Origin of the sequence: Massilia aerilata, from assembly GCF_042656905.1 — a bacterium.
Classification (GTDB): domain Bacteria; phylum Pseudomonadota; class Gammaproteobacteria; order Burkholderiales; family Burkholderiaceae_D; genus Telluria; species Telluria aerilata.
Genome location: NZ_JBHSMZ010000016.1, coordinates 168,869 through 225,397 on the forward strand (window position 1 = coordinate 168,869; position 56,529 = coordinate 225,397).

Genomic DNA, 56,529 nt, shown 5'->3' on the forward strand with positions numbered 1-56,529 from the left:
TGCATTGCAGGCCGTATTCCCCCGCCAGCTTGTCCGCCACCTTCTGGGCCGCCGCGCGCGCCGCATCCGCGCCGAGCTGATGTTGCTGGGTGATGCTGATATCCGCCATCCTGGCCATCCTTCCTGAATCGAAAACGACTGAGCCCGCCATGATGCCAGCTGTGCCGCGCATTGGCTAGTTGACTCAAATCAATATCCGATCCGAAGGCCGGGCGACCATTTCCTTTGCAGCCTGCCTGTCGCAGCCTGCTCCACCGGAGGAAGTGATCATGACGTCAAGAGACAGCCCGCCCGACCAGCCCCCGATCGGCTACGTGCCGATGCCGGCCGCCCCCTATCGCCAGCACCGCAAGGCAGCCCAGCTGCTCGACCAGCCGGGCCGTCCGCGCCCCTTGGCCGGTCCGGGCCGTGCCGGCAGTGCTGAAAACGGCGGCCAGGAAGACGTCCCCCTGCCCTATGCCTTCGGCGCGCGCGTGCTGATGTGGAAGCAGGATCCCTCGGTGGCCGAGATCGGCACCCGCAAGGTGTTCCTGCCGGGCGTGGTGCTGGCCGGCCCGCGCGACGCCCGCATCGCCATCGCGCTCGACGCCGACCTCCCGGCGGTCGAGCCGAACGCCTTCGGCGACTTCGTCACCATGCCGGACACGCCGCAATTCGACGCCGTCCACACCTACGCCGTGGTGCGCCAGACGCTCACCATGTACCAGCGCGCCCTGTCCACCGCCGGCGCCGCCATGCCCCTGCCCTGGCAGTGGAACAGCAGCGTCGACACCGCGCCGCTGCAGGTCCACCCCTACGGCTTGCCGAACGTGATGAATGCCTATTACAGCCGGACCCAGTCCTGCCTGAAGTTCGGCGACTTCGTCCCGCCCGGCGAGACGGCGCGCCTGTACACCTGCCGCTCCTTCGACATCGTCTCGCACGAGACCGGCCACGCGGTGCTGGACGGCCTCAAGCCGCAATGGCTGATGGCCGACAATCCGCCCCAGACCGGCGGCCTGCACGAATCCTTCGGCGACCTGACCGCGATCTTCCTGGCCCTGTCCCAGCTCGACCAGTGCGAGGCGGTGGTGGCCCAGACCAAGGCGCACCTGCACGATAAAACTTTCCTGGCCGACATCGCCGAGCAGTTCGGCCTGGCGCTGGGCAGCACCAACGGCCTGCGCAATGCCGACAACGACCTGACCCTGAGCCAGGCCGGCACCGAAGTCCACGCCATCTCCCAGGTATTCACCGGCGCGCTCTACGACATCCTGGCCGACATGTTCGCCTTCGAGCGCAATCCGGAGCTGGAAGATTGCGCCAGCGTGCTGCACCGGGTCGCCGCCTGGCTGCGCGGGCTGCTGCTGCGCGCCCTGATCGCCGCGCCCGACGTGGCCGCCACCTATGCCGACGTCGCCAACGAGATGCTGCGCCTGGCCCTCGAGGACGGCAAGCCGCCTGAGTACACGACCTTCATCCGCAACCGCTTCGCCCAGCGCGAAGTGGTCGACGTGCCGGCCACCCTCACCGGCCCGCACCCGGCCGGGCTGCGCCTGGCGGCCTGCGTGCAGGATGCCCCCGGCGCCAAGCAGGACCGGCGCGCCTGCTGCGGCACCATGAACCTGGCCGAGTACTACAACGTCGAACGCATCCTGGATGCCGAGGCCCAGGCGCTGGCGCGCTGGTGCGCGGAACACGGCCGCTTCGGCCCGGCCGGCGACGAGCAGGCGGCGACCGAAGCCGGGGCCGCGGTGGCGGCGGTCGGGGTCGGCGCGGACGGGGTGACGGTGAGACTGCTCGAGACGCAGCGATGAAAATCACGGCCCGCGCCAGCGGCGGCTTTGCCGGCCGCAGCGAGCGCTTCGAACTCGACACCGGCTGTCACCGCGACGGCCGGGCGATCGAATCCCTGGTCGACAGCCTCGACTTCTTCCACGCCGCCCCCGGCTCGCCGCTGGGGGCGGACCTGATTCATTGGGAAATCACGGCCGACGATGGCCGGCGCTGCCGCACCGTGACCCTGTTCGACGATGGCAGCGCCGCGCCGGGCTGGCAGGCGCTGATTGAACACCTGCGCGGCAGCCGTTGACAACATTTGCTAATGTGTATTGTGTATAAGCCTGATTTGTCGTAAAGGCCGAATTGCCCTAAAATACAGTGCTTTGCCGCGTCCGGCGAGCTCCCCTGTATCCAACACGCCGCCGCTTCCACTGATTAAGGACTGTTATGACCCACGTTGTCACCGAATCGTGCATCCGTTGTCGCTATACCGACTGCGTGGATGTATGCCCGGTAGATTGTTTCCGGGAAGGCCCGAACTTCCTCACCATCGACCCGGACGAGTGCATCGATTGCGCCGTGTGCGTGGCGGAGTGCCCGGTCAACGCGATCTACGCGGAAGAAGACGTGCCGTCGGACCAGCAGCAATTCATCAAGATCAACGCCGACCTGTCGCGCCACTGGCCGTCGATCACCAAGACCAAGCCCGCCCTGCCCGACGCGGAAGAGTGGAAAGACGTCAAGGAAAAGCTGGACCAACTGGCCCGCTAAGACGCGTCCGCCGAACCACATCAACAGGATAACTGCATGACTATCAGTGCTGCCCCGGAAGTGGGCACCATCGCTCCCAACAGCTCTTTTGCCGGCGCCATCGAAGCCGATGCCGTGATCATCGGCGCGGGCCCGGTCGGCCTGTTCCAGGTGTTCGAACTGGGCCTGCTGGAGATCAAAGCCCACGTGATCGATTCGCTGCCGGCCGTCGGCGGCCAGTGCGTGGAACTGTACCCGGACAAGCCGATCTACGACATCCCTGCCGTGCCGGTCTGCACCGGCCAGGAACTGACCGACAACCTGCTCAAGCAGATCGAGCCGTTCGACCCGACCTTCCACCTGGGCCAGGAAGTCACCACCGTCCAGCGCCGTGAAGACCAGCGCTTCAACGTCGAGACCTCGACCGGCACCCGCTTCATCACCAAGACCATCTTCATCGCCGCCGGCGTCGGTTCCTTCCAGGCGCGCACGATCAAGGTCGACGGCATCGAGAAGTTCGAAGGCACCCAGCTGCACTACCGCGTCAAGGATCCGAGCCTGTTCGAAGGCAAGAACCTGGTCATCTGCGGCGGCGGCGACTCCGCCCTGGACTGGGCCCTGAACTTCGTCGGCAAGGCCGAGTCGGTCGTGCTGGTGCACCGCCGCGAAGACTTCCGCGCCGCCCCGGCGTCGGTCGCCAAGATGAAGCAGCTGTGCGACGAGTACGAAATGCAGCTGATCACCGGCCAGGTCACCGGCTTCGACGAAAAGGACGGCCAGCTGTCCGAAGTCAAGGTCACCGGCGCCGACGGCGTCACCCGCCGCGTCCCGCTGGACATGCTGATGGTGTTCTTCGGCCTGTCGCCGAAACTGGGCCCGATCGCCGAATGGGGCCTGGACATCGAGCGCAAGCAGCTGAAGGTGGTGGACACCGAGAAGTTCGAAACCAATGTGCCAGGTATTTTTGCCGTGGGTGACATCAATACCTACCCGGGCAAGAAGAAGCTGATCCTGTCGGGCTTCCACGAAGCCGCGCTGGCCGCCTTCGGCGCCGCGCCCTACATCTTCCCGGACAAGAAGATCCACATGCAGTACACGACGACCTCGCCGAAGCTGCACAAGATCCTCGGCGTCGAGACCCCGGTATTCGACTAAACGTTCCGTTACCGACGTACGACAAAAAATGCCCCGCCTTTGCGGGGCATTTTTCTTATGTAGGGCACCTAACCGAAGGGACCTGGGGAACTGTGATACTAATGTTGCATCGCACTATTTTTTTCAATGGCGTTCATCATTCCATGTTGCCCCACGCCAAGCCAGTTGGCCTATAATTGATTGATCTGCCGAACAAAAAGTTCGTAAAAGCAGAGCAATGTGAAGGAAATAATATGCTTTATCAACTGCACGAGATGCAACGCTCCTTCCTGAACCCGCTGATGCAGTGGGCCGACGCCTCTGCCAAACTGTTCTCGAATCCGGTCTCGCCATTCGCCCACACGCCGTTCTCCCAGCGTATCGCCGCGGGCTATGAACTGATGTACCGCCTGGGCAAGGACTACGAAAAGCCGGGCTTCGACCTGAACTCGACCACGATAGACGGCCAGACCGTCGGCATCATGGAACGCACCGCGGTCAGCAAGCCCTTCTGCAAGCTCCTGCATTTCAAGAAAGACATGCCGGACGCGCAATTCGCCGCGCTCAAGCAGCCCACCGTGCTGGTGGTCGCCCCATTGTCGGGGCACCACGCCACGCTGCTGCGCGATACCGTGCGCGCTCTGCTGCCGGACCAGGACGTCTTCATCACCGACTGGGTCGACGCCCGCATGGTGCCGATGGCGGACGGCCCGTTCCACCTCGACGACTATATCTATTACGTGCAGGACTTCATCCGCCATCTCGGCCCGGACGTGCACGTGATCTCGGTCTGCCAGCCGACCGTGCCGGTGCTGGCCGCGATCTCGCTGATGGCGACCAACAAGGACCCGAAACTGCCGAAATCGATGGTCATGATGGGCGGCCCGATCGACCCGCGCAAGTCGCCGACCGCGGTCAACGACCTGGCCACCGAAAAGCCCTTTTCGTGGTTCGAAAACACCGTGATCTACGCGGTGCCGGGCAACTATCCGGGCTTCGGCCGCAAGGTCTACCCCGGCTTCCTGCAGCACGCCGGCTTCATCGCCATGAACCCGGGACGCCACGCCCAGAGCCACCGCGAGTTCTACCAGCACCTGGTGCGCGGCGACGACGACTCGGCGGAAGCCCACCGCAAGTTCTACGACGAGTACAACGCCGTGCTGGACATGCCGGCCGAGTACTATCTCGAAACGATCAAGACCGTGTTCCAGGACTTCGCCCTGCCGAAAGGCACCTGGAAAGTCGGCGGCCAGCTGGTGCGCCCGCAGGACATCGAGAACGTGGCCCTGTTCACCATCGAAGGCGAACTGGACGACATTTCCGGCGCCGGCCAGACCCACGCCGCGCACGAGCTGTGCACCGGCGTCCCGGCCGACAAGCAGCAGCAGTTCACGGCGCCGAAGTGCGGCCACTACGGCATCTTCTCGGGCCGCCGCTGGCGCGAGATCATCTGTCCGATGATCGGGGAGTTCATTCGCAAGAATGCCTGACCGTTCAGGCGAGTCCATGAAAAATGCCGCGGAAACCCGCGGCATTTTTTATGCGTCTATGCTACGACGCTGTTTTGCTTGGCTAGCGACTACGTACCACCCGGCTTCGACTGTCCAATCCAAGCCAAAGTAGAAAAAGGACATTAATACGTAGCTGTTCTTCGTCCGTGCGCGATGCCGCAGAAACTAAGTGTCTTCGACCAAGAGAGCATCCAGCTGGCATTTATATGAGACTCTAGGTCCAAAAGATGAATATCGAATTGTTTGTGCCGAGCAGGTAAATTAGCTCGCAATTTCAATATGCAATATTTCTTAGAGCTTTCGATCTCACCTTAAAATTGTGAAAGCATCCGGGTGCACGCCTGTGCTAAGCTGGAAATGCTTATCCACCCATTCTTTAATCGTAGAGCTGGAAAATTTGCTTGTCAACCAGTGATAGTCGTATTCGAATGGACCATCATCTACTAGCCATTGGCGCGTCATCTCGTAGATAGAAACCCATATGTAAAAATCGTCTAAGAGGCGCTGGAGTGTCACCTCGTCTTTACCCGGCGCCGCTCTAGGATAAACATCCAAATCGGCTCGGTTCAGAAAAATCGCTGCGTGCTCGCCAAACAAAGCTTCGACTGTCTCAGTGTCGAGCGCTTGGCGAAAACTTGTCATGCACATTCCAGGCCAGCAAAAAAACTGAGGAGCTGCCAGCTTATCACGTTGGATTTGAGTGAAACGTCCAATTAGTACCCGTATAGGGAAATTTCCCGCAGCGTATTGAAACGTCCGGTCCTCTTCTACTAACACGTTCCATCCGGGGTGCTCATCAGCGTAGTGCACCACGGCTTCGGCGAGCTGTTTAGGACTAGGGCTTAATATTAAGTCGCTGAGCCGTTGGCTTACTTTCCAATATTCCTCTGAGCTATAAGTGATGATTGACCGTTTGAAATCGTCTCCTTCATTTTTCGCACATACACAAAGAAAAAGAAACCGCCATGCCGGATCGGTGGACCATATCAACGCGGATGGGTCAGTCATAGGCAAGAAAAGCCCTTCAGATGGGGAAAGTGCTACGTCGCAAATGAGAAGAAAGAGCCCTACGATTGGATCATCAACCGTTGCCGGCCATTCCTCTCCTACAGAATCTAGAAATAGTTCGAAAGCGCGGCCATACACCCCTTTTAGCATTCCCCTCCCACGAATGTCCTCCCACGAAAGACGGCCTCCACTAGCTCCAAAGAGGTACTGCAACTGTGAGAAGCGCGCTTGCCCCTCAAAAATGTCCCTTGCTCCAATTGGTGGAACGTCCACTGGTGACCCGAGGTAGAATCCTTTGACCTTAGATGTGCGCAACTCGTCCATGGCTACCTCCCATTTTATTGGGTGCGGCAGCATTTCATAATTTGGGTCTACCGTCGCGGCAATGAGCCAGCTGGTGGCTCCAATCGCCATGCGATAGGAGTGACCGACGCTCATGAAATAAGGATTCTCCGTGACGCTAGCCACAAGCTCTACAGGGTTAATGACAAGTTTCCGGAAAAACTCTAAATCGTGCCAGTTGTTGAGAACAATGTTGAGCGCTGCATCTTGACCGTCATCGTCATCTAACAACTTCTCAGCAAGGCTTAACAGCGGCTTGACGGCACCATGCTTTTCCAAAACTTCGTTGAGACGATTCCGGTTCATGTGCGCGTGGGCTGGCTGCAAAAAACTCAACATGAGCCCGGCGCTAGTACCTGCGTGCTGCCACCAGTGAATTGTTTCATGGAGATAGGTAGAAAAGGCCTGAGCTGCATCCCAAGATTTGCATTCGCGCATAGAAAGCTCACCACCCTGAGATTCTAGAACATGATGGAGGTCCGGTCTTAGGCGAACCACGAAATCCAGCGTATTATAAGAACCTAAGGCTTCAAGACTGGTTGTTCCGTGCGCGCTCGAAAGCGAATTAGCTTCGTCATCGGACTCAACAAAAACACCTTCTAAGTTCATTGACTTCCCCAACCAGTTTAAAATTACGATAACAAATTGCCACAACTTTCAAGTCGCGGACATTGTCCTTTTTTATTTTTCGCTATGACCAAGGAGACTGCTTATGTGCTCTCGGGTACACTCTGATCTTGGTCCGTTGAACGTATCCGTTGAGCCTCAATGCCTCGTTGAACTTGCTCCCTCGCTTCGGCCGTACTTCCATTTGACCAGGTTGAGTTGAGTGATAGCGGATCTAAAACGGATTTGATAGTTGCACATTCATAATCAAGGAGCGGACGGCCGGCCATAAACAATCTACCATTTTTGACATTAGGCCAGAAAATTCCGACGTCCGCTGAGTTCATGAATTGGTAGACCTTGACGGCTTGAGGCGCGCCGCCAATGCTCTCGTTGGGATCGGCCTGCTGGAGGAAGTCGCGTATCACTTCGAACGGCTCTAAGTTGAACTTAGCGGATGGGGGCTGACGCATGTCTTTGCCATATCTACTTTGTACAAGTGCTTTGAGGTTCGTCCGCATCTCGGCAATCCATTCCGGATCGCCCGCTATCTCCACTTTCCCCAACCCCCCAAACTTGTTGCTTCCCAAGCGTTCGTCTGATCTGAAGGTGTTTGAGGCTTCGTCAAATTCAATACGCCAAATCCTGAACTCCTTACTCCACCAGTCGTACCCGCCGAACAGAAAGGTTACGTCGGGAACGTTCTCACCACGGACAAAGTTATGCACTTCGCGCTGCATTTGATTCAGAATATTTAAGATGTGCGATTTGAACTTCGCTAATCCTAAGGCTCGAGTTTGTGATGGAAGATGGAGGTCTGCTGCGTTGATTGCCGCTACGATCATCGGGTAGGCCCAATCGGTCCCGCCTGCGAAGCAAATCGCGGCGTCCGAACGCGCAAAGCGAAAGGTCTTCTGGCAATGGTCGAATCGCTTTCCATTGCTTAGCCGGCTGTCAGAGCAAAGAACCAGCTCTTCAGCACCGCTCTCAAGTGTACGTACCCAGGCAGCTGCAATCGTCATTTGATGCTCAATCCCTTTTCAGTGAAAATAAGACTAGTGGCTAGTTCCGCTAACGGGCAATTTGTATAAATTCGACCTGATCGTATAAGTTCATTTCTTTCCGGTGCCTCAAACGCTACTTTTTCCACTAACACGCCTACAGCACTCTATCCCTCTATCAACTCGCTTACTGATGAGTGGTAGATCGTGATACAAGTATGCGCTCGCGCCCAGCACGAACTTGTGCACAATCTGGCTGTTGGATTTGTGGGCATGAGGACATTGTAGTTGCTTTTTTGCATAGAATGCTTTTAAAAATTTCCAGCTTTAGACCCGTCATAGGTTTTTCGACAAGAACTCAAGAGCCGAATTAGAAAAACCAGCAGAGACCAACTCCTAGTCGCCCAAGCAACGCGGATGCTTCATTTTGGCAGCGACGTTTTACGTAACGCGTAAGAAAGCGCTAACGGAACATGTCAACCCGGCACTCTTTACTGGATACACAAGCCTAGCTTGATGATGCAATAAGCGTCGAGGTTGAACAGGTCCGGCAGGTGAACCTGTAGGTCTACGAGACGATAATGTGTGACAATAGTTGCGACGCGAAGGAATGGATATCGCTCAATGCACGGTAGAGCCCTTGATGCGCAGGCCGGACTGCGTGGTGTGGCAAACGGAAAGAATATGCTCGCTAGCGTCGCCAATCCGACACTTTGAGGGATTTGTGACAATAGAGCGAGAATGACAGCAAGAACCTTCACTCGCGAGCCAGCAGCTCGGGAACACATCTTTTACTCGTGCCCCCCGTCCGGCTGCGCGGCCCGATACCGCGCCAGCTCGCCGTTCAGCCACTGCGCGCTGGTGATCGGCTGCGCATTGCCGCAGCGGACCTGGTAGGCCTTGTGGCTGAAGCTGCTTTCCGAGGCGGCGCGTTCGATGAAGGCCTGGGTGGTCGGCGCCAGACTGCGGCGCTGCAAGTACGCGTATTTGTCCTGCAAATGGTCGCGCGCCGCCTTGCTGTCGTGCCAGCTGCCGTTGCGGTTGAACTGGCAGCCGGACTGGGCGACGAAGTCCAGCAGATGGGCGATTTCCTGGCGCGCTTGCGGGTCCTGCTGGGCCGACGCGGGCATGCTCGCGCACAGCGCGGCGGCGGCAGACAAGCGTATCAGTGGTCGGCGCATTGGTTCTCCTCACGACAAATTGCCGCTTGCCATGTGGTGCATGGCAATGCGGCTTCCGGATCACCTACCGGGGCCGCCGCATCGGGCAGCCCTCGGTTTCAGTGATTGATGATCAGGTCAGCGATGATGCCGGTAGCTACTGCCGCCAGCACATAATCGCCGCCTGTCTGCACCCAGTGGTAACCCCGCGGCGGTGGCCGCAGATGGTGTTCCCGATAGTTGTTCACCACGTACTGGTGGTTGCGGTAGCGCTCCGGCAGCCGCTGGCCGCGGCGGAAGCTGTGATCCGGACCCGCGCCATCCCAGCGGCGTTCCTCGCCCCAGCCTTCGTTGCCGGCGCGGCCGCCGCCGCGTGCCTGGTAGCCGTCGCGGCGATCGTCGCGGCGGCCGTCATGACGGTCGTCGTTGCGCTTGTTGTCTCGGTCGCGCTGGCTGTAGCGGGAACCGTCGTTTCGGTCGCTGCGGTCACGGTCGCCGTGATAGCGGTCCTGAGCGAAACTCGGGGTGCTGGCGCCCATCAGTGCGGCAAGCAGCGCCGGAATAATGAGGTGCTTCTTTTGCATAAGACCCTCCTGTCGGTTTATTGCCTGGATCCAGTAGACCACCAGGCGGCCTCTGCACTCGGTACGTTGCATCACCTAAAGATGTAGGACTTCGCCGCGCCTGCCCATTTAGCGGATAATGATGGTTTCGCAAATTGCTCGACCCGCCGTGACAAAAACCCTCGCCGACCAGATCGAAGACCTGTTGCCGCAGACGCAGTGTACGAAGTGCGGCTACCCCGCCTGCCGCCCGTACGCGGAAGCGATCGCCAGCGGCGAGGCCGACATCAACCGCTGCCCGCCCGGCGGCATGGAAGGTGTCGCGCGGCTGTCCAGCGTGACCGGCCGCCCCGTCATCCCGATCAATCCGGCCAACGGCCTGGAGCGCCCGCGCCCGGTCGCCTTCATCGACGAAAGCCTGTGCATCGGCTGCACCCTGTGCATCCAGGCCTGCCCGGTCGACGCCATCCTCGGCGCGCCCAAGCAGATGCACACCATCCTGCCCAGCCTCTGCACCGGCTGCGACCTGTGCGTGGCGCCCTGCCCGGTCGATTGCATCGCCATGGTCCCGAACCGCGACGACCCAAACGGCGAGCGCACCGGCTGGGATGCCTGGTCCCCGGCGCAGGCCGACGCCGCCCGCGCGCGCCACGATTTCCGCAGCGAGCGCCTGCAGCGCGAGAAGGACGAGAACGATGCGCGCCTGGCCGCCAAGGCCCTCGAAAAAATGCGCGCGGTGACGGCCGAAGAAACCAATACCGCCGAAGAGCTGGCCGAGAAGGAGCGCAAGCGCGCCATCATCGCCGCCGCCATCGAGCGCGCACGCCAGAAGGCCGCGGGAAAGCCCGAATGAACCCCGCCAAACGCTACGAGATCTTCACGCGCTTCCGCGAAGCGAATCCCCATCCGACCACCGAACTCGAATACAGCACGCCCTTCGAATTATTGATTGCGGTGCTGCTGTCGGCGCAGTCGACCGACGTCGGCGTGAACAAGGCCACGCGCCGGCTATACCCGGTGGCGAACACCCCGCAGGCCATCCTCGACCTGGGCCTGGACGAGCTGAAGACCTATATCTCGACCATCGGCCTGTACAACAACAAGGCGAAGAACGTCATCGCCACCTGCGAGATCCTGGTGAACCAGTATGGCGGCGAAGTGCCGCGCGAGCGCGAGGCGCTGGAATCCCTGCCGGGCGTGGGTCGCAAGACCGCCAACGTGGTGCTGAATACCGCCTTCGGCGAAGCGGCGATGGCGGTCGACACCCACATCTTCCGGGTCTCGAACCGCACGAATATCGCGCCGGGGAAGAACGTCGACGTGGTCGAACAGAAGCTGCTGAAGTTCGTGCCGAAGGAGTTCCTGCAGGACGCCCACCACTGGCTGATCCTGCACGGCCGCTACACCTGCGTGGCGCGCACGCCCAAGTGCTGGAACTGCATCATCGCCGACCTGTGCGAGTACAAGGACAAGACACCTGCGCCGAAGAAGGTCCTGCCGCCGTCCGTGCCTTCGCTTACGGATTGAGAAGCGTCATTGCGCCGGGCGCAAAGGAAGCGCGCCGGATGCGTCCATCGATCACCTCATAAATGCACAGCATCTCGAGCGTGCCCACGCCTTCCGGGAAGTTGCGGGTGATGAGTTCGAGGTCGGTCACGAAATTCCCCATCACGGTGCGCGACAGCAGGCGCGCATGCAGGTCGGGCTCCGTGAAGCGCGCCACGTAGCGCGGGCGGATCTCTTCTGCTCCCCTGGCCAGGCGCTCGCCGTGCAGCGCGAACTGCTCGGCGTCCGGCGCGTAGGCGCGCATCAGCGCACCGATGTCTTTGGAATTGAAAGCGTCCAATTGGGCCTGGACGACGGCGAGGGGTGTCATGTTTTCCATCGCCCTAGTCTACAAGGTTTGCGCGGCGGCGATGGCCTTCGCCGCCAGCGCCTGCGCCGTCTCCAGCGCCTGCGCCTCGCCGACGCGCACGTCGGGCTGCACGCCCTTGCCTTCCCAGTCCGCGTGCGTCACGGAATTGAGCGTCTGGCGGTTCGGGATGCCGCCGATGAAGTGCGCGCTGAGACGGAAGCCGCGCCCGCCGTGCGCGCCGCCGCCGGTCGGGACGCCGACGATGGTCGCGCGCTTCAATGCCTGCAGCGTGTAGGCCAGGTTCTCGGCCGCCGAAAAGGTCTCCTTGCCGACCAGGATGAACACCGGCTTGCGGCTGCCGAAGCGCTGGTCGTTCGCCACCGGCTGGGTCCACATCGGCAGCACGCGCCCGATGCCGCGGGTGAGCTGGTCGTTCAGGTGCACCGGCTTGTCGTCGAACAGGTAAGCGCACAGCTGGGTGACGCTATCCGGATTGCCGCCGCCGTTCTCGCGCAGGTCGAGGATCAGAGCGGCCGCATCGGCCACCGCGCCCATCTCCGCGGCGATCGCCTGCCCGGCGAGGATGGGTTCCGGGAATTCGTCGATCCGCACATAGGCGACATTGCCGGCGAGCCGGCGGCTGTCCGGGAAGCCGAAGCGGCGCTTGCTCACGGCGCGCATCATCCGCTCCATGCCGCGCACACGCATCTCGATGTCCATCGTCGCCGGATGGGGCACCTGGTTCTGCGGGCGGTCGGGCCCTTCCTCTTCCGCCATGTAGGCGACTTCGGCATGCTTGTCGCGGGTGAGTTCCTGCAGATCGCCGGTCAGGCGCGCCGCGAAGCCTTCGGCGTCGCCGATGCCGTCGTAGGCGCCGCCCGCCAGGCGCTGGCGCAGGGTCGCGGCCGTGCGGACGCCGACGTCCGCGAGCACATAATGCCGGGTCATGCGCTCGGCCAGGGTCTCCACGACCTCGGTCCTGGTCGCCTGGTCGACGGGCGGCATGGCGATGGCGGCCTGCCCTGCACACAGGGCGAGAACGAAGGTGGCGATGGGCGCGCTGATGGCATGTGGCGGAATTCCTTATATTTGGTGGTTTCGTTTTGCGGCGCCGACGGCGGCGTAAAAATTACTTCGTCAGCACCAGCGAAAAAAACAGGGCGCCCAAGCCGTTCGACAGCTTGAAGAACAGCTTGTTGCGGCCCTGCCTCAAGTGCACGACGCGCTTGCCTTCGCTGAAGTTGTAATCGCGGCCATGGGGATTGTCCGCGGCCTTGACCTCGCTGTAGAACGGTCCCTTGGCCACATGCCTGCCGCGCCAGACCAGCACGTCGTTGAGCCACAGCTGCGCGTCGTCGTGGGCGCCGACCCAGATCGTCAGGTCCCGTTCCTTGTCGACCATCAGCTCGGTATAGCCGTAGTACACGGCCTCTTCGGCAGCCTGGGGCGGAACCAGGGGATAGTTTGCCGAGTCGACGTATTCCCACTTGAGCAGGCGGCCGTCCTTGCCGCGATAGGCGGCATCCAGGACCACGGCCTGCTCGGGCGGATCGGGCGCAAGCCACGCGTCGCCATGCTTGCGCTCGAAGGGGCCGATCAGGTACCAGCGATTGACGTAGACGCGGTCGGCATAAGGGCCGCCGGGTCCGACGATGCGTCCCGTGCCCTTGACCCTGGCGCCGGCGGGGACCTCCGGAATGCGCACGATGGTGGAATCGACGTCGTCGTGATTGCCCGCCACAATATTGCCCTCGATCCCCCGGCCGGCCCGGTCGGAATGCATGAATGCATCGATCGTCCGAAACACGGACGACATGGACAAGCCGCCGGGGCTTTTCGCGCCCGCGGGGGCGCCGCCGACTTGCGCGCCTGGCCCGCCCTGCCGCGCAGCGCTGCCGCTGCGTAATTCGCCTGCCGCCACGCGCGTGCCGTCCTGCTGCTGCTCCCGTTGCAGGCCGCGCCGGGCCAGAGCGTCGCGCGCCTTCGCTTCGAGCTGCTCGATCTTCACCGCCGCATCGACGGGTTTGGCGGCTTCGGCCCCGGCCGGCTCTTCCGGCTTGGTCGTCTGCGCGAGCTTTTCCAGCGCTTTCTGCTTCGGGATGCGGAGCAGCTTCGCCAGCCGTTCGGCGCGGTCGTTACGCTCGATCTCGTCGATCTTGCGCGACAGCTCCCTGGCTTCCTTGAGCAGTTCTTCCGGCGTCCTGGGCTGCGCGCTGAACTGCACCTCGTCGTCCTTGTCAGCCGTCCCCGATTCCAGCTGGGACTTGATCCGGGCCATGTCGCGCACGCGCTTCTCCAAGCGCGCCCGTTCCGTCAGCCGCTGGCCGGCGTCGACCAATGACTGCTCCCGGCTGCGCTGGATGCGCTGCTGGTCCGGTTCGACGCGATAAAGCACGCCGAGCAGCGCGGCATGCGCCACAATCGACAACAGCAGGAATGGGTATCGGCGGCGCTGGATCACTTTGACAGCACCACCGAATAAAACATCAGGTCCACGCCGTTGTACAACTTGAGCAGGATGCTGTTGCGCCCCTTGTTGAAGTGCAGCCGGCGCTGGCCTTCGCTGAGGTTCAGGGTGTGCCTCTCGGGCAGCGTCATGAACGGCTGGCGGTACCAGGGCTTGTCGACGTTGTCGCCGCTGAGCCAGACCAGGCGGTCGTTGAACCACATCTTGGTGTCGTCGTCGCCGCCGATCCACACCCACAGGTCCATGTCGCGGTCGACCACGACCTCGGTGTAGGCGTAATACACGGCGTTCTCGGCGCGCGGCAGCGGGATCGATGGGTAGTGCGCATCCTGCTGGAAGGTCCAGCGCACCGGCCGGTCGTTCTTGCCGTAATAGACCGCGTCGAGGTCGACGCCACGTTCGGGCGGATAGACCGCGTTCTGGCTGTCATGGCCGGCGCCTTCGAAGGGGCCGATCACATACCAGGTATCGAGGAAGATGCGGTTGGCGTAGGCGCCGCCGGCGCCGATCGTGTGGCCGCGGCCGGTGCGCATGCTTGCGGCGTCGACCGGCGGCGGCTGCACGTAGGCCCCGAAGCTGCGGGAGTCGCTGAAGGCATTGCTCGACATGTCGATGCTGCTGCCGGTGATCGCGCCGGGCGCGCCCAGCGCCAGGCCGCTGGCCAGGGCCTCGACCTTGCTGCCGCGCGAGGCCGAGTCCTGTGCGATGCCGCTCCCCCCTGGCCGGCCACCCTGGCCGCCCTGGCCGCTCATCTGGCCATTGCCCTGGCCTGGCCCGCCCTGGCCGGCCGACTTGCCGCCGCCCGGTCCCTGGCCGGCCTTGCCGCCTTGCGGCCGGCCAGGCTTCATCTCCCCGGCCTCCGGCTTGATGGCGACGCCCTGCTGCTGCGCCAGCAATTGCGCGCGACGCTGCGCCAGGGCAGCCTTGGCCTGTTGCGCCAGCTGGGCCACCTGGACTTCCGGCGATGCGTGCCTGGTCGGTGCGGGTCCGGGTTTACGCGCCTCGTCGCGCTGCACGCGCTTGAGGGCCTCGGCCTCGGGAATGCGCAACACGCGCGCCAACTCGGTGGCGCGGATCTTCTGCTGCACCTGTTCGATCTGGCGGGCCAGTTCACGCGCCCGCACGGCGGGGTCTGGCGACCGCGGAGCGTCCTTGCCGCCTTTGCCCTTGCCCTCGCCTCCGGCTACGCCCGCGCTTTCCGCCAGCGCATCGCGGATCTCCTCCATCGTGCGCAGCTCGCGCCGCATCTGGCGCTGCCCGGTGTGCTGCAGCGACTGCGCGACCTGCGCGCGCAAGCCGTCGTCGCGCTTGATGGCGACGTGCACCGGGCCGGCCATGTACAGGCCGGCCGCGAGCACGCCGTGCGCCGCCAGCGATGCGATCAGCCAGGGGTGGCGGCGCCACGGCTCGAGCATGCTCGAACGGTCCGGCCGGAAAGTCGCATCAAGATTCATTTACTGCCGCCGCGCGCGCATCGCGATATTGGTCAGGCCTTCGAACTGGCACAGGTCGAGCACGTGGACGATGGACTGGTAAGAAGCATTGCCATCGCCCTCGATGCGCACCGGCCGGCCCGGATGCGCACGCGCCTCGCCCGACAGGCGTGCATGCAGAGCCTCGATCGACAGCTTGTCCTCGCCGATCGCGACTTGGCCCGCGCGGTCGACCCGGATCACCAGCGGATCGGGCGCGGCGTCGGCCAGCTCGAGCGTGGCGGAAGAGCGTGGCAACGTGATCGGGATGGCCTTGTCCTTGTGCTGCGTCTCCTTCTGCTTGAACGAGGTCGCGACCATGAAGAACATGAGCAGGAAGAAGATGCAGTCGATCAGGGCGATCAGGCCGATCTCGGGCTGTTCGTCGTCGCCGAGCTCAATACGCATGGCTGCGCTCCTGCTCATGTTTCCGCGCGTGTTCGCGCGAGCGGGACTCGTCCAGCAGCCGGCCCAGCTGGCGTTCCAGCGTGATGCCGATGTTGACCATGCGGTTGCGGAAGAAGTGGTGCATCGCCAGCGAGGGCAGCGCCACCGACAGGCCGGCCGCCGTGTTCACCAGCGCCTTCGAGATGCCGCCCGCCAGCAGGGTCGGATCGCCCATGCCGTTGAAGGCGATCACGTGGAAGGCTTCGATCATGCCGACCACGGTGCCCAGCAGGCCGACGATGGGCGCGATGGTGGCGACCACGTTCAGTGCGTAGGCTTTCTGCTGCTGCAGGCGCAGCTCCGTCGATGCAATCTCGGCCGCGCGCGCCGACAGGGTTTCGATGGGCAGGCGCGGATGGCCGGCCAGGAATTCCAGCACGCGCGCCAGGCTGCTGCGGTCTTCCGCGGCGCGTGCGGCGAGGGCCTGGTAATCGCCGTTCCGCCACAGGCCGAGCGCCTCGTCGGCCAGCGCCTGGGGCGCCACCCTGCTCGTCCGGAAGTTGGCCAGGCGCTCGAAGCTCACGGCGACCGCCAGCACCGACAAGACGCCGATCACGACGACCCCGGTGCCGCCCTCCATCAACTGAGAAGCAAAATTCAGTTCCTGCATGGCGAATCTCTCCCTACGTAGTATTTATTTCTAATCAATGTATCATGAAATATCATTCGAATAGTATTTTTTATTGCTATTCAATAGAATGTCATTTCAGCATCGGCATTTGCCGACGCAATAATGTGCGCACATTGAGGCTGGAGATCCTGCTAGGCTGACAAGGTTTTCCTGAACTTGGCAATCTCATGCGTATCTCCTTCCGCAGCCTGCTGGCGGCAATCCTGTTCTGCCTGGCGGCCACCGCGACGGCGGCCGAGCGGCCGCGCTTCGGCTTCGCCGTCATCTGCGACGACCCTGCCCTCGCACAGGTCCTGCGCGCCGGCATCGAGGCCCGTTTCCATGCCGCCAGGGTCGACATCGCCGACAAGCTCCCGACCGCGAAGCTGTTCGTGTACGCGAACCGCGATTCGGGAGACCGCAAGAATCCGGAAGGCGTGTCGATCGCAATCGCCCATGTCTCGAATATGCCGACGGCCGTCCTGGCGCTCTCCTATGTCAAGCGCCAGGACGGCATGCCGGAAGAGATCCGCGCCATGCTGGGCGAAGAAGGCTTCCTGCAGCACCTGAACGTCGCCCACATGGACACGCCGAGCGACACGCAAGTGAACGAAGTGCTCGACAAGCTGGTGTCCACTTTCCTGAGCAAGTACCCCGCACAATGAAGCGCAGGACTGGACACAAGGGAAGCTGAATGCTGCTCGCCTACCTCACTTGCCTGCTTGGCGCCGCCAGTCCCGGACCCAGCGTACCGGCCGTGATGGGCATGGCAGGCCGGGATGTTCGGCTACGCCGGCCTGCGCATGCTGCTTTCCACTTCAATCACTGCACGATGATGACCATGAACGATATCTCCCGCTCTGCCCTGCTGCTTGCCTGCCTGACCCTGGCCAGTGCCTGCTGCAAGGCGGACCCCGCGCAAGACGCCGCCCGCAACATCGAGAACGCCCGCCGCGACGCCGAAGCCACACAGCGCAAGCTGGCCGCGCTCTCCCCCGCGTGCATTGTCGGCACCGCCGCGCAGGTGCGGGGCAAATGGCTGGTTGCGCCCAAGGCTGCTCCCGAACCTGGCCAGCCTTACACGATGGTCCAGCAGTTCGAGTCGGCAGCATTGACCGGCACTGTGCGTGCAGGCCTCAACCGCGCGGCCGTGCGTGCGCTCGAGAAGGTGGAAACGCGCGATGCGCAAGGCAAGTGGCGGGAGGCCGGACCGGTGACGGTCCACGAGACCGCACGCGGCTGCGACTACGTGTGGCTGCAGCAGGACCTGGGCGGCCAGCGGCAAGTCGAGGCGCTGCGCTACACCTTCCGCCGCAGCGACGATCCGGTGACCGTGGCCAACGCCGCCGTATTCCAATCCAATTGACGAGAACACCATGTCCGCATCGACCATGAAGCATTTGCACGCCGCCCTCATGGTGGCGCTGATGACCTTGACCTGCGCTGCCGCCGCACAGGACATCACCTCCACGACGGCCATCCGCTACGGCACTACGCCGGCGCTGGACTGCAAACAAGTGAGTAAAACCGGCGCGCCGGGCCGCTGGATGGAGGCGAACGGCGCCGCGGTGGAAGGCATCCCCACGCGCCGGATGCGCCTGAGCTTCAACAATCCGGTCGCCACCGACATGATCCATGCCACGATGAACGGCGCAGGCGCGCGCGAGCTGGCGCTGGTCGAGGTCCAGGACAGGAAGGGGGACTGGCAAAAGGTCTGGGAAGGAGAAATGATGCCGCCTGCCCCCGGCTTCGAGCAGACCTGTTTCGAGCAGCAACTGCCGAAGAAGCAGGTGGTGCAGGCGATGCGCTTTACCTTCCGCTCGGCGCAGGACGAGGTCGAGGTCAACCACGCGGCGCTGCTGCGCCGCTGACAGCCGCCTGGAACCAGCTTCTTACAGCAGGACCAGGTTATCCCGGTGCACCAGCTCGGGGCCTTCGACGTAGCCGAGAATGGCTTCGATCTCGCTGGAAGAATGGCGCATGATGCGCTTGACCTCGGACGCGGTGTAGTTGGTCAGGCCGCGTGCGATTTCGCGGCCGTCTTCCGCCACGCAGGAGACCAGCGCGCCGCGCCCGAACTCGCCGCGCACGCCCGAGACGCCGATCGGCAGCAGCGACTTGCCCTCTTTCGCCAGCTTCTGCACGGCGCCGGCGTCGAGCACCAGTTCACCGGCCGTGTGCAGGTGATCGACCATCCACTGGCGCCGCGCGGTGAGCCTTGCGGTCGGCGCCCGCAGCTGGGTGCCGATCGCTTCGCCGCCGGCCAGGCGCACCAGCACATTGTCTTCCCTGCCCCAGGCGATCACGGTATGCGCGCCCGAGCGCGCGGCGCGCCTGGCGGCCAGCACCTTGGTCAGCATGCCGCCGCTGCCGATACTGCTGCCGGCGCCGCCGGCCATCGCCTCGAGACTCGCATCGCCGGCCTGCGCTTCGGCGATCAGCTTCGCCGACGGATCCTTGCGCGGATCGGCCGAATACAGGCCTTTCTGGTCGGTCAGGATCACCAGCGCATCGGCCTCGATCAGGTTGGCGACCAGGGCGCCGAGGGTGTCGTTGTCGCCGAACTTGATTTCGTCGGTGACCACGGTGTCGTTCTCGTTGATGATGGGGACCACGCCCAGGCGCAACAAGGTCGTGAGCGTCGAGCGCGCATTCAGGTAGCGTTCGCGGTCGGCCAGGTCGGCGTGGGTCAGCAGCACCTGGGCGGTCTTGACGCCGTGGGTGGCGAAGCTGGTTTCGTAGATCTGGGCCAGGCCCATCTGGCCGCAGGCGGCGCAGGCCTGCAGTTCGTGGATGTCGGTCGGGCGGGCAGTAAAACCCAGGCGCAGCATGCCTTCGGCGATCGCGCCGGAAGACACCAGCACGACTTCCTTGCCGAGCGTGCGCAGGGACGCGATCTGGGCGGCCCAGCGCGCGATGGCGGCGTTGTCGAGGCCGCGGCCTTCGTTGGTGACGAGCGAGGAGCCGACCTTGACGATGATGCGGGCGGCTTGATGAATGACTGAGTTCATGGCGAGAGAAGCTTTCCTCGCGGGCGAAGCAGCAGCAGCGCCAGGCCGGCCAGCAATTCGATCCCGCTAACGACGAACAATAAACCCTGGGGCAGGCCGATCGCAAACGCCGCGACGATGCGGCCGAGCGGCTGCGCCAGGAGGAATAGTGCTGCGAGGTCGCCGAGGATGGGCTGGTCGCCCTGCCTGGCCGCCAACAGAGCCAGCCCCGCGGTGGCGAGGCGCACTCCGACATAGATGGCGTAGAACTGGCTGTAGCCGTTCACGCCGACGAGAAACAGTCCCATCGCCGCCGCCGTGCGGTCGGGATCCAGCATGGCCGACAGCGCGGCCAGCGAATTGACCGTGGCGATCGCCTGCAGCAGCTGGCTGCGCAGGCCTTGGCGGCGCGATGGGGATAGAGCCAAATCAGTCTTCGAGGATCTTGAAGCGCGGGTCCTCCGGATCGATCGAGGAAATGCCGCGCGCTTCCTCGGTCATCTGCGTTTCTTCCGAACGCTGCTCGGCGTGGCGCTTCTCTTCGAGGTATTTGTAGATCGCGTGGACCAGGTCTTCGCAGCCTTCGCGGTTCAGCGCCGAGATCTCGAAGACCGGGCCCTTCCATGCCAGCTTCTTGACGAAGTCCTTGACCAGCTTCTTGCGGTCTTCTTCCGGCACCACGTCCAGCTTGTTCAGCACCAGCCAGCGCGGCTTGTTGACCAGCTCTTCGTCATACTTCTCGAGTTCCTTGACCAGAGCCTTGGTGTCCTTGACCGGATCGCTCTTGCCGTCCGCCGGTGCGAAATCGACGATGTGCAGCAGCAGGCCGGTGCGGCTCAGGTGGCGCAGGAACTGGTGGCCCAGGCCGGCGCCTTCCGCCGCGCCTTCGATCAGGCCCGGGATGTCGGCGATCACGAAGCTCTTTTCGTGCGAGACGCGCACCACGCCCAGGTTCGGATGCAGGGTCGTGAACGGATAGTCGGCGACCTTCGGACGGGCGTTCGAGATGGCGGTGACGAAGGTCGACTTGCCGGCGTTCGGCATGCCCAGCAGGCCGACGTCGGCCAGCACCTTCAGCTCCAGGCGCAGCGCACGGCGCTCGCCTTCCTTGCCTTCGGTCTTCTGGCGCGGCGCGCGGTTGGTCGAGGTCTTGAAGTGGATGTTGCCCCAGCCGCCTTCGCCGCCGCGCGCCAGCAGTTCCTTCTGGCCGTGCTCGGTGAGGTCGGCGATGATCTCGCCATTGTTGTCATCGATGATGATGGTGCCGACCGGCATGCGCATGACGACGTCTTCGGCGCCTTTGCCGTAGCAGTCGGAGCCGCGGCCCGGTTCGCCGTTCTTCGCCGTGTGCACCTTGGAGAAGCGGAAGTCGACCAGCGTGTTGATATTGCGGTCGGCTACGACCCAGATCGAGCCGCCGCGGCCGCCGTCGCCGCCGTCAGGGCCGCCGAACGGGCGGAACTTCTCGCGGCGGAACGAGGCGCAGCCGTTGCCGCCGTCGCCGGCGATGACTTCGATTCTTGCTTCGTCGATAAACTTCATGATGGACCACCAAAACTGAGGGCTATGTCACTGTTAAATGTGCCACAAGATGGGCCCATGGATACGCACTTAACGGTGACAGCGCCGGAAATTAAAAAGGCCCTACCTGTGGGCAGAGCCTATCGAGTCGCGGAACCGCGCCTGGGCGGGGTTCCGCTGCGCCGCTGATGAATTAAGCAGCGACTGCTTCAGCAGCAACGACGGTCACGTACTGCTTCGAACCGACGCCTTGCTTGACGAACTTGACCGAACCGTCGACCAGCGCGAACAGGGTGTGATCCTTGCCCATGCCGACGTTGGTGCCCGGACGCACGGTGGTGCCGCGCTGACGCACGATGATGCCGCCTGCGTTGATCGACTGGCCGCCGTAGACTTTCACGCCAAGGCGTTTGCTTTCTGAGTCACGGCCGTTGCGGGTAGTACCGCCGCCTTTTTTGTGTGCCATTTAGATGCTCCTTGATGACTGTTGAGGACGCGCGGCAATTAGCCGTTGATCGCAACCACTTGGATTTCGGTGTAGTTCTGGCGATGGCCCTGACGCTTCTGGTAGTGCTTACGACGACGCATCTTGAAGATACGCACTTTGTCGTGGCGACCCTGCGAAATAACAGTCACGCGAACCGAAGCACCTTCCACCAGCGGAGCACCAAACTTGATGCTCTCGCCCTCGCCTACTGCGAGAACCTGATCGATAGTGAGTTCGGAACCAATGTCTGCCGGTATCTGTTCGATTTTGAGTTTTTCGCCAGCGACAACTTTATACTGCTTGCCACCGGTTTTTATGACCGCGTACATGATTTGAAACCTCATTGTGTGTTTGAAGAAATTCCGACGAATCCGGCGCGACAACATGCTCGGGATTCGGGGAACAGAGGATTATACATAAATTGGTGCAGGGCGTCAAAACATCCGCATCCCATCATCCCCGCGAAGGCGCGAGGCTGCGCCTCGCTCCGAGTTGTGTGAGCGGCCTGCAACAAACCTGGATTCCCGCCTTCGCGGGAACGACGTATCTCTGCATTGTGTGAAAAAGCGCGGGTTTTGCTTGCTTATCGTATAATCGCGCCACTTAACACATCCACATCGCTCTCAACGTAAGCAGGTCCGCCTTGTCCGCCGCTACCAACACCGCACAACAGAACCCCATCACCCGAACGATCGCCACCGACATGGAGGCCGTCAACGGCGTGATCCGACAGCGGCTGCAATCGGACGTCGCATTGGTGAACCAGATCGCCGAATACATCATCGGCGCCGGCGGCAAGCGGATCCGTCCGGTGCTGGTGCTGCTGCTGGCGAACGCCTACGGCTACAAGGGCGCCGGCCACCACGAACTGGCGGCCGTCGTCGAGTTCATCCACACCGCCACCCTGCTGCACGACGACGTGGTCGACGAATCCTCGATGCGCCGCGGCCGCCAGACCGCCAACGCCATGTTCGGCAACGCGGCCTCGGTGCTGGTCGGCGACTACCTGTACTCGCGCGCCTTCGAGATGATGACCAGCCTGGACAACATGCGCGTGATGGAAATCCTGTCGCGCGCCACCACCGTCATCGCCGAGGGCGAAGTCCTGCAGTTGCTGAACATGCACGATCCGGACGTCACCCAGGAAAGTTATCTGACCGTGATCCGCTCGAAGACCGCCAAGCTGTTCGAAGCCGCCGCCCAGCTCGGCGCGCTGGTGGCCGGCGCGAACGACGCCCAGATCGACGCCGCCGGCGAATACGGCCGCTCGCTGGGCACCGCGTTCCAGTTGATCGACGACGTGCTCGACTATGCCGGCGACGCCAGCGAGATCGGCAAGAACGTCGGCGACGACCTGCGTGAAGGCAAGCCCACCCTGCCCCTGATCTACGTGATGGAAAACGGCAGCCCCGAGCAGCGCGAACTGATCCGCAGCTGCATCGAACAGGGCGACGAGACCCATTTCGACGCCGTGCTGTCAGCGGTCACCACCAGCGGCGCGCTCGACTATACGCGCCGCGAAGCCGAGGCGGCAGCCCGGCGCGCGGCCGGCGCCATCGCCGACCTGCCGGAGAGCGAATACAAGCAAAGCCTGCTCCAGCTGTGCAGCTTCGCAGTTGACAGGAACCATTGAGGCAACTATAGTGACGGCTTCCCGAGATTCGGCAACGAGTCTCGAACCAGTCGGGGTGTAGCTTAGCCCGGTAGAGCGCTACGTTCGGGACGTAGAGGCCGGAGGTTCGAATCCTCTCACCCCGACCATCTGTTTTTCTCCCTCAGCAGTACCAGTCAATACCAGTCGGGGTGTAGCTTAGCCCGGTAGAGCGCTACGTTCGGGACGTAGAGGCCGGAGGTTCGAATCCTCTCACCCCGACCAAGAATTCCCTTATAAAACAGCGAGTTATGAACTCGCTGTTTTGCATTCTGGATGGTTCAGTGGCAAATCAGTGGCAATGTCCTCATTTTGCACTGGCATGGACTACTTTTCGAGCTATACGGTGTTCCACAACTACGGAGCATCGCCACCATGGCATCCATCGAAAACCGTTCACGCATCCAGGTTACCGTCAAGAACCGCGACGACCTCACCAAGCAGTTCGCCTTCAGCGCTGACAAAGCTATTCAAGTATATGTCCAGCAGCTGCGCGACGAAGGGCTGAAACCCCGCCTGGCCAGCCTGAACGACCACTACGTCGTCCGCACGCGCAGCGTCGGCGCAAAGAACCAGTGCATCGTCGCTCACAGCGAGGCAGAAGCCATCGACATCAAGCACCGCCTCGAGAGCGAACTGAGGCGCGGCCTGTTCATCGACTACGGCAGCGGGCAGAAGGCAAGCCTGGCTGACCTGCTGGTTCGCTACCTGCGCGAGGAAGCACCGCGCCACAAGAGCTTTGAAGTCGAAGGCTACAAAATCAACGCTTTGTTAGAAGACGCGGGCTTGCCCAGAGAGGACACGGCCGCCATCGTGGCGGCGCATCCCAACCCGCATCCGAAAGTAGTCAGCGGGAAGAAGCGGAAGGCTACCGGTGTACGTGTCGGGCAGCCTTCTGAAACGGGAAAGTTCATCCGCAAGCCGTTTGCCGCCGTTGTTCCTGACGATTTCATTGACTATATCGACGAACGTTGCCAGGTCGTCGAGCCCGCCACTGTAGACCGGGAAATCGACCTTTTTTCGGCTGTCTGCAACCTTGCCATCGACACTTGGCGCATTCACGTCCTGAAGAACCCGATGGATGGCGTGCGCCGCCCGCGCTACTACAATGAACGCGACCGCTGCCTATCGCTTGATGAAGAAACGCGGCTGCTGGGTGCCGCGCGCGACGAGGACCGCGAACAGTCCATTGACCGCCGTCTCGAAGAGCTGATGCAGGACGAACGACAGGAAGCGGATAACGCCGCGACCACTTACCGCCGCAAGCAGATTGTGAAGGATGCTCGCCAGCGTTACCTGCCTGAAGCTGAAGCTACTTGCCGCCACCTCCCCCTGTTCGAGACCTTCATCCACTTTCAGTTGATGACCGGGGCGCGCCGGAGCGAAACGCTGACCCTGACCTGGTCGAACGTCAACCTAGAAGCGCAGACCGCCTACCTCCCTGAGACGAAGAATGGCCGCGCCAGGAAGCTGCCCCTACGCCGCGACCTAGTCGAGATGCTGCGTCAGTTGCCACGCGACAGCGACATCGTTTTCCCGCTCAGCGTGGACGGCCTGCGCAAGGCATGGGCTCGGATTTGCTCAAAAGCGGGTCTGACCGGGGCCGCTGAACTTCGGGTGCACGACTTGCGCCACGAGGCCATTTCACGTGTTGCCGAGGCAGGAAGTAACACACCTGGCGGTTTCTCTTTGGTAGACCTCCAGCATTTCAGTGGTCACCGCGATGTGCGCATGCTGCTGCGTTACGCCCACCTGTGCACGCAGCACCTTGCGAAGCGTCTGGACGCAGCATTTGCGGACAATGAGCAAACGACCACTCACCACGGCATGCGGCGACTCAGGAAAGGCGCCAACGTGACACTGACGGAACTTGTTGCCACGAACGCGACCGAGCCGGACGAAGCCGACCAGGAGGAACATGAAGCTTCGCATGGACCCAGCACAGTGCCGGCAGCACTGGCCAGCACTTCCCGGTCAAACTCCTGCGATAACGTCGTTCATATCGACTTCAAGCGGCGAACTGCGTAGGTACATGGCTCAAGATGCCCGCACATCGCGGGCATCTTGAGCAAGCGCCCTCTCAGAGACGCGCCGCCGGACTGCCAGGGCCTGATTTGGCACGCAGCGCCTCGTAAAGCTGGGCTGGTCCAAGCAGGATGTCGCGCAGGCCTTCGCGCACACGTTCCGAACCAAGGGCCTGTGTGCTCATAGTCTGATGGGCGTCCAGCGCATCCATAATGGCATGCATTACGGCGTCCTTGAGGTCGGGCGAGTTGGCGAACTGCTCCTTACTGTTGCTGGCGGCTTGGCGCATCAAGGTTTCGTTCTCCAGCAACTTGCCCTTCAGGACACCGTTGACATACACAAGCTGGTCATCGTCCGTCAGCTCGCCCTCGAACAAACCGTTCACCTTCTCGATGATTTCGTTCAGATAGGCCTGCTGTTTTTCCTGCACGCTGCCGCTGCCAACCGCGTCCATAGGCGGCAGCTTGTAGCTGCCGTCGGCATTCAGACCCATAGCCTGCTTGCCATAGCTCTTCAAGGTATGGTGCGTCAGCACGACCTTACTGAGGTCCACGGTATCCCGTTCGCGGCCGAAGTCGAGTAACGGAACGAGGCGCTTGTAGAACAGGAAGCGCTTCTCGATGTCGGTATTGCCGTAGTCGAAAATCTGGCTCAGGAACGCATACAGGCGCGTATAGGCGCCCATGTCGTTCTTGAATAGCAGCAGTGCCTCTAACTGGTCCTTGGCCGCACGCGCGCCCTTCTCGTCATTCTTCTCCTCTGCCAGCGCCATGTCCTGCTGCGCCGCCTTGTAACGCTTGAGCAAACGGTCGGCAACGGGAGCGATGGCGGCATCGAGCTGCTTTTGGGTGCCGTTCGGGTCTAGGTCCACCTTAGCGACGCGGTCCACTTCGTAGTCATCGTAGAAGCCGGTTGCATCCAGCTTGGCGCGGAGGTCATAGACCAGGTGCGGGTCGGTAACCGCCTCCATCTCGGCGGTCTCGTAATAGGTCTTGAAGGCCTTGAGGATTTCCGCCGGCTCGTTCACGAAGTCCAGCACGTAAGTCGCGTCCTTGCCTGGATACGAGCGGTTCAGGCGCGACAGCGTCTGGACGGCTTGGATACCGCCGAGAATCTTGTCAACGTACATGCCGCACAGGAGCGGCTGGTCGAAGCCGGTCTGGAACTTGTTTGCTACTAGCAGAATATGGAAATCCGGCCCCTTGAACACCTCGCGAATGTCCCGGCCTCGCAGGCCCGGATTCAAGGCGTCGCTGGTCTCGGTCACCGCCTCAGGGAAGCTTTCGACATCCTCTACTTCGCCGGAGAACGCAACCAGCACGCCCAGCGGATAATTCTGCTTGGCAACGTAGGCGCGGATGGCCTTCTGCCAGCGCACGGCCTCCTTGCGACTGCCAACCACCACCATCGCTTTGGCCTTCCCTTCCAGCAGCGGCTGGACATTCTCGCGATAGTGCTCGACCACGATTTGTACCTTGCTGGCGATGTTGTAGGGGTGCAGCCGCACCCATTGCATCAGGCCCTTCATCGCCGTGCTGCGCTCGACGGCCTTGTCATCCCATTCCTGCCCATCATGCGCCAGCTTGAAGGCGAGCTTGTAGCTTGTGTAATTCTTGAGCACGTCGAGGATGAAGCGTTCCTCGATGGCCTGGCGCATCGAATAGACGTGGAAGGGTTGCGGCAAGCCATCCGCCCCTTTGCGACCGAATAGCTCCAGCGTCTTGGCCTTGGGCGTCGCGGTAAAGGCCACGTAGGTCAGGCCTTTCACTCCGGCGCGCGCCTCCATCTGCGCCGCCAGAAACGCTTCGGCGTCCACTTCGCCACCATCTTGCAAGTCGGCCCACTCCTGCGCCGACAGTAATTGCTTGAGCTTGGCTGCCGCCTCGCCGGTCTGCGAGCTGTGGGCTTCGTCGGCGATGACCGCGAAGCGCTTGCCTTCGGTGGCCGCCAGTTCCTGCACGGCCTGTAAGGCGAACGGGAAAGTCTGGATGGTGCAGACGATGATTTTCTTGCCGCCCTTGAGCGCCTGACCGAGCTGGGCGCTCTTGCTGCCGTGCTCATTGGTGATGGTGGCAACCACGCCGGTGGTGCGCTCGAAATCGAAGATGGCTTCTTGCAACTGGGCGTCCAGCACCGTACGGTCGCTGACCACCAACACGCTGTCGAAAAGCTTGTTGTGCTGCGCGTCATGCAGGTCGGCCAGGAAGTGCGCCGTCCAGGCAATTGAGTTCGTCTTGCCAGAGCCGGCCGAATGCTGAATCAGGTAACGCTCGCCAGGGCCCTTGTCCAGCACGTCGGCTACGAGCTTGCGCGTGGCGTCGAGCTGGTGATAGCGCGGGAAGATAACCGCCTGCGGCTGCTTCTTGTCGTTGCGCTTGCAGATGAGGTAGCGGTGCAGGATGTCCAGCCAGCTATCGACCGCCCAGACCTCTTCCCACAGGTAGGCCGTGGCGTAGCCACCGGGATTGGGCGAATTGCCTGCGCCACCGCCGTTGCCCCGGTTGAAGGGCAGGAAGGTGGTAGCCGTCCCCGCCAGCCGGGTAGCCATCATGACTTCGGACTGACTAACGGCGAAATGCACCAGGGCGCCGCCCGGGAAACCGAGCAAAGGCTCCAGCACGCCGCCCTTGGGCTGCGGATGGCGGTCTTCGCGATACTGGTCAACTGCATCATGCACGCTCTGGGTGAAGTTGCTTTTCAGTTCTGCCGTGGCGACGGCGATGCCGTTCAAGAACAGCACGAGGTCGAGTTCAGCCTTAGGATTGTTGGGAGAATGGCAAACCTGACGCACCACGCGCAGCCGGTTCGAGGCGTACTTCGCGCCGATGGCTGGGTTTATGGCCAGCGCCGGCTTGAACTGCGCTAACTCCAGCGGCGCCGGGAGCCCCAGCAACTCTACGCCCCGGCGCAGCACGTCGAGCGTGCCACGCTCGTTCATATTCTTGCGGATACGGTCGGCCAGCACCTGGGACAGCGCGGCGCCATGGGTCTTGGCGAGGCGCTGCCAGCTGTCAGACTGGGTTGTCTCAATCCAGGCCAGCAAGTCGGGCAGGAACAGACCGCTGGCACGGTCGAAGCGAGCGGCGTCGCCTTCTTCATACAACCAGCCATTGGCAGCCAGGTGGGCGCATATTTCGGCTTCGAAGTGGTGTTCCTGGTGCAGGTTTTGGCTCATGTTGTTCCTGATTTTTTCTTTCGTGTGTACGCGAGCGCTGCGCTAGTTTTCGGCGTAGCTGCGCTCCAGCAGTGCCTGGGCCCGTTGCAGGTCCAGGGGTCCGAGAAGACATAGCTCCACATCGCCCGTGCCCCAATGGCCCACCTGGCTGACGTCCCGGCTGAAGCCATCCTCAAACGTGACCGTGCCTGGGTCGAGCTTGAGTGTGATGAGCAAACGGTTCGGATAGGCAATGACACAAGCGAAGTTCTTCAGCCGGCGAAAAGCCGTGTATAGCTTAAGGCCCTTCTGCTGCACGTCGTCACCCAGCGACAGCAGCAGCGAAGTGGTCTGCTCGTAGAGCGCGCGAATCTCCGGTGTGGCAAGCGCCAAGTTTTCAGTCAGCGACCTGTCTTTTCCGGCTGGCTTGGGCGTTTCGTGCTCGGTAGAGGATGCAGAAGTCCGCGTCGGTTTCACGGCGGTAGCATCCGGCACGCTCTGCGTGTTGACAAGCTCCAGCAGCAGGAGGTCTTCGCCGAACAGTTTGTAACGGATGAGTTCGATGTTACGTGGAATCTGCTGTACCGCGTACTGGTCATAACGAGTGAAGTCCGATGCAATACACAGTAGGCGCGTGCCCGCCCATTCAATTTGCTGGGCCGCCTCTTTACCGAACTTTTCCATTACGAGCCACCGGAACTCAGCCTGGTGGTCAAGCAGCCAGTCTAGGTAAAACAAGCCTTGGTTGATGACGTTTTCGGTACTGTGGCGCTTATATTCGACGATAACCGGGCAACCGTTCTCGTCTAGACCCAGCGAGTCAATGCGGCCCCGGTGCGTTTTGCCGGTGGCGTATTCGCTGGCAAGGAAGCGCACGCCGAGGAAGGTTTCCATCTGGCCCTCGATGAGGGCTTGAAGAGTCTTTTCGAGTGGCGCGGCCTGGCTGGTGAGTTCGGTGACAGTGCTGGTGCCGTGCAGGCGGAAGAGCTGGATGTCGCTCATGCGGCGATGGCCTCCGAACTTTCGATTGCGGCTTGTGGAATAGCGCCGCGTACATCGATTTGGCCGGTGATAGCGGCCGCGATGAGGGCACTACGACGTTCCTTCAACAGGGCAATTGCCCGTTCCGCGACAGCGTTAAGAGCATCAAGCCGTCCCGTTTCACTTCGTAGAAACTCTTGAATTTCGTTTTGTTCTGCGACGCTTGGTATTGGAGCCGGCAGGTCCAAGATTACAGACTGGCCGATATTAAGCATCGAGCTACTTGCTCCTGTGGCTTCTAATTCGATTTGTGACCTTGCCTGTGGGGTTCCAAGGTAGGCGGCCAAGTAAAATGGGGTACAGCGTGCTTCGTGCAATCTCAGACGGTACAGCTTATCGCATAACATCAAATTATCGAAGTCCGTTTCGACTGCTGCTGCGCTTCCGACTAACTCACGGGTATTTGCCCGAGAAATCAATAAGTCGCCACGCTTCAGCGAATAGGCTGGGACTGGTTTAAGTTCAGGCGGCAGCTTCTTGTTCTCTGTCGGTCGAAATACTCCGCCATTTACGCAGCCAACTTTCAATACACCCCACTCATCGGCTGAGCTGATAGGGAAGTTTTCACATTGCGGACTCCACCCTTGCTCAATTGATGAGATAACACGCTTAATACGTACAACCTCCCAGTGCGCTGGCACCTCTCCTAGCCAAGCCACGCGAGAATCCTTCATCGGCGCGTTAGGATTAATGCCCTTGGTGACGACGTGGGCGATGGTGGCCTGGCGCTTTTCGGCAAGCAGGGTGATAAGCGTTACCTGCTCGGCAATCAGCGCGTCGATTTTGGCGGTTTCGCGGTCGAGGAAAGCAGCGATGGCATTCTGCTCCTTATGTGGCGGACATGGAAAGCGGAATCCATTGAACTGGTCTGTAGGGAAGCGCCAACGACCGAATTCGGAGGCACCCTGGCCAAAAGCGTAGAAAATCTTTTGTCTATAACCATTTTGGAGCAGATAAAGAAAGTACCTTGGGTCGCAAAGAACGCCATCTCGAATGGTGAACACGCGGTAGTCAGGGCTGGTCACGCCGGCATGTGAAGAAATGTCCACAAAACCGGTCAATAAGTCCATATGATTCATCGCGAAGTCACCGGGATTAACGACTTGGTATTTGGAGTAATCCATGGAGAGCTGGCCTTCATTGCTCTCAATGTCCTTAACCTTGATACCACGCTGCGTTATCGACAAAACCTGATGGCCTTCTTCACCCACAATGCGCTTGCGAATCTCGAATAAGTTCTTAAGACGACAAACATCCCAATGCGAGGGAACGGTTCCGAGCCATCGCTCGCCACTGTCGCGGTATTCTTGGTACTTTGGCACACTCATTCCGCCAACTCCTCGAGCATCTTCATGATGTTGGCTGACGCCGCCTTCAGCTCTTCATCGATGGCATGTAAGCTACGCGGCGCCTCGAACACATAGAAGTGCCGATTAAACGGAATCTCATACCCCACCTTGTTCTTCTCCGCATCAATCCACGCATCGGCTGCATGTGGCAATACTTCGCGCTCAAAGTAAGCCTGGATGTTCTCGGTCAGCGGTACGTTCTCGGTATCACGCAACGCGCTGTCCGGCTGGAGCTTGCCCTTCTGCTTGCCCTTCACGCCCAGTATCGGGTTGCCAGCCTCGTCGAGCAATGGCCGCTCGACGGTGATGGTGGTGTAGCCAAATTCCTCGTTCCTGAAGATGCGTGAGATGGGCACACGCTTGAGTTTTCCACCGTCAGGTGCGGCAGGCACGTTGTCGGTGCCAGTCACGAGCTGGGGCCCGCCCAGCACGGCGCTGGCGGAATCGAACACGGTAACGAGTTCGGCCTCGATGAAGTCGCCGAACAGGCGCGTGACGGTGGCGATATGCTCGTCGCTCATTTCTTTGCGCTTGCTGCCCAGGCTCTTGCGCATCTTCTGCCAGAAGCCGCTTGCGTCGATGAGCTGCACGAAACCCTTGCGGTCGGTCGGCTTCTTGTTCGACAAAATCCAAACGTAAGTGGCGATTCCCGTGTTGTAGAACATATCGGTCGGCAGGCCGACAATGGCTTCCACCAGGTCGTTTTCCAATACGTAGCGACGGATTTCGCTTTCTCCGCTGCCGGCGCCGCCAGTGAACAGGGGCGAACCGTTGAGCACAATGCCGAAGCGGCTGCCGCCCTCGCCATTGACGACCGGCGCCATCTTCGAGAGCAAATGCATTAGGAACAGCATGGAGCCGTCGGAGACGCGTGGCAGTCCAGGGCCAAAACGACCATCGAAGCCCTTCTGCTCGTGCTCCTGCCGCACCGCCTTCTCGACCTTCTTCCATTCCACGCCGAAGGGTGGGTTGGACAGCATGTAATCGAACTTGCGCCCACCGTGGCCATCGTCGGACAACGTATTGCCGGCGACAATGTTCTCGACCGGCTGGCCCTTGATGAGCATGTCGGCTTTACAGATGGCGTAAGACTCGTCGTTGAGCTCCTGGCCAAACATGGTCAGGCGCGCTTGCGGGTTGTGCTCCAACAGATATTCACCGGCAATCGATAGCATGCCGCCGGTGCCCGCAGTGGGGTCGTAGATGGTGCGTACCACGGCGCTTCCCGGCGTCAGGACATCGTCATCCTCGATGAACAACAGGTTCACCATCAAGCGGATGACTTCGCGTGGGGTAAAGTGCTCACCGGCCGTTTCGTTCGAGATTTCGGCGAACTTTCGAATCAGTTCCTCGAACACGAGCCCCATGCTGGCGTTGTCCACCACGTCAGGGTGCAAGTTGATGTTGGCGAATTTTTCGGTGACGAGATACAGCAGGTTGGCTTTGGCCAGGCGCTCGACCTGAACATAGAAGTCGAAGCGTTCGAAGATGTCGCGTGCCGACGGCGAAAACGCCTGTACGTAGGCATAGAGGTTCTGGCGGATATGGTCCTGGTCACCCAGCAGCTTAACCAAGTCCAGCGGCGAAGTGTTGTAAAAGCTTTGATTACCCGAGGCCCTGCGCAGGAATGGGTCCGGATTCAGCCCTGCTTTGGTCTTCGCTTCGAACTCTGCCAGCACGGCTGGCTTGGTGGTTTCAAGCACGCAGTCTAACCGGCGTAGCACGGTGAACGGGAGGATGACACGGCCGTACTCCGACTGCCTATAGTCACCGCGTAGAAGGTCAGCAACCGACCAGATAAAAGACGACAATGCTTGATGATTCATTGGTAACTAAAACCCGTAAATTTCTGTATTTTCAGCAAGCAACCACTTTACCATTCCCATACAGCATCACCCAAGTCGAGGAAGTCCAGAGACCTATCCGCGCCACACGTCCACACGCTCAAGCAGCTCCCTCAGCCGTACATCACAGGCAAGACGAAGTCGCGCAGTCACCGGCCGCAAGCCGGTGACGCAGGGGTGCCGCACCACGCCCTGCGTGGTGTGGGGCAAGGGCGTCCAGCCCGCAGCCCAGTCCATCGCGCCCGGCCCCAGCCGGGTCGATGGTCTGCTTGGGGGGAGCCGCGAATCGCTGAACGCCCCAGCGTTCAGAAGCCCGCCAACGGGCTGGCAGATTTGTGGGGGGCCATGCATGGCCCCGGCGCCCCGGGCAGTGCGCGGGCATCGTAGTCGAGTCAAGCGAAGCGCTGACCGTAGGCACCAGCCGGAGCCGGCAACGCGTCCAGCGGGGCAGAGTGAGTACGATGCCCGCGCGCAGCGTGGGGCGCCCGCCGTTGGGAGCACGGGCTTCGTTCAGAAGCCCGAACCGCCGGCCAGACGTCCAGTCTGGCGTAAAGGCGGTGGTGCTCCTGCCGCGCGAGCGGCTTCGCCTACCCTGTTCGCTCCCCGGCGAACAGGCAATCGAACAGCGTTCGGGCGCTATACGGGTTATCGACATCACGGAGAGATAACCCTATGAAAGTGAAGGACGGACGGGCAATCGCCCACGACAACGAGGTGCGCGTGTTGCGCGCCCTGCACCGCTTCGGCTGGCTGCGCACGCGCGACTTGGCCGCACTGGTCTGGCAACGGTGGCAAGCGCGCCCTCTCAGCGAACCGGATTTCCGGCCACCGGCAGCGTCGGCTTCCGGGCTGCGGATGGCGCAGCGGACTATGTGCCGGCTATTCAAGGCGCGCCAGGTGCTGCGCGGTCAGGCGCCGAATGGCAGCGTGATTTATGCGCTCGCCGAGGCCGGGACTCGACGCTTGCAGCGCCTGGGCGTGCCCGCAAAGTCCGGCAAGGACCTGGTGCGTAGCTTCAGCAGCGCGCAGTTCCGGCACCGGTGCATTGCGAACGAAATCGCCATCGGCGCCATCATCGCTGGTCTGCGGGTTTCGACGGAGCGCGAGATTGCGCAAAACCGCTGGCTTGGTGGTGACGCCGGCATCGCCGGCAAGAAGCCAGACGTATTGCTGCACCATAGCGGACAAGTCTGGCTCGTGGAAGTGGAGAAAAGCCGGAAGAATGCCAAGGACTATGCGCAACTGCTCCGGTGGCTGGCGCAGGTGGGCATCGACGCACTGCGCCCCTCAGGTCCTACGTTACTAGACAAGGGCCTGCACTTGGCAAAGGTCGTATTCGTCTGCACGCCAGCATTCCAAGCAAGGCTCTGCCGCGACCTTGCAGCAGCGGGTTGGAAAAAGAATGCAATCGACAGCATCATCATGTTCAAGCCGTCGCTATACTCTTTCGAGGACATAGTATTTTCATCTTGAGGTATGGGAGCGGCTTGGGTCGGTACCGCTCCGACAGCTTGATTCTCGTCCCGGCACAAATCTCGCCGGGCGCCCCGCCGGACGCGTCACCGACCCCGGCGGGGTTTTTCGTTGGAGCACCATATTCGATACGCCACACCCTGCCTGGATGCCAGGGCGCTGCTATCTGATATGGCTTTTGTCTCACGCGATGGTGTCAGGGACCAGCAGGCCACTCTTCAACCGCCGATAGTAGGTCGCCCGACTGATGCCTTGCGCCGCCCAAGGTTCGCCCTCGGCGGTACGTGTCGCCGGCCGGCCGCCACGCTTGCCGCGAGCGGACTGGATAGTGGAGAATTTTTCATCGCTGAACTGCCGCCAGGTCCATCTCGCCACACTTCTCGACACGGCCTTTACTTCCGAAAATGACAGTGGCGTAGTGAAGACGTTGAGCTTTTCCGCTTGCCCGAGAACGGCGCGCTGCCAATGCTCGGGCATGGCGGCATTGCGCTTGTATTCCCTTACCCAACAGTACGACCAGGCGCGCAGCTCATCGAACAGAATGCAGTTACGGCCCAGCCCGAGCGTTTCACGCGGCGCGCGGCGCTTGAACAACTCTACGTATTCGGCCAATTCACCCAGCTCATAAAGCCGTTGGACCCACAACGTGCGCCAGGCGTCATGGAACGGATTTTTCGCGATGAGACCTGCGTAACCAGGGTCGGCACCCAGCTTCGCAAGAAACGCTTGCTGCACTGCCGCCGCATAGCGAATCGGAGCGTCGCGCGCTGCATCGCTCATGGCAACAGGCGTCACAAGGCCGTAAAACAGATGGGCATGGGCATTCGCCGGATTGATGACGGTCAGCGTTGGCGGTGGCAGATTGGCCTCTTCCCACGCGTATGCGGCACCTCGATAGTCGAGGTCAAAAATTAGCCACGCCACTTCGAGCGGTGCGTTGGGCTGGAGATGCCTGAACTGCAACGCGGTGGCAGTTGGGCGAACCACAAGTCCGCAAGTGAGGTCATTGGCACAGTATGGCCGGCGTGGAAGCCGAGCTTGAAAAATAGTGGAGGTATCCATCGGGGCTTGCGCCCCGGCGGTGCGTTAATTCAAAAATGTCCTTGTACTGCAAAATCCCCAATGGTTGTCCTCATGCGCATGCCGGGGCTTTTCTATCAGGTGGTTAATAGGCGCGCGCCGCCGACTGTCCGCGTGTTTGAACGCGGAGCCGGCAGTTGCGCGAGTTGGAATCGACCGCCCGGTCCGCGCTTGAGCCAGCAGCGGGGTCGGGGAGGCAGGTAGTTGGTCTTGGCAAAATCAAGCGCGATGTAGTGCGCACGTTCGACGTCAGAAATCGCGTGATGGTTGGCCATCTTCTCGTCCATGCGTGACAGGTTCAGCTGCCAGCGGGCGCCATCGACCAGGGCGCTTGAGCCGCGCGCGGCATGCTGCGAACCGGCATCTGCAGCGGATGCCCGGTTGGCATGGTGAATGCCCATCACCGCTGCGCCCGTGGCCTTCGCGAGGCTTTCCATGGCGACGACGAAGGCCGTCATTTCGGAGCTGTTGTTCTCGTCACCGCCATGCATACGACGGAGCGGGTCGACGATGATGAGCCGCGCCCCGTCGCCCAGCGCGCGCAGTTCTTCATAGAGAAGAGTCGGGCGGTCATCAGCAACCAATGTGCAGGACTCGCCAGCCATCGGCAGCAACACGAGGTTGTCATAGAGGGCTGCAAAGCCCTGCTCGTCCAGCGAGAGCAGGCAGCGAATACGCTCGGCAAGCAGGCGGTCGGATTCCTCGCCCGCGAGGAAAACAACCTTGCCTGGCAAGGAGGATGGGAACAGTCCACCAGCGACTGGACGGCCAAGAGCCAGGGAAGTGGCGATGTCGAGAGCGAGCTGCGATTTGCCAGTTGCCCCCGGCGCCACGAGCAAGCCGAACGTTCCAGGCAGCAGGCCAGGCAACACGAAGTCGAGTGGTGGCAAGGGGGCGGTCAGTGCCCACGCCAGGTCCAGGGGCTTCAGCAGCATGGCGCCTCCCCTGCCCTATACTTGGCTTGAAGCATAGTGCTCATTCGCCGCCCTCCAGCCGTGCCAGCTTGCGTTCGCTACTAGCGCGCAGGCTGCCCGCAACGGAATACGACTGCTTGCTACACGTCTTGATTGCAACAGCGGGCGCATCTGGGCTTTGCGCCTCGGCAGCAGGTTCGAGCAGTCGCTTGGACAGCCAGCCGTAAAAGGCGTCCGGATGCCAGAAGACGCGGTTCCCAAGCTTGGCGGGCGCAGGCAGAATTCCTTCGTTAATCCAGTTCTCGACCGAACGGATGGAAATGTCCAGCAGGTCGGCGACGGCCTGTTTCGAGAGTGGCGTAAAGGGTGTGTGGTGAAGTGTCATGAAGGACCTCCGTAGTTCAGTCCTTCGTATAGGCAAACGGAAAGGGAAATCAGGCGCTTTTCGCGCAGGTAACCGAATATTTTTGTAACGCAATGTTGCAGGCTGGTTTGACGCAGAAAGACAGTGGCAAATCAGTGGCAAACAGGGCTGGATTGCCACTGCACGCAGCTTCGCGCAACAGGGCGAAGACAAGCGCAAGTCATTGTTTTATAATGAACTAAACTAACCCGCGAACATCGTTTCAAGCGCGAAAAGCACGTTCGGGACGTAGAGGCCGGAGGTTCGAATCCTCTCACCCCGACCATCTCACTTCCTCTCGTTTTCCTGTAGCTTTCGTCTCGTTTCGTCGATTGACGCCTCCGTCCGCGCGGCCGCATCATGTAAATACCTTTACTGATCCGCACGGAGCAGATGCTGCTGCTCGATGTCCACGAGATCCCGGTGGGCGTGGCACTGGAGGTCATGGGACTGATCCTGGTGGCGGCGGTGGCGGCGAGCCTGCTCACGTCGAAGCCGGTGCGAAGGACCTGATTGCCGGCTGGACCATTCGAAGGTAGTCTCATGTCATCGACCGAGGGAGGAGATTCGCATGACCATCACCATCACCGCTTTCGAACGCTCGCCCGACGGCGGCAAGGGACTGGCGCGCGACACGCGCGTGCGCTGGGCGCTGGAAGAAGTCGGCCAGCCCTACGAGGTGCGCCTGGTGCCGCACCGGGCGATGAAGGAGCCGGCGCACCTGGCGATCCACCCCTTCGGCCAGATCCCGACCTATGAGGAAGACGGGCTGGCGCTGTTCGAGACCGGCGCCATTGTCTTCCATCTCGCCCAGCGTTTTGCCGGCCTGCTGCCGCTCGATGCGCACGCGCGGGCGCGCGCGATCACGTGGATGTTCGCGGCGCTGAATACGATGGAGCCGCCCATCCTCGACATCTTCACCGCCCGGATACTCGAGGGCGACAAGCCCTGGGCCGCCGAACGCCTGCCCCTGGTGCTGGACCGCGTGCGCGCCCGCCTGCGGCAGCTGGCCGACCGCCTGGGCGATGCCGACTGGCTCGACGGCGGGTTCAGCGCGGGGGACCTGATGATGGTGTCGGTGCTGCTGCGGGCGCGGCCGTCGGGTGTGCTGGACGAGTTCCCGACCCTGGCCGCCTATGTGGCGCGCGGCGAGGCGCGGCCGGCCTACCGGCGGGCCTTCGCCGCGCAGCTGGCCGTCAACGCCCCTGCGGCCTGATTACTTCACTTTCAGACGCACCACCAGCGCCGCGGCGGACGCCAGGGTCGCCAGCAGCACCACGCCGGTCCAGCCCCAGCTTGCCAGGGCCTGGGCGCCCAGCAGGCCGCCCACCGACATGCCGATGAACATGCAGGTCATCAGGACCGCGTTCAGGCGGCTGCGCGCTTCCGGTGCGATGCCGAAGACGATGGTCTGGTGCGAGATCAGGCTGGCCTGCACGCCGAGGTCGAAGCCCAGCGTCGCGAGGGCCAGCAGCGCCAGCTGGCCCTGCACCGGCAGCAGCGGCATCAGCAGCATCGAGGCAAAGGAGACCGCGGCGACGCCACAGGAAATGCGCAGCACCCAGGCCGGGCCATGGCGGTCCGCCAGCCGGCCGGCGTGGGGCGCGGCCAGGGCGCCGGCGGCGCCGGCCAGGCCGAAGGCGCCGGCCGCGGCCGAGCCCAGATGGAAAGGCGCCGCGTGCAGCATCACGGCGAGGGTCGACCAGAAAGCCGAGAAGCCGAGCGCCAGCAGGCCCTGGGCCAGCGCGGCCTGGCGCAGCTTCGGATATTCGCCCCACAGGTGCAGCAGCGATTTCAGGAGCTGCGGATACGGCTGGCTGGTGGTCGGCGCAAAGCGCGGCAAACCGCGCGCCAGCACCACCGCCAGCAGGGCGACGCTGGCGGCGGCCGCGACGAACATCGAGCGCCAGCCGAAGTTCTCGGCGACGAACCCGCTCACCACCCGCGACAGCAGGATGCCCATCAACAGGCCGGTCATCACCGTGCCGACCGCCTTGCCGCGCTCGTGGGCCGGCGCCAGCGTGGCCGCGGCGGGCACGATGTCCTGGGCCACGGTGGCGAACAGGCCGACCAGCAGGCTCGCCGCGAGCAGCACGCCCAGGCCCGGCGCAAAGCCGGTCAGCAGCAGCGCCGCGCACAGGAGCGCGGCCTTCAGCAGGATGATGTTGCGGCGGTCGAAGCGGTCGCCGAGGGGCGCGAGCAGCAGCAGGCCGAGCGCGTAGCCGAGCTGGGTCAGCGTCGGAATCCAGCCGATCTGGCGCGGGCTGGCGTGCAGGTCGCCGGCCAGCACGCCGAGGGTCGGCTGGCTGTAGTAGAGCGCGGCGACCGTCAGGCCGGTGCCGCCGGCGAGCAGGAAGGTCAGCGATGTCGATAAATGGGGCTGGGCGGGTTTCACGATTGTCGAGGCGGTGTTCATGGCAGTGTTGTCTGGATTGACGATGGTGCCATTATCATTGGTGCGTCTCGCGTATGGTAGACCCGCGAAACGTCGAACTGTTATACGATGAGCGTATGAACCTCGACCTCAACGCTGTTGTTTCCACCGCCGACCGCATGATGCTGGTGGAGACTTTCGTGCGCATCGTCGATGCCGGCAGCCTGTCGGCGGCGGCGCGCCTGCTGGAGACGACACAGCCGACCGTCAGCCGGCGCCTGAAGACCCTGGAGAAATCGCTGGGCGTGCGCCTGCTGCAGCGCTCGACCCACGCGATGAAGCTGACCGACGACGGCATGCGCTGCTACACGCGCGCCAAGGAGCTGCTCGCCGGCTGGCAGGCGTTCGAGAGCGAGATCCGCGGCGCCGGCGAGGAGCCGGTCGGGCTGCTGCGCGTGATCGCGCCGCACGCTTTCGGCCAGCAGCAGCTGGTGGCGCCGCTGGCCGAATACCTGGCGCGCTATCCGAAGATGGCGGTCGACTGGACCCTGCACGACCGCACCCCGGACTTCATCGCCGAGGGCATCGACTGCGCGATCCGCGTCGGCGACATTCCCGATCCGTCGGTGGTGGCGATCCGCCTGGGCGAGGTCCCGCGCATCGTGGTCTGCGCGCCCGCCGTGCTGGCAGGCCGCGCGCCGCCCACGCATCCGGAGCAGCTGGCCGCCCTGCCGTGGATCGCGGTGTCGAGCTTCTACCGCAACGAGGTCGCGCTGACACACCGCCAGAGCGGCGAGACGCTGCGCTTTGCCATCCAGCCGCGCATGTACACCGACAACCTGTACGCGATGCGCAGCGCCGCCCTGCTGGGCGTGGGCGCGGCAATCGGCTCGTCCTGGGCCGTGCGCGAGGAGCTCGACGCCGGGCGCCTGGTGCAGCTGATGCCGGACTGGGAAGCGGCGCCGCTGCCCATCCACCTGATCTACCCGCCGGCGCGCTTCTATCCGGCGCGGCTGCGGCGCTTCATCGACATCATGAAGGTGGCCGTGCCGCAGGCTTTCGGCATCCTGCCGCCTTGAGCCTGCGAGAGCGTCCTACAGAGCCCGCAGGGCAAGGCGCATTGTCGAAGACAGTACGTTAGTACGGCGAGACGATGCAACGCCGCCATGCCGGTTCTGTTGGGCGCTCTATTCGCCGGCGTCGACGGAGCCGATGCCCGAGGCCTTCTTGTTGACCGTGCGCGGCTTGCCGTAATAGGTCAGGCTGCCCATGCCCTGAACCACGGCATCGAGCCGGTTCCTGGCGTAGACGCTGACGTCGCCGACGCCGCGGAAGCGGATGTCCACGTCGTTCGCGAGCAGGCGCTTGGCATCGACCTCGCCGACGCCTTCGGCCTTCATGCTGAAGGTCTTCACTTCGCCGTTGATGTCCATCTTGCCGGCGCCGCGGTAAGTCACGTCCAGGCGTTCGCCGCGGATGCGATTGAGGTTGATCTCGCCCGCGCCTTCGACCTCGAGCGCGCGCAGCGCCGGCATGCCGATGACGACCAGCGGGTCGCCCTTCCAGGACTTGTGGCTGACATCCTTGTCGCGCAGGCGCAGGCGCAATTCGCCGTCCACCACTTCGCTGCTCAGCTCCTTGATGAAGCGCGGGTCGCCGCGCACGGTCAGCGACTGCGCCTTGCCCGCATCCACGGTGACGCTGAACGGACCCTGCACGCTGATCGACGTGAAGGCCGGCGCGTTGCGGACCTGGTCGTCCGCGTGGGCGGTAGCGGTACTCAGTACGGCGGCAAGGGCAAGGGAAAGGGTAAGTGGGCGCATCGCAATCTCTCGGTTGATTGAAGATGGGCCCATTCTAGGCATGGAATGCCTGCCCGGCCGAGAAATTGAGATGAACTGCAAGAATCGCCGGATGGTCTGCGATTATTGCGCCTTGATGGACGCCTCGCCGAGCAGCGCGCGTATTTCGGGCACGCAGGAACCGCAGTTGCCGCCGGCCTTGACGCAAGCCGTGACCGCGGCCGCGTCCTTCAACCCGTGCTGTTCGATGGCGATGCGGATCGTGTCGCGGCCCACGCCGAAGCAGGAGCAGACGGTCGGTCCCGGATCAACTCCCTGCTCGCGCGCCCGGCCAGACAATAAGCCGCTGCGGTCCTGCGGGCTCAGGCTCTCCTTGCAGAACATCTGCGCCAGCCAGGCCCTGGCCGGCAGATCCTGGCGCTGGGAGACGAACAGGCAGGCCTCGATCCGCCCGTCGACCAGGTGGGCGGCGCGATACACGCCGCCGTTGCGGTCCTCGAGCTCGATCCAGTCGGCGTCGTCATCCTCGACCTGCAGCAGCTTGCGCGCCCAGTGAGCCGCATCGGCGAAGGGCTTGCGGCCGGCCAGCTCGTAGCGGACGAAACCCGCGCCCTGGATGCGGGTCCAGTTGGCCGCTTCCCGCAGCGGCAGTGCCGCGCGGCTGAGGATGAAGCCGTACCAGTGCACGCCGAAGGGCTCGACGCGCACCGGCGTGTGCTTGAATTCCGGCTCGCCCGAGACCGGGTCCACCGCGGGATTCACCACCGCGCCCACGCGCGCATCGGACGCCGTCTGGCCGCTCCAGTGGATGGGCATGAACACGCTGCCGCGCGCGATGCCGCCGCCGTGCCGCACGCGCGCCACCACCGTGCCCCAGTTGCTGGTCACGCGCGCCAGTTCGCCGGCTTTTACCCCGCATAGCAGCGCGTCCTGGGGGTGCAGGTCGACGAAGGGTTCCGGCACGTGTTCCGCCAGTTTGACCGAGCGGCCGGTGCGCGTCATCGTGTGCCACTGGTCGCGCACGCGGCCGGTGTTCAGCACCAGGGGGAATTCGGCGTCGGGCAGATGCGCGGGCAGGCGCGCGCGGGTGGCGACGAAGCGCGCCTTGCCGTCCGGGTAAGCGAAGCGGCCGTCGCCAAACAGGCGCTGCGTGTCCTCTCCCTGGCGGCGGACCGGCCACTGCACCGGCTCCAGCGCATCGTATTCGGCGCGGCCGAGACCGGCCAGGCCGCCGATGTCGAATACACGGCGGCGCTGGCTGCCGGCGCCGTTCTGCCAGTTCGACAGGCGCGCGTGCTCGTCGAAGATCTGCTGCGGCGCCGTGAAATCGAAACCGCTGAAGCCCATCCTGCGCGCGACCTCGCAGACGATCTCCCAGTCCGGCCGCGCCTGGCCCGGCTTTGACAAGAAGGCGCGCTGGCGCGAGATGCAGCGTTCGGAATTCGTGACCGTGCCATCCTTCTCGCCCCAGCCCAGGGCCGGCAGCAGCACGTGGGCCAGCTGGTTGGTGTCGGTTCCCAGCACGATGTCCGAGGCCACTACCAGCTCGCACTTTTCCAGCGCGCGGCGCGCCTGGTCGGCATCCGGCAGGCTGACCAGCGGATTGGTGGCCATGATCCACACAGCCTTCACCTTGCCTTCCTCGATCGCGCGGAACAGCTCGACCGCTTTCAGGCCCGGCTTGTCCGCCATGCGCGGCGCGTCCCAGAAGGCCTGCACGGCGGCGCGCTGGGATGGATCGTCGAGCTCCATGTGCGCCGCCAGCATGTTCGCCAGGCCGCCCACTTCGCGTCCGCCCATCGCGTTCGGCTGGCCGGTCAGCGAGAACGGCCCCATGCCGGGCCGGCCGATGCGCCCCGTGGCCAGGTGGCAGTTGATGATGGCGTTGACCTTGTCGGCGCCGCTGGACGACTGGTTCACGCCCATGGTGAAGGCGGTGAGGGTCTTTTCCGTGTTCGCGAACAGCTCGTAGAAGGCCAGCAGCTGCTGTGGATCGAGCCGGCAAGCCCTGGCCACATCCAGCAGGGCCGCCTCGCGCCCGCCCGGCGCGAGGAAGGCGGCTTCGCCCGCCGCGTCCAGCGCCTCGCCCAGGCCGACCGTATGCGCCTGCACGTAAGCGCTGTCCAGCGCGCCCTGGGTGGCCAGGTAGCCCAACAAGCCGTTGAACAGCCAGACGTCGCTGCCCGGTTTAAGCGGCAGGTGCAGGTCGGCCAGGTCGCAGGTGGCGGTGCGGCGCGGGTCGATCACCACGACGCGCATGCCCGGCCGCGCTTCCTTCGCGCGGACAATGCGCTGGTACAGGGTCGGATGGCACCAGGCCGCGTTCGAGCCCACCAGCACCACCAGGTCGGCTAGTTCGAAGTCTTCGTAGCAGCCGGGCACGAGGTCTTCGCCGAAGGCCCGCTTGTGGCCCGCTACGGCGGCGGACATGCACAGGCGTGAATTGGTGTCGATGTTCGCGCTGCCGACATAGCCCTTCATGAACTTGTTGGCGACGTAGTAATCCTCGGTCAGCAGCTGGCCAGAGACGTAGAGGGCCACCGCATCCGGGCCGTGCTCGGCGATGATCTTGCGGAAGCCGCCGGCCACCTTGTCGAGCGCTTCCGCCCACGAGGCCTCGTGCAGGCCTTCGCCGGCGCGCAGCATGGGCGACAGCAGGCGCCCTTCCAGGCCCACGGTCTCGCCTAGCGCCGATCCCTTCACGCACAGGCGGCCCTGGCTGGCCGGGTGAGCCTCGTCGCCGGCGATGGCCAGCGCGCCATCCTGGCCGACCTGGGCGCGCACGCCGCAGCCGACGCCGCAATAGGGACAGGTGGTACGGACCGTGGTCGGAATGGCGGACAGTTTCATGAAGACTCCAGGTCAGGCCGCAAGGACGGATTGCGCCTGGCCGAACAGCAGCTGGTTGCGGATGGCCGAGATATCGGTGCGGTTCTGGATCAGGCCGAAGTACCAGGGGCCGTCGGCAACGTCGCCGTACAGCACCGCGCCGGTGAGACGGCGACCACTGAGCACCAGCCGCTTGTAGACGCCGCCGCGGCGGTCGCGCAGCACCAGGTCTTCGCTTCCTTCCCCGCCGACGATGTCGCCGGCCGAGTACAGGTCCACGCCGGTCACCTTCAGCCTGGTGGCGGTGGCCTGCTGCACGTAGCGGCGGTGGCCGCTGCCCGCCAGGTGGGCCGCGCAGACGCGCGCCTGGTCCCAGATCGGCGCCACCAGGCCGAAGGTGGCGCGGCGGTGCTGCACGCATTCGCCGACGGCGTAAACGCGCGGGTCGTAGGTCTGCAGGGTATCGTCGACGACGATGGCGCGCTCCACGTGCAAGCCGGCTTCCTTCGCCAGCGCGACATTCGGCCGCACACCGGCCGCCATCACGACCAGGTCGGCCGGGATGGTCTCGCCGTCCGCGAAGCGCAAGGCCTGCACGCGGCCGTCTCCCTCGATGGCGGCGGTCTGGCGGCTCAGCAGGATGCGCAGGCCGCGCCGCTCCAGCGAGGCGCGCAGCAGCTCGGCGGCGGCGGCGTCCAGCTGCTGGTTCATCAGGCTGGCCGTCACGTGCACCACCGTCACGGCCATCCCCTGGCGCAGCAGGCCGTTGGCCGCTTCCAGCCCGAGCAGGCCGCCGCCGATCACGACCGCGTGGCCGCCGGAACGTGCCGCAGTCAACATCGCATCGACATCGTGCAGGTCGCGGAAACCGATCACGCCGGGCAGGTCATGACCCGGCACCGGCACGATGAAGGGTTTCGAGCCGGTGGCGACCAGCAGCCGGTCATAAGGCACGGCCAGGCCGGATGCCGCATGCACGATGCGCCGCTTGCGGTCGATGCGAACCACCGGATCGCCCGCATGCAGGGTGATGCCATTCGCCGCATACCACTCGCGCGTGTGCAGCATGATGTCGGCCACGCTCTTCTCGCCCGCCAGCACCGGCGAGAGCAGGATCCGGTTGTAGTTCCCGTGCGGCTCGGCGCCGAACACGGTAATGCGGTACATGTCGGGCGCCAGCTTGAGCAGCTCCTCGACCGTGCGCATGCCGGCCATGCCGTTGCCGATCACGACCAGCGAAGGTCGTCTGTCGATCGCCTGCATGTCAGGCCCCTACCCAGACCTGGCCGTCCTGCACCCGCACCGGATAGCTGGACACCGAGTTGTGTGGCGCTTCAAGGCACTCGCCGGTGCGCAGGTCGAAGTGCTGCTTGTAGATGGGCGAAGCCACCACCACGCGCTCGCCGATGCTGCCGACCAGCCCGCGCGACAGGACGGCAGCCTGCGAATTCGGGTCGTAGTTATCGATGGCGAACAGGTCGGGGGACTCGGCGCCGATGCGGAACACCGCCACCTGACGGCCGTTCAGCAGCGCGCAGACGCCGGTGTCCGGGACGATGCGATCGAGGGGGCAGACGGCGTTCCATTGGTTCAGTTGCAGGTCGCGATGCATTTCAATTCTCCTAAAAGTCAGGCGCTGCGGGTGATGGGAATGACGCGGCGTTCTTCAGGCCTGGCGGGCCGCACCTGGCCGCGCTCCGGCATGAAGACCACGTTGTCGTCGACGTTCTCGCTGTTGACGAAGCTGCGGAAACGCGCCCGCACGGCCGGGTCCTCGACCGCGTTCTTCCACTCGTCGGCATAGCTGTCGACCACGCGCTGCATGTCGGCTTCCAGTTCGGCGCCAATGCCGAGGCTATCCTCGACCACCACCTGCTTCAGGTAATCGAGGCCGCCTTCCAGGCCCTCCCGCCAGGTGCTGGTGCGCTGCAGACGGTCGCCGGTGCGCACGTAGAACATCAGGAATCGGTCGACCAGCTTCACCACCGTCTCTTCGTCCAGGTTCGACGCCAGCAGCTCGGCATGGCGCGGCTTCATGCCGCCGTTGCCGCACACGTAGAGGTTCCAGCCCTTGTCCGTGGCGATCAGGCCGACGTCCTTGCCCTGGGCCTCGGCGCACTCGCGGGTGCAGCCTGACACGCCGAACTTGATCTTGTGCGGCGCGCGCAAGCCCTTGTAGCGATTCTCCAGCCGGACGCCAAAGCCGATGCTGTCGCCGACGCCGTAGCGGCACCAGGTCGAGCCGACGCAGGATTTCACGGTGCGCAGCGACTTGCCGTAGGCGTGGCCGGATTCGAAGCCGGCCGCGATCAGCTCTTCCCAGATCGAAGGCAGCTGGTCCACGCGGGCGCCGAACATGTCCACGCGCGCCCCGCCCGTGATCTTGGTGTACAAGCCGTACTTCTTGGCCACCTGCCCCACCGCGATCAAGCCGTCCGGCGTGACCTCGCCGCCCGGCATGCGCGGCACCACGGAATAAGTGCCGTCCTTCTGGATATTCCCGAGGAAGTAGTCGTTCGAATCCTGCAGGCTGGCGTGTTCGGGCTTGAGCACGAAGTCGTTCCAGGTCGAGGCCAGGATGTTGGCGGCCACCGGCTTGCAGATGTCGCAGCCCAGGCCCTTGCCGTGCCTGCCCAGCAGCTCGCCGAAGCTCTTGATGCCGCCGACGCGGACCAGGTGATGCAGCTCCTGGCGCGAGTAGGGGAAGTGTTCGCACAGGTGGTTGCTGACGGCCAGCCCGGCCTTCGCCATCGCCGCCTTCATGATCTGGTTCACCAGCGGCACGCAGCCGCCGCAGGAGGTGCCGGCCGTGGTGCAGGCTTTGACGGCCGCGATATCGCAGGCGCCGCCCGCCACCGCGTCAAGGATGGCGCCCTTGCTGACCGCATTGCATGAGCAGACCTGGGCGGTGGCCGGCAAGGCATCGACGCCGATGGCCGGCGCCACGCCGCCCTCGCTCTGCGGCAGGATCAGGATCTCGGGTGCGCTTGGGAGCTTCAGGCCGTTCAGCATGGTCTGCAGCAGATTGCCGTATTCCGCGGCGTCGCCGACCAGCACCGCGCCCAGCAGGCGCTTGCCGCAATCGGAGACCACGATTTTCTTGTACACGCGCTTGCGCTCGTCGCTGAACTGGAAGCTGCGGCTGCCGGCCGTATTGCCGTGCGCATCGCCGATCGAGGCGACGTCGACGCCCATCAGTTTCAGCTTGGTGCTCATGTCGGCGCCGGCAAATGTGCCTTCCTTGCCGAGCAGCGCGCGCGCCACGGTGCGCGCCATGTCGTAGCCCGGGGCCACCAGGCCGAAGGTCTGGCCCTGCCAGGCCGCGCATTCGCCGATCGCGTAGACGTCCGGATCGGATGTCAGGCAGGCGTCGTCGATGGCGATGCCGCCGCGCGGGCCGAGTGCCAGTCCGCAGGCCCGCGCCAGCTCGTCGCGCGGGCGGATGCCGGCCGAGAACACGATCATGTCGGTCTCGAGGAAGCTGCCGTCGGCGAATTCCATGCGGTGGGCGGCGCCCTCGCCGTCCACGATGCGCAGCGTGTTCTTCTGCGTGTGCACCGTCACGCCCAGTTCCTCGATGCGGCCGCGCAGCATGCGCCCGCCTAGTTCGTCGACCTGCACCGCCATCAGGCGCGGCGCGAATTCGACCACGTGGGTGTCCAGCTTCATGTCGCGCAGAGCCTTGGCGCATTCGAGGCCCAGCAGGCCGCCCCCGATCACCACGCCGGAACGGGCCTGCGCGCCGCACGCCAGCATCGCTTCCAGGTCTTCGATGGTGCGGTAGACGAAGCAGCCGGCGCGCTCGCGGCCCGGTACCGGCGGCACGAAGGGCGAGGAACCTGTGGCGAACACCAGCTTGTCGTAGCCGAGGACTTCGCCGCTGGCCAGGGTCAGAACCTTCGCCAGGCGGTCCACCGCCACCACCTTCGCGTTCAGCTTCAAGCTCAGGCCCGGGCGTTCGAAGAAGCCCGGCGCGACCAGCGACAAGTCGTCCGCGCTGCGGCCGGCGAAGAATTCCGACAGGTGCACGCGGTCGTAGGCGGGACGCGGCTCTTCGCACAGCACGGTGACATCGAAGGCCGGCGCACCGGCATCGCCGTACAGGGTTTCGAGGAATTTGTGGCCGACCATGCCGTGGCCGATGACGATCAGTTTCATGGCAGGTAATCCTTATGCTGCGGCAGGTGCCGGAGTTTCAGCGGGGGCGGCGCCGAAGCGCACGCCGATGGCGCACACGCTGGCCGCCAGCACGGCGCCGCCGAGGATGAACAGGGTCTGGCGCACGTCGCCCGTGCCTTTCATGAGGAAGCCGGCCAGCACCGCGCCGACGTTGCCGCCGGCGCCGACGATGCCGGCCACGCCGCCCAGCGCCTTGCGGTTCACGAAGGGCACCAGCGCGTAGGTGGCGCCGCAAGCCATGTGGGTGCACATGCCGAAGGCCAGCATCGCCACGATGGCCAGCGCCACGCTGGCGGTTTGCGAGAACCAAAGCAGCCCCAGGCCTTCGCCCACCATCAGGATGAAGAGCAGGTTGACGCGGCTGTTCAGGCTTCCTTTCGAGGCGGCCTTGTCCGACAGCCAGCCACCGAGGGCGCGGGAGAACAGGGCCAGCAGGCCGAAGCTGCCGGCCGCCATCCCCGCTTCCTTCAGGGACAGCTTGAAGTGGTCGACGTAGTAGACCGCAGCGACGTTGTGGATGAAGAGCTCGATGCCGAAGCAGGCGCCGTAGGTGACGAACAGCAGCCATGCGCGGTAGTTGCGGCAGGCCTCGATGAAGCTCGCCATGCCACCCTTGCCGCTGGCTTCGAAGGGCGTGCCGGCCGCGCGCAGTGCGGCGTAATTCCCTTCCGGGCAGTCCTGGGTGAACTTCCAGTAGACCACCGCCATCACCAGCATCAGCACGCCCGGCACCAGCAGGGCCACGCGCCAGCCCATGGTCTCGCTCACGCCCAGCATGATCACGGCGCCCATCAATAAAGGCATGGTGGCCTGGGCGACCCCGCCGCCGCTGTTGCCCCAGCCGGCCGCCGCCGCGTTGGCGGTGCCGACCACGCGCGGGCCGAACATCACCGAGGTGTGGTACTGGGTAATCACGAAGCTGGCGCCGACCGCGCCGATCCCGAGGCGGAACAGCAGGAAGCTTTCGTAGCTCTGGGCCATGGCCACGCCCAGCACGGGGATGGCGCCGATCGCCAGCAGGCCGGTGTAGGTCTTGCGCGGACCGAAGCGGTCGCACAGCGGGCCGACCAGCAGGCGCACGAGGATGGTGATGGCGACCGCCGCGATGTTGATGTCGGCGATCTGCGAGATCGACAGGTGGAACTCGCCTTTGATGACCGGCATCAGCGGCGCGCAGGCGAACCAGGCGAAGAAACAAACGAAGAAAGCCACCCAGGTCAGGTGGAAGGCACGCATCTGCGGCGTGTCGAAGGAAAACAGCTTGATGTTGTTCGCTTTGGCCATGCATCGCTCCCGAAAAAAGAAAGGCGCCCGCTGCCTGGCCGAGCACATGTCGTATGTGTTCGGGTGCAGCGGACGCCGTTGTCCTTGTAAACGTCTATTTCATGGGGATCGCCGTTGATCCTCGATGGGAGTATTTGCAAGAGCCGTGCCAGACGCCCTTCCCCCTGGCGCAAGCCGCAATGCCCGGCGCATGCGCTTCATTGCGGTGCACCATGCGCGAAAACGGGGCGCGGGGCCGCACCGTCAAAGGAAGAGATATATGCAAGCGGGTCCTGGCCGTTCCATACCCGGCCGTCCATCAGCACGGAGGAACGCAGCAGGCCGGCCGGCGACGCCACCCCTGCCAATTCGGCCGCTTCGCGGTACAGGCCGACCCGGTTTACGCGCGTGGCGACGGCCAGGTAATCCGGGTCTTCGCGCAGCAGGCCCCAGCGCCGGTGCTGGGTCATGAACCACATGCCGTCGGACAGCCAGGGGAAGTTGGCCTCGCCATGCGCGTGGAAGTGCAGCGGATCGGGGTCGAGCCAGCCCCGTCCCAGGCCGTCTTCGTAACGGCCCTGCAGGCGCCCGGCAATCAGCTCGCGGCCGGCATTGACCCAGGCCGGGCTGGCGAGGATCTCGGCGGTGGCGTCGCGGTGCGCGGGCGAAGCGTCGATCCAGCGTGCCGCCTCCAGCAGCGCCGCCACCAGCGCGCGGCAGGCATCCGGATTGGCGTCGGCGAAGGCGGCGGTGGCGCCCAGCGCCTTGCCGGGATGGTCGGGCCAGATGTCCTGGCTGGCCGCCACCGTGACGCCGCAGCCGTCGAGCACCGCCCGCGCGCCCCAGGGTTCGCCGGCGCAGAAGCCGTCGATATGCCCGGCCGCCAGGCTGGCCGCCATCTGCCCCGGCGGCACGGTGGCAAGCTGGATGTCGCGCAGCGGATCGATGCCGGCGGCGGCCAGCCAGTAATACAGGAACATCGCGTGGTTCCCGGTCGGGAAGGTGTGCGCGAAGGTGAACGGTCGGGCGCCCCCGCGCCGGCGGCTGCGGCGCATGTGGGCCGCCAGCGAAGGACCGTCGACCACGCCCTGCTCCGCCAGCGCGCGCGACAGGGTGATGGCCTGGCCGTTGCGCGACAAATTCATCAGCACCGCCATCGGCACGGCGCGCGAGCCGATGCCCATCTCGACGCCATATATGAGCCCATACAGGACGTGCGCGGCGTCCAGGCTGCCCGCGATGAGGCGGTCGCGCATGCCCGACCAGGAATGCTCGCGGCTGAGGGCCAGCTTGATGCCGTGTTTTTCGTCGAGGCCGAGTACGGAGGCCATCACCAGTGGGGCGCAGTCGGTGAGGGGCAGGAAGCCGGCGCGGATGGTGGGGTTTGCAGGGGTCATGTTATCTCTTCCACCGTCATTCCCGCCTTCGCGGGAATGACGAGCATCGGTCTACTATAAAAGGTCTTCCACATCGAGGACGCGCTGCGCCACCTCGCCCAGCCGCAGCTTGCGGTTCATCGCCATGCTGCGCAGCCGCTGGTAAGCCTGTTCCTCGCTCAAGCCGCTGCGCGCCATCAGCACGCCCTTGGCTTTTTCCACCAACCTGCGCTCGGCCAGCTGGCGGCGCGTGTCGGACAGCTCGTCCAGCAGCTTGCGCTCGCGCCGGAAGCGCGCCAGGGCCACGTCCAGTACCGGCTTCACGCGCGCGGCCTGCAGTCCGGCCACGATATAGGCCGACACGCCGGCGTGCAGCGCGGCGTCCATGCTGGACGGGTCCTGGTCGTCGGTGAACAGCACGATCGGGCGCGGCTCGTCGCGGGTGGCGATCACGATGTGCTCGAGCACGTCCCTGGCGTCGGATTCGCTGTCGATGATGATCATGTCCGGCTGGATCTGGGCGATCCGCTCGGGCAGGAAGATATCGGCCGGCAGCGAGGCGACGATGTCGTAACCGGATTCCAGCAGCCCGATGCGCAGCGCCGTGTTGCGTTGCGCCTGCGCCGCCATGGCCTGCTCACCGGCGCCGGGTGCGGTGTTGACCACGACGATGCGCAGGGTGCGCTGGACGGAAGGGGGCGATTTCATGCCTATCGGATATGCAAGTTTCGGGCCAGAGCTCGACTGGATGTCCTCAGAGATATTGACAGCGCGTATATCAGAGCCAAAGACAAGCCACAGTTTGCTTCAAGAAAACATTCACAAATCCAATGGAGAACATCACGAACTAAAAGTTCACTTATGTCTGAAGTCTACCTATACTGCACCGCAACAACACAGTATTTATCGGAGAACTTCATGAGCACCGCAACGATCACCCAGGCGCAGGACAAGGGACTGCGCCACCAGTTTGCAGAGACCGCCCGCAATATCCGCGCCTTCGCGATCGAACTCTATGTCGCCCACGGCGGCTGGTTCTCGCACGACGCCACGCGCGCCGGGCAAACCTCGCGCCGCCAGCTGCTGTCGCTGGCCGCCGCCGCCGAATCCCATAGCCCGGCCCTGTCGGCCGAACTGCGCCACTTCGCTTCCAAATAACAAGGACACCATCATGACCCCAGTCGAATACGTCACCGTCGCCATCTCGGCCCTGGCCATCCTTACCCGCATCGTGTTCTTCATCCGCAACCCGTCCGTGACCACCCCGGCCGAGCTGTGGATCAGCGAACACCCGCAGCTGAAGGAACTCGGCTAAACCCGATTCAGCAGCACCGCTCGCGTCTCCGCGCCCGGCATTGGCCGGGCGTTGTCGTTTACGCATGCATATATAATTCCCACCCTGCATTAATGTCGGCTGAGCTAGAATGTTTTTTTGCAATTTCTACTCGACAAGCAACGATGCGCCTTCCTCTTTCCGCTTCCGCTCTCACCGTCCTGGCCGCGCTGCTGGCCGCCCCTGTCTTAGCCGCGACGCCCGTCACCCTCGACCAGGCCATGGCCCATCCCGACTGGATCGGCACGCCCGTGGAAGCCGCCTGGTGGAGCTGGGACGGCAAGCAGGTCCTGTACAAACAGAAGCGCACCGGCTCGCCGCTGCGCGACATCTGGCAGACCGGCGCCACCGCCGGCATCAACAAGGCGCGCCAGGTCGGCGACGCCGAGCTGTCCAAAATCGACAGCCCGGACGTGGCCTACAACCGCGAGCGCACCCGCGCCATCCTGCTGCGTAACGGCGACCTGTTCGAGCGCGACCTCAAGACCGGTGAGCTGGCGCAGATCACGCGCGCCAGCGGGGTTGCCATTGGCGGCGTGCAGTATTCCGCCGATGGCCGCAGCGTGCAGTTCCGCGTCGGCGACGACTGGGCCAGCTGGGACCGCGCCAGCCGGTTGATCTCGCCGCTGGCCGTGCTGCGCGCAGCCAAGGATCCGAATGCCGCGCCGGAGGCGGACGCGCTGCGCGACATGCAGCTGCGCCTGATCGCCACCCTCAAGCGCCAGAAGGACGAGCGCGATGCCCAGCGCAACCGCGCCGAGGAAGAACGCCGCGCCGATCCGACCCGCGCCCCGGCCCCGATCTACCTCGGCGACAAGCTGGCGATCGTCACTTCGCACCTGTCGCCGGACGGGCGCTGGGCCTTGGTGGTGACCGGGCCGAAGGATGCGGATAAAGGCCGCGTCGGCAAGATGCCGCGCTACGTGACGGAATCCGGCTATGAAGAGACCTCGGACGAGCGCACCCGCGTCGGCCGCAAGGACCCGCGCCCGCACGGCCTGAAGCTGGTCAACCTGCAGACGCGCGAGGTGAAGGACCTGTCCTTCGACGTCCTGCCCGGCATCAAGGACGATCCGCTGGCCGCCATGCGCGCCGAGCACAAGCTCGATGCGCTCAAGGGCAACCGCGCGCTCAAGATCGGCTTCGGCGGCGAGACCATCGTCTGGAGCCCGAACGGCGCGAATGCCGCCGTGATGCTGCGCTCGGTCGACAACAAGGACCGCTGGATCGCCACCGTCGATCTGCCGCGCGCCGCGCTCAAGCCGGTGCACCGCCTGACGGACCAGGCCTGGGTCAACTTCGACAACAGTGAATTCGGCTGGCTGCCGGACAACGGCACGCTGTGGTACCTGTCCGAGGAAAGCGGCTACTCGCACCTGTACACGCTGGACGCGAGCGGCCGCACGCGCGCGCTCACTTCCGGCAAATGGGAAGCCTCGGACGTGGCCTGGTCGCGCGACGGCGACACCGCCTGGGTCATCTGCAACCGCAAGGACCCGGGCACCTACGAGGTCTGCGCGGTCAACGCCAGGGATGGCGCCACCCGCGAAGTCAGCCGCCTGGATGGCGGCGTCGAGGACTTCCGCCTGTCGCCGGACCAGCGCAAGCTGCTGGTCCACTACTCCGGCCCCTACCTGCCGCCGCAGATCGCCACCCTGCCCTCGAACGGCGGCGAAGCGGTCAAGCTGACCGACACCCGCAGCGCCGAATTCAAGTCCCACGACTGGATCCAGCCGCAGTTCGTGACCGTCCCCTCGACCCACGGCGCGGACGCGATCTGGTCCAAGCTGTACCGCCCGGCCCAGCTGGAAGCGGGCAAACAATACCCGGTGGTGATGTTCGTGCACGGCGCCGGCTACCTGCAGAACGTCTCGCACCGCTACACGCCCTACTTCCGCGAGCAGATGTTCCACAACCTGCTGGTACAGAAGGGCTACGTGGTGCTGGACATGGACTACCGCGCCTCGAAGGGCTACGGCGCCAAGTGGCGTAACGCGATCTACCGCCAGATGGGCCATCCGGAGCTGGACGACTACCTGGACGGCGTGAACTGGATGGTCGCCAACCAGCAGGGCGATGCGAAGAATGTCGGCGTCTACGGCGGCAGCTATGGCGGCTTCATGACCTTCATGGCCCTGCTGCGCGCACCCGAGGTGTTCAAGTCGGGCGCCGCGCTGCGCCCGGTCACCGACTGGACCACCTACAACCACGAGTACACCGCCAACATCCTGAATACGCCGGACGTCGATCCGGAGGCGTATAAAGTGTCCTCGCCGATCGAGTACGCACAGAACCTGAAGGGCAACCTGCTGATCGCGCACGGCATGGTCGACGACAACGTGTTCTTCCAGGACTCGGTGCGCATGGCCCAGCGCCTGATCGAGCTGAAGAAGGACAACTGGGAACTGGCGCCCTACCCGATGGAGCGCCACTCCTTCGTGCAGCCGGAGAGCTGGTACGACGAGTACCGCCGCATCTACCAGCTGTTCGAGCGCACGCTCAAGCAGCCGGCGCCGTCTTCGGCACAATAAACGGTATCATCGGGGCGCCTTCGGGCGCCCTTTTCAATTCAGCCTTCGGCCTTCGACCTTCCCATGCCTGCATTCCGCCTTCGTCCCGCCTTGCCATGCCTGCTCCTGCTGCCGTTCGCCGCCGCGCACACCCAGAGCCTGCCCGAGACCGGCCAGCTCGACACGCAGAAGGTGCTGCAATCGCGCTACGCCGGCGCGCCGTCTGTCGCACCGGGCCAGGCTGCACCGGACCAGGCCGCACCAAGGCAGGCGGCGCCGCGGCAGGCTGCGCCGGACTGGGGCGACGGCATCACCGGCGTGGTGGTGGAAACCGGGGATGCCGGCGGCAAGACACCGATTCCCCTCAGCTTCGGCCAGGTGTTCGCGCCGGGCGACCTGAAACGCGGCGAGGCGCTGCTGGGCCGCCTGGCCGACGGCCACACGGTGCCGCTGCAGGTCGACGTCAAGGCCACGCACCCGGACGGCTCGGTGCGGCATGCCGTGATCAGCGCCGTGCTGCCGAACGCAGGCAAATCGGGTTCGCAGGCGCTGGCGCTGGTGAAAGAAAAGGACAGGGCGGACGCCGCGAAACCGGGCGCGCCGGCCTCCGTACAAGCCCTGCTCGACGCCGGCTTCAGCGCCACGGCAAGCGCCGCCATCGGCGGCCAGGCCTGGACCGCCTCCGCCGACAAGCTGCTGCGCCAGAAGCCGGAGGTATGGCTGGACGGTCCGCTGGTCACCGAATGGCTGGTTTCGTCCCCGCTCAGGAACGAGAAAGGCGTGGAGCACCCGCGCCTGAGCGCGCGCTTCGCGGTGCGCTGGTACCGGGCGCTGGGCAAGGCGCGCGTCGACGTCAGTATCGAGAACGCCTGGGCCTTCCAGCCGGCGCCGCGCAACGAAACCTACGACGCCCGTATCCAGGTGGGCGGCAAGGAGGTGTATGCGAAACAGGACCTGGTCCACTACAACCAGGCGCGCTGGCGCAAGACCTTCTGGTGGGGTGAGGTGCCGGCGGTGCACCTGCGCCACGACAGCGCCTACCTGATGGCCTCGCGCGCGCTGCCGAACTACGACCGCTCGGTGCACGTGGCAGAGCGGGCGTTGGCGGAGCTGAAATCGAAGTGGACCGGAGAGAGGACGGAACCGATGGGCATCGGCCTGGCACTACGCTACATGCCGACCACCGGCGGGCGCAGCGACATCGGCCTGCTGCCGGCCTGGGGCGCCCTATATCTGCTCAGCATGGACAAGCGGGCGAAGGAGGCCACACTCGGTACCGCCGACCTGGCCGGCAGCTGGTCCATGCATTACCGCGACCGACGCACCGACAGGCCGGTCAGCCTTGGCGATTATCCCTACATGACCATCCTCGGCCACGCCGGCGACACGCGTAACCCGAAAACCGGCAAACTAGAGATGTTCCCGCCCTGCCCCAGCGAGGCCTGCAAGACGCCCTACACCCACGACGTTTCGCACCAGGCCTCCTTCGCCTACTTGCCCTACCTGGTCACCGGCGACTTCTACCATCTGGAAGAACTCGAGTTCTGGGCGATGTACGATGTTTTCAACTCCAACCCCGCCTACCGGGAGAACGTCAAGGGCTTGCTCAAGTCTGACCAGGTCCGTGGCCAAGCCTGGGCCTTGCGCACACTCGGGGAGGCGGCCTACATCGCGCCCGACAGGGACCCGCTGAAGGCGGACTTCCAGCGCATCGTAAAGGCCAACCTGGACTGGTACAACGCCGAGTACACCGACAATCCCAAGGCGAACATGCTGGGCTTCATTGCCAACGGTTATGCGCTGTCTTACCACAAGGGGAACGGCGTGGCGCCATGGCAGGACGATTTTTTCACCGCCGCCGTCGGCCACCTTGCCGATCTGGGTTTCGAGGGTGCCGGTCGTCTGCTGGCCTGGAAAGCGAAATTTCCGATCCAGCGCATGACGGCGCCGGGCGCCTGCTGGACCGATGCCGCCATCTACTCGCTGGTGGTGCGCGATTCCAACGCCTCTCCCTTCTACACTAGCATGGCAGAGGCCTGGAAGGCCAGCCACCCGCCCAAAGTCGCGCAGCTGGCCTGCGACAGCGCCGAACTGGCGCAGGCGCTCAAGGTGAAACCGAACGAGATGACCGGCTACGGCGCCACGCCCATGGGCTATCCGGCCAATATGCAGCCGGCGCTGGCCTATGCGGCGGATGTCGGCGACAAGGCCGGGCGCGAGGCCTGGCAGCGCTTCGTCTCGCGC

51 protein-coding genes and 2 tRNA genes (2 of these 53 only partly in view) are annotated in these 56,529 nt (G+C 63.7%); 21 read left to right on the forward strand and 32 right to left on the reverse strand.

Translation table 11 applies throughout. The features are described from left to right. Positions 1-109: the 5' end (the start) of a polyhydroxyalkanoic acid system family protein gene (locus tag ACFPO9_RS20180; protein ID WP_379774044.1), read on the reverse strand. Its footprint begins 167 nt before the window's first position; 109 of the gene's 276 nt are visible here — the first part of the coding sequence; it begins with the start codon at positions 107-109; its stop codon lies beyond the left edge, outside the window. 160 nt (positions 110-269) lie between these two features. On the opposite strand from ACFPO9_RS20180, the gene ACFPO9_RS20185 reads away from it, so the two are divergent. From ACFPO9_RS20185 to ACFPO9_RS20205, 5 genes are all read left to right on the forward strand, one after another. Beyond that, entirely contained in the window at positions 270-1,796 is a 1,527-nt protein-coding gene (locus tag ACFPO9_RS20185) for a gluzincin family metallopeptidase (protein ID WP_379774046.1), read from the forward strand. Further along, positions 1,793-2,071 (forward strand): protealysin inhibitor emfourin, encoded by a 279-nt coding sequence (locus ACFPO9_RS20190; protein WP_379774050.1) that lies wholly within the window; start codon positions 1,793-1,795, stop codon positions 2,069-2,071. Before ACFPO9_RS20185 ends, ACFPO9_RS20190 begins: the two co-directional genes overlap by 4 nt. Before the next feature lie 137 nt (positions 2,072-2,208). Continuing rightward, complete coding sequence (gene fdxA, locus ACFPO9_RS20195) at positions 2,209-2,532, forward strand: ferredoxin FdxA (protein ID WP_379774053.1); 324 nt, start codon at positions 2,209-2,211, stop codon at positions 2,530-2,532. 36 nt (positions 2,533-2,568) lie between these two features. Then, on the forward strand, positions 2,569-3,666 hold the full coding sequence (locus ACFPO9_RS20200) for an NAD(P)/FAD-dependent oxidoreductase (protein WP_379774055.1): 1,098 nt from the start codon (positions 2,569-2,571) through the stop codon (positions 3,664-3,666). Positions 3,667-3,899: 233 nt separating this feature from the next. Beyond that, positions 3,900-5,135: a polyhydroxyalkanoate depolymerase gene (locus ACFPO9_RS20205; RefSeq protein WP_379774058.1), complete on the forward strand. Its 1,236-nt coding sequence runs from the start codon at positions 3,900-3,902 to the stop codon at positions 5,133-5,135. A 327-nt stretch (positions 5,136-5,462) separates the two neighbouring features. Here the strand turns inward: ACFPO9_RS20205 and ACFPO9_RS20210 are convergent, their stop codons facing one another. The 4 genes from ACFPO9_RS20210 to ACFPO9_RS20225 all read right to left on the reverse strand — a co-directional run bounded on the left by ACFPO9_RS20210 (position 5,463) and on the right by ACFPO9_RS20225 (position 9,857). Next, positions 5,463-7,115 carry a hypothetical protein gene (locus ACFPO9_RS20210; protein ID WP_379774060.1) on the reverse strand — a complete coding sequence of 551 codons (1,653 nt, stop codon included), beginning with the start codon at positions 7,113-7,115 and terminating at the stop codon, positions 5,463-5,465. A gap of 101 nt (positions 7,116-7,216) precedes the next feature. Beyond that, entirely contained in the window at positions 7,217-8,134 is a 918-nt protein-coding gene (locus ACFPO9_RS20215) for a hypothetical protein (RefSeq protein ID WP_379774062.1), read from the reverse strand. 770 nt (positions 8,135-8,904) lie between these two features. After that, entirely contained in the window at positions 8,905-9,294 is a 390-nt protein-coding gene (locus ACFPO9_RS20220; RefSeq protein WP_379774064.1) for a YfeK family protein, read from the reverse strand. 98 nt (positions 9,295-9,392) lie between these two features. Next, positions 9,393-9,857 (reverse strand): RcnB family protein, encoded by a 465-nt coding sequence (locus ACFPO9_RS20225; RefSeq protein WP_379774066.1) that lies wholly within the window; start codon positions 9,855-9,857, stop codon positions 9,393-9,395. A gap of 121 nt (positions 9,858-9,978) precedes the next feature. On the opposite strand from ACFPO9_RS20225, the gene rsxB reads away from it, so the two are divergent. Together rsxB and nth are read left to right on the forward strand one after the other, a co-directional pair. Then, positions 9,979-10,689, forward strand: coding sequence for an electron transport complex subunit RsxB (rsxB, locus tag ACFPO9_RS20230; RefSeq protein WP_379774069.1), 711 nt, complete (start codon positions 9,979-9,981; stop codon positions 10,687-10,689). Beyond that, on the forward strand, positions 10,686-11,363 hold the full coding sequence (nth, locus tag ACFPO9_RS20235) for an endonuclease III (RefSeq protein WP_379774072.1): 678 nt from the start codon (positions 10,686-10,688) through the stop codon (positions 11,361-11,363). The genes rsxB and nth overlap by 4 nt, the downstream gene beginning before the upstream one ends. On the opposite strand, the gene ACFPO9_RS20240 is transcribed toward nth, so the two are convergent. From ACFPO9_RS20240 to ACFPO9_RS20265, 6 genes are all read right to left on the reverse strand, one after another. Then, positions 11,353-11,712 (reverse strand): nuclear transport factor 2 family protein, encoded by a 360-nt coding sequence (locus tag ACFPO9_RS20240; RefSeq protein WP_379774074.1) that lies wholly within the window; start codon positions 11,710-11,712, stop codon positions 11,353-11,355. The genes nth and ACFPO9_RS20240 overlap by 11 nt on opposite strands. Positions 11,713-11,730: 18 nt before the next feature. After that, the gene (locus ACFPO9_RS20245) at positions 11,731-12,696 is read right to left on the reverse strand and encodes a S41 family peptidase (RefSeq protein ID WP_379774077.1); all 966 of its coding nucleotides are present in this window, start codon (positions 12,694-12,696) and stop codon (positions 11,731-11,733) included. Between the two features lie 124 nt (positions 12,697-12,820). Next, on the reverse strand, positions 12,821-14,152 hold the full coding sequence (locus ACFPO9_RS20250) for a hypothetical protein (RefSeq protein WP_379774080.1): 1,332 nt from the start codon (positions 14,150-14,152) through the stop codon (positions 12,821-12,823). Further along, positions 14,149-15,612: a hypothetical protein gene (locus tag ACFPO9_RS20255; RefSeq protein ID WP_379774083.1), complete on the reverse strand. Its 1,464-nt coding sequence runs from the start codon at positions 15,610-15,612 to the stop codon at positions 14,149-14,151. The genes ACFPO9_RS20250 and ACFPO9_RS20255 overlap by 4 nt, the downstream gene beginning before the upstream one ends. After that, positions 15,613-16,038 (reverse strand): ExbD/TolR family protein, encoded by a 426-nt coding sequence (locus ACFPO9_RS20260; protein WP_379774086.1) that lies wholly within the window; start codon positions 16,036-16,038, stop codon positions 15,613-15,615. Further along, on the reverse strand, positions 16,028-16,687 hold the full coding sequence (locus tag ACFPO9_RS20265) for a MotA/TolQ/ExbB proton channel family protein (RefSeq protein ID WP_379774088.1): 660 nt from the start codon (positions 16,685-16,687) through the stop codon (positions 16,028-16,030). Before ACFPO9_RS20265 ends, ACFPO9_RS20260 begins: the two co-directional genes overlap by 11 nt. Before the next feature lie 188 nt (positions 16,688-16,875). Between ACFPO9_RS20265 and ACFPO9_RS20270 the strand changes: the two genes are divergently transcribed. The 3 genes from ACFPO9_RS20270 to ACFPO9_RS20280 are packed head-to-tail and all read left to right on the forward strand — an operon-like array spanning position 16,876 to position 18,558. Then, complete coding sequence (locus ACFPO9_RS20270) at positions 16,876-17,352, forward strand: hypothetical protein (protein WP_379774091.1); 477 nt, start codon at positions 16,876-16,878, stop codon at positions 17,350-17,352. A gap of 29 nt (positions 17,353-17,381) precedes the next feature. Then, positions 17,382-18,053: a hypothetical protein gene (locus ACFPO9_RS20275; RefSeq protein ID WP_379774094.1), complete on the forward strand. Its 672-nt coding sequence runs from the start codon at positions 17,382-17,384 to the stop codon at positions 18,051-18,053. Between the two features lie 10 nt (positions 18,054-18,063). Further along, positions 18,064-18,558, forward strand: a complete 495-nt coding sequence (locus ACFPO9_RS20280) for a hypothetical protein (protein ID WP_379774097.1) — start codon at positions 18,064-18,066, stop codon at positions 18,556-18,558. Positions 18,559-18,579: 21 nt separating this feature from the next. Here ACFPO9_RS20280 and proB read toward each other — a convergent pair whose 3' ends face one another. The 5 genes from proB to rplU all read right to left on the reverse strand — a co-directional run bounded on the left by proB (position 18,580) and on the right by rplU (position 22,014). Beyond that, complete coding sequence (gene proB / locus ACFPO9_RS20285) at positions 18,580-19,698, reverse strand: glutamate 5-kinase (RefSeq protein ID WP_379774099.1); 1,119 nt, start codon at positions 19,696-19,698, stop codon at positions 18,580-18,582. Further along, complete coding sequence (locus ACFPO9_RS20290; RefSeq protein WP_379774102.1) at positions 19,695-20,105, reverse strand: hypothetical protein; 411 nt, start codon at positions 20,103-20,105, stop codon at positions 19,695-19,697. The genes proB and ACFPO9_RS20290 overlap by 4 nt, the downstream gene beginning before the upstream one ends. Position 20,106: 1 nt before the next feature. Then, entirely contained in the window at positions 20,107-21,219 is a 1,113-nt protein-coding gene (gene cgtA, locus ACFPO9_RS20295) for an Obg family GTPase CgtA (RefSeq protein ID WP_379774105.1), read from the reverse strand. Positions 21,220-21,391: 172 nt separating this feature from the next. Next, positions 21,392-21,664, reverse strand: a complete 273-nt coding sequence (gene rpmA, locus ACFPO9_RS20300) for a 50S ribosomal protein L27 (RefSeq protein ID WP_258847947.1) — start codon at positions 21,662-21,664, stop codon at positions 21,392-21,394. Positions 21,665-21,702: 38 nt separating this feature from the next. Beyond that, positions 21,703-22,014 carry a 50S ribosomal protein L21 gene (gene rplU, locus ACFPO9_RS20305; protein WP_230020535.1) on the reverse strand — a complete coding sequence of 104 codons (312 nt, stop codon included), beginning with the start codon at positions 22,012-22,014 and terminating at the stop codon, positions 21,703-21,705. Positions 22,015-22,328: 314 nt separating this feature from the next. Here rplU and ispB point away from each other — a divergent pair, with 314 nt between their 5' ends. The 4 genes from ispB to ACFPO9_RS20325 all read left to right on the forward strand — a co-directional run bounded on the left by ispB (position 22,329) and on the right by ACFPO9_RS20325 (position 25,364). Next, complete coding sequence (gene ispB / locus ACFPO9_RS20310) at positions 22,329-23,318, forward strand: octaprenyl diphosphate synthase (RefSeq protein WP_379774109.1); 990 nt, start codon at positions 22,329-22,331, stop codon at positions 23,316-23,318. 51 nt (positions 23,319-23,369) lie between these two features. Further along, positions 23,370-23,446, forward strand: a tRNA-Pro gene (locus ACFPO9_RS20315). Positions 23,447-23,484: 38 nt separating this feature from the next. Next, positions 23,485-23,561: transfer RNA gene (locus ACFPO9_RS20320), tRNA-Pro, on the forward strand. Between the two features lie 150 nt (positions 23,562-23,711). Further along, positions 23,712-25,364, forward strand: a complete 1,653-nt coding sequence (locus ACFPO9_RS20325) for a site-specific integrase (RefSeq protein WP_379774112.1) — start codon at positions 23,712-23,714, stop codon at positions 25,362-25,364. Positions 25,365-25,416: 52 nt separating this feature from the next. Here ACFPO9_RS20325 and ACFPO9_RS20330 read toward each other — a convergent pair whose 3' ends face one another. The 4 genes from ACFPO9_RS20330 to ACFPO9_RS20345 are packed head-to-tail and all read right to left on the reverse strand — an operon-like array spanning position 25,417 to position 32,731. Beyond that, positions 25,417-28,536: a type I restriction endonuclease subunit R gene (locus tag ACFPO9_RS20330; RefSeq protein ID WP_379774114.1), complete on the reverse strand. Its 3,120-nt coding sequence runs from the start codon at positions 28,534-28,536 to the stop codon at positions 25,417-25,419. Between the two features lie 42 nt (positions 28,537-28,578). After that, a complete protein-coding gene (locus ACFPO9_RS20335) occupies positions 28,579-29,517 on the reverse strand; it encodes a DUF5655 domain-containing protein (protein WP_379774117.1) in 939 nt (312 codons plus the stop codon). Continuing rightward, on the reverse strand, positions 29,514-30,884 hold the full coding sequence (locus tag ACFPO9_RS20340) for a restriction endonuclease subunit S (RefSeq protein WP_379774119.1): 1,371 nt from the start codon (positions 30,882-30,884) through the stop codon (positions 29,514-29,516). The genes ACFPO9_RS20335 and ACFPO9_RS20340 overlap by 4 nt, the downstream gene beginning before the upstream one ends. Continuing rightward, a complete protein-coding gene (locus tag ACFPO9_RS20345) occupies positions 30,881-32,731 on the reverse strand; it encodes a type I restriction-modification system subunit M (RefSeq protein WP_379774122.1) in 1,851 nt (616 codons plus the stop codon). Before ACFPO9_RS20345 ends, ACFPO9_RS20340 begins: the two co-directional genes overlap by 4 nt. Before the next feature lie 690 nt (positions 32,732-33,421). On the opposite strand from ACFPO9_RS20345, the gene ACFPO9_RS20350 reads away from it, so the two are divergent. Beyond that, positions 33,422-34,222 (forward strand): hypothetical protein, encoded by an 801-nt coding sequence (locus tag ACFPO9_RS20350; RefSeq protein WP_379774125.1) that lies wholly within the window; start codon positions 33,422-33,424, stop codon positions 34,220-34,222. A 183-nt stretch (positions 34,223-34,405) separates the two neighbouring features. On the opposite strand, the gene ACFPO9_RS20355 is transcribed toward ACFPO9_RS20350, so the two are convergent. The 3 genes from ACFPO9_RS20355 to ACFPO9_RS20365 all read right to left on the reverse strand — a co-directional run bounded on the left by ACFPO9_RS20355 (position 34,406) and on the right by ACFPO9_RS20365 (position 36,601). Next, complete coding sequence (locus ACFPO9_RS20355; RefSeq protein WP_379774128.1) at positions 34,406-35,284, reverse strand: replication initiation protein; 879 nt, start codon at positions 35,282-35,284, stop codon at positions 34,406-34,408. Positions 35,285-35,379: 95 nt separating this feature from the next. Next, positions 35,380-36,237 (reverse strand): helicase RepA family protein, encoded by an 858-nt coding sequence (locus ACFPO9_RS20360; protein WP_379774131.1) that lies wholly within the window; start codon positions 36,235-36,237, stop codon positions 35,380-35,382. Between the two features lie 40 nt (positions 36,238-36,277). Beyond that, positions 36,278-36,601 (reverse strand): helix-turn-helix transcriptional regulator, encoded by a 324-nt coding sequence (locus tag ACFPO9_RS20365; protein ID WP_379774134.1) that lies wholly within the window; start codon positions 36,599-36,601, stop codon positions 36,278-36,280. Between the two features lie 589 nt (positions 36,602-37,190). Between ACFPO9_RS20365 and ACFPO9_RS20370 the strand changes: the two genes are divergently transcribed. Next, the gene (locus tag ACFPO9_RS20370) at positions 37,191-37,835 is read left to right on the forward strand and encodes a glutathione S-transferase family protein (RefSeq protein ID WP_379774137.1); all 645 of its coding nucleotides are present in this window, start codon (positions 37,191-37,193) and stop codon (positions 37,833-37,835) included. On the opposite strand, the gene ACFPO9_RS20375 is transcribed toward ACFPO9_RS20370, so the two are convergent. Continuing rightward, a complete protein-coding gene (locus tag ACFPO9_RS20375; RefSeq protein WP_379774138.1) occupies positions 37,836-39,035 on the reverse strand; it encodes an MFS transporter in 1,200 nt (399 codons plus the stop codon). Positions 39,036-39,130: 95 nt separating this feature from the next. On the opposite strand from ACFPO9_RS20375, the gene ACFPO9_RS20380 reads away from it, so the two are divergent. Then, the gene (locus ACFPO9_RS20380) at positions 39,131-40,072 is read left to right on the forward strand and encodes a LysR family transcriptional regulator (RefSeq protein WP_379774141.1); all 942 of its coding nucleotides are present in this window, start codon (positions 39,131-39,133) and stop codon (positions 40,070-40,072) included. 108 nt (positions 40,073-40,180) lie between these two features. On the opposite strand, the gene ACFPO9_RS20385 is transcribed toward ACFPO9_RS20380, so the two are convergent. The 8 genes from ACFPO9_RS20385 to ACFPO9_RS20420 form a co-directional block, all read right to left on the reverse strand. Then, positions 40,181-40,816, reverse strand: coding sequence for a head GIN domain-containing protein (locus ACFPO9_RS20385; protein WP_379774144.1), 636 nt, complete (start codon positions 40,814-40,816; stop codon positions 40,181-40,183). Positions 40,817-40,918: 102 nt separating this feature from the next. Then, a complete protein-coding gene (locus ACFPO9_RS20390) occupies positions 40,919-43,645 on the reverse strand; it encodes a molybdopterin-dependent oxidoreductase (protein WP_379774146.1) in 2,727 nt (908 codons plus the stop codon). A 12-nt stretch (positions 43,646-43,657) separates the two neighbouring features. Then, positions 43,658-44,887 (reverse strand): NAD(P)/FAD-dependent oxidoreductase, encoded by a 1,230-nt coding sequence (locus ACFPO9_RS20395; protein WP_379774149.1) that lies wholly within the window; start codon positions 44,885-44,887, stop codon positions 43,658-43,660. 1 nt (position 44,888) lies between these two features. After that, a complete protein-coding gene (nirD, locus tag ACFPO9_RS20400; RefSeq protein WP_379774152.1) occupies positions 44,889-45,236 on the reverse strand; it encodes a nitrite reductase small subunit NirD in 348 nt (115 codons plus the stop codon). Positions 45,237-45,253: 17 nt separating this feature from the next. Beyond that, a complete protein-coding gene (gene nirB / locus ACFPO9_RS20405; protein WP_379774155.1) occupies positions 45,254-47,782 on the reverse strand; it encodes a nitrite reductase large subunit NirB in 2,529 nt (842 codons plus the stop codon). 12 nt (positions 47,783-47,794) lie between these two features. Then, complete coding sequence (locus ACFPO9_RS20410) at positions 47,795-49,087, reverse strand: MFS transporter (protein ID WP_379774158.1); 1,293 nt, start codon at positions 49,085-49,087, stop codon at positions 47,795-47,797. Positions 49,088-49,284: 197 nt separating this feature from the next. Continuing rightward, entirely contained in the window at positions 49,285-50,463 is a 1,179-nt protein-coding gene (locus tag ACFPO9_RS20415) for a CmpA/NrtA family ABC transporter substrate-binding protein (RefSeq protein WP_379774160.1), read from the reverse strand. A gap of 54 nt (positions 50,464-50,517) precedes the next feature. Further along, the gene (locus tag ACFPO9_RS20420; RefSeq protein ID WP_379774163.1) at positions 50,518-51,150 is read right to left on the reverse strand and encodes an ANTAR domain-containing response regulator; all 633 of its coding nucleotides are present in this window, start codon (positions 51,148-51,150) and stop codon (positions 50,518-50,520) included. Positions 51,151-51,360: 210 nt separating this feature from the next. Here ACFPO9_RS20420 and ACFPO9_RS20425 point away from each other — a divergent pair, with 210 nt between their 5' ends. From ACFPO9_RS20425 to ACFPO9_RS20440, 4 genes are all read left to right on the forward strand, one after another. Continuing rightward, positions 51,361-51,600 carry a hypothetical protein gene (locus tag ACFPO9_RS20425; protein WP_379774166.1) on the forward strand — a complete coding sequence of 80 codons (240 nt, stop codon included), beginning with the start codon at positions 51,361-51,363 and terminating at the stop codon, positions 51,598-51,600. 13 nt (positions 51,601-51,613) lie between these two features. After that, entirely contained in the window at positions 51,614-51,757 is a 144-nt protein-coding gene (locus ACFPO9_RS20430; RefSeq protein ID WP_379774168.1) for a hypothetical protein, read from the forward strand. A 143-nt stretch (positions 51,758-51,900) separates the two neighbouring features. Continuing rightward, complete coding sequence (locus ACFPO9_RS20435) at positions 51,901-54,306, forward strand: S9 family peptidase (RefSeq protein ID WP_379774170.1); 2,406 nt, start codon at positions 51,901-51,903, stop codon at positions 54,304-54,306. A 63-nt stretch (positions 54,307-54,369) separates the two neighbouring features. Further along, a protein-coding gene (locus tag ACFPO9_RS20440) for an RIFT barrel domain-containing protein (protein WP_379774173.1) crosses the window boundary here: on the forward strand, positions 54,370-56,529 show its 5' portion. The gene runs 75 nt beyond the window's last position; only the first 2,160 of its 2,235 coding nucleotides appear in the window; it begins with the start codon at positions 54,370-54,372; its stop codon lies beyond the right edge, outside the window.

Coding starts and splice junctions, on each gene's coding strand:
- ACFPO9_RS20185 (WP_379774046.1), top strand. CDS start 270: ATGACGTCAAGAGACAGCCCGCCCGACCAGCCCCCGATCGGCTACGTG.
- ACFPO9_RS20190 (WP_379774050.1), top strand. CDS start 1,793: ATGAAAATCACGGCCCGCGCCAGCGGCGGCTTTGCCGGCCGCAGCGAG.
- fdxA (WP_379774053.1), top strand. CDS start 2,209: ATGACCCACGTTGTCACCGAATCGTGCATCCGTTGTCGCTATACCGAC.
- ACFPO9_RS20200 (WP_379774055.1), top strand. CDS start 2,569: ATGACTATCAGTGCTGCCCCGGAAGTGGGCACCATCGCTCCCAACAGC.
- ACFPO9_RS20205 (WP_379774058.1), top strand. CDS start 3,900: ATGCTTTATCAACTGCACGAGATGCAACGCTCCTTCCTGAACCCGCTG.
- ACFPO9_RS20210 (WP_379774060.1), bottom strand. CDS start 7,115: ATGAACTTAGAAGGTGTTTTTGTTGAGTCCGATGACGAAGCTAATTCG.
- ACFPO9_RS20215 (WP_379774062.1), bottom strand. CDS start 8,134: ATGACGATTGCAGCTGCCTGGGTACGTACACTTGAGAGCGGTGCTGAA.
- ACFPO9_RS20220 (WP_379774064.1), bottom strand. CDS start 9,294: ATGCGCCGACCACTGATACGCTTGTCTGCCGCCGCCGCGCTGTGCGCG.
- ACFPO9_RS20225 (WP_379774066.1), bottom strand. CDS start 9,857: ATGCAAAAGAAGCACCTCATTATTCCGGCGCTGCTTGCCGCACTGATG.
- rsxB (WP_379774069.1), top strand. CDS start 9,979: ATGGTTTCGCAAATTGCTCGACCCGCCGTGACAAAAACCCTCGCCGAC.
- nth (WP_379774072.1), top strand. CDS start 10,686: ATGAACCCCGCCAAACGCTACGAGATCTTCACGCGCTTCCGCGAAGCG.
- ACFPO9_RS20240 (WP_379774074.1), bottom strand. CDS start 11,712: ATGACACCCCTCGCCGTCGTCCAGGCCCAATTGGACGCTTTCAATTCC.
- ACFPO9_RS20245 (WP_379774077.1), bottom strand. CDS start 12,696: ATGCCGCCCGTCGACCAGGCGACCAGGACCGAGGTCGTGGAGACCCTG.
- ACFPO9_RS20255 (WP_379774083.1), bottom strand. CDS start 15,612: ATGAATCTTGATGCGACTTTCCGGCCGGACCGTTCGAGCATGCTCGAG.
- ACFPO9_RS20260 (WP_379774086.1), bottom strand. CDS start 16,038: ATGCGTATTGAGCTCGGCGACGACGAACAGCCCGAGATCGGCCTGATC.
- ACFPO9_RS20265 (WP_379774088.1), bottom strand. CDS start 16,687: ATGCAGGAACTGAATTTTGCTTCTCAGTTGATGGAGGGCGGCACCGGG.
- ACFPO9_RS20270 (WP_379774091.1), top strand. CDS start 16,876: ATGCGTATCTCCTTCCGCAGCCTGCTGGCGGCAATCCTGTTCTGCCTG.
- ACFPO9_RS20275 (WP_379774094.1), top strand. CDS start 17,382: ATGCTGCTCGCCTACCTCACTTGCCTGCTTGGCGCCGCCAGTCCCGGA.
- ACFPO9_RS20280 (WP_379774097.1), top strand. CDS start 18,064: ATGTCCGCATCGACCATGAAGCATTTGCACGCCGCCCTCATGGTGGCG.
- proB (WP_379774099.1), bottom strand. CDS start 19,698: ATGAACTCAGTCATTCATCAAGCCGCCCGCATCATCGTCAAGGTCGGC.
- cgtA (WP_379774105.1), bottom strand. CDS start 21,219: ATGAAGTTTATCGACGAAGCAAGAATCGAAGTCATCGCCGGCGACGGC.
- rpmA (WP_258847947.1), bottom strand. CDS start 21,664: ATGGCACACAAAAAAGGCGGCGGTACTACCCGCAACGGCCGTGACTCA.
- rplU (WP_230020535.1), bottom strand. CDS start 22,014: ATGTACGCGGTCATAAAAACCGGTGGCAAGCAGTATAAAGTTGTCGCT.
- ACFPO9_RS20325 (WP_379774112.1), top strand. CDS start 23,712: ATGGCATCCATCGAAAACCGTTCACGCATCCAGGTTACCGTCAAGAAC.
- ACFPO9_RS20330 (WP_379774114.1), bottom strand. CDS start 28,536: ATGAGCCAAAACCTGCACCAGGAACACCACTTCGAAGCCGAAATATGC.
- ACFPO9_RS20335 (WP_379774117.1), bottom strand. CDS start 29,517: ATGAGCGACATCCAGCTCTTCCGCCTGCACGGCACCAGCACTGTCACC.
- ACFPO9_RS20340 (WP_379774119.1), bottom strand. CDS start 30,884: ATGAGTGTGCCAAAGTACCAAGAATACCGCGACAGTGGCGAGCGATGG.
- ACFPO9_RS20345 (WP_379774122.1), bottom strand. CDS start 32,731: ATGAATCATCAAGCATTGTCGTCTTTTATCTGGTCGGTTGCTGACCTT.
- ACFPO9_RS20350 (WP_379774125.1), top strand. CDS start 33,422: ATGAAAGTGAAGGACGGACGGGCAATCGCCCACGACAACGAGGTGCGC.
- ACFPO9_RS20355 (WP_379774128.1), bottom strand. CDS start 35,284: ATGGATACCTCCACTATTTTTCAAGCTCGGCTTCCACGCCGGCCATAC.
- ACFPO9_RS20360 (WP_379774131.1), bottom strand. CDS start 36,237: ATGCTGCTGAAGCCCCTGGACCTGGCGTGGGCACTGACCGCCCCCTTG.
- ACFPO9_RS20365 (WP_379774134.1), bottom strand. CDS start 36,601: ATGACACTTCACCACACACCCTTTACGCCACTCTCGAAACAGGCCGTC.
- ACFPO9_RS20370 (WP_379774137.1), top strand. CDS start 37,191: ATGACCATCACCATCACCGCTTTCGAACGCTCGCCCGACGGCGGCAAG.
- ACFPO9_RS20375 (WP_379774138.1), bottom strand. CDS start 39,035: ATGAACACCGCCTCGACAATCGTGAAACCCGCCCAGCCCCATTTATCG.
- ACFPO9_RS20380 (WP_379774141.1), top strand. CDS start 39,131: ATGAACCTCGACCTCAACGCTGTTGTTTCCACCGCCGACCGCATGATG.
- ACFPO9_RS20385 (WP_379774144.1), bottom strand. CDS start 40,816: ATGCGCCCACTTACCCTTTCCCTTGCCCTTGCCGCCGTACTGAGTACC.
- ACFPO9_RS20390 (WP_379774146.1), bottom strand. CDS start 43,645: ATGAAACTGTCCGCCATTCCGACCACGGTCCGTACCACCTGTCCCTAT.
- ACFPO9_RS20395 (WP_379774149.1), bottom strand. CDS start 44,887: ATGCAGGCGATCGACAGACGACCTTCGCTGGTCGTGATCGGCAACGGC.
- nirD (WP_379774152.1), bottom strand. CDS start 45,236: ATGCATCGCGACCTGCAACTGAACCAATGGAACGCCGTCTGCCCCCTC.
- nirB (WP_379774155.1), bottom strand. CDS start 47,782: ATGAAACTGATCGTCATCGGCCACGGCATGGTCGGCCACAAATTCCTC.
- ACFPO9_RS20410 (WP_379774158.1), bottom strand. CDS start 49,087: ATGGCCAAAGCGAACAACATCAAGCTGTTTTCCTTCGACACGCCGCAG.
- ACFPO9_RS20415 (WP_379774160.1), bottom strand. CDS start 50,463: ATGACCCCTGCAAACCCCACCATCCGCGCCGGCTTCCTGCCCCTCACC.
- ACFPO9_RS20420 (WP_379774163.1), bottom strand. CDS start 51,150: ATGAAATCGCCCCCTTCCGTCCAGCGCACCCTGCGCATCGTCGTGGTC.
- ACFPO9_RS20425 (WP_379774166.1), top strand. CDS start 51,361: ATGAGCACCGCAACGATCACCCAGGCGCAGGACAAGGGACTGCGCCAC.
- ACFPO9_RS20430 (WP_379774168.1), top strand. CDS start 51,614: ATGACCCCAGTCGAATACGTCACCGTCGCCATCTCGGCCCTGGCCATC.
- ACFPO9_RS20435 (WP_379774170.1), top strand. CDS start 51,901: ATGCGCCTTCCTCTTTCCGCTTCCGCTCTCACCGTCCTGGCCGCGCTG.